This window comes from Providencia sp. wls1922 (assembly GCF_009706505.1).
Taxonomy (GTDB): domain Bacteria; phylum Pseudomonadota; class Gammaproteobacteria; order Enterobacterales; family Enterobacteriaceae; genus Providencia; species Providencia lanzhouensis.
Window position 1 is genome coordinate 1 of the sequence record NZ_WLUG01000052.1, and the last position, 48,597, is coordinate 48,597.

At 43.0% G+C, this 48,597-nt stretch carries 43 protein-coding genes and 1 pseudogene; 16 read left to right on the forward strand and 28 right to left on the reverse strand.

All coding sequences use genetic code 11. From position 1 onward, the window contains the following. Positions 1-83 precede the first annotated feature (83 nt). The 17 genes from GKR71_RS04345 to GKR71_RS04425 all read right to left on the reverse strand — a co-directional run bounded on the left by GKR71_RS04345 (position 84) and on the right by GKR71_RS04425 (position 14,253). Positions 84-419 (reverse strand): tRNA-binding protein, encoded by a 336-nt coding sequence (locus GKR71_RS04345; protein WP_036949256.1) that lies wholly within the window; start codon positions 417-419, stop codon positions 84-86. Positions 420-581: 162 nt separating this feature from the next. Beyond that, entirely contained in the window at positions 582-908 is a 327-nt protein-coding gene (locus GKR71_RS04350) for a DMT family transporter (protein ID WP_036949254.1), read from the reverse strand. Positions 909-926: 18 nt separating this feature from the next. Then, positions 927-1,340, reverse strand: coding sequence for a DMT family transporter (locus GKR71_RS04355; RefSeq protein ID WP_154633976.1), 414 nt, complete (start codon positions 1,338-1,340; stop codon positions 927-929). A gap of 52 nt (positions 1,341-1,392) precedes the next feature. Next, a complete protein-coding gene (locus GKR71_RS04360) occupies positions 1,393-2,076 on the reverse strand; it encodes a hypothetical protein (protein WP_154633977.1) in 684 nt (227 codons plus the stop codon). Between the two features lie 22 nt (positions 2,077-2,098). Beyond that, complete coding sequence (locus tag GKR71_RS04365; protein ID WP_036949251.1) at positions 2,099-2,743, reverse strand: phosphate propanoyltransferase; 645 nt, start codon at positions 2,741-2,743, stop codon at positions 2,099-2,101. Further along, positions 2,740-3,132 (reverse strand): BMC domain-containing protein, encoded by a 393-nt coding sequence (locus GKR71_RS04370; protein ID WP_108479511.1) that lies wholly within the window; start codon positions 3,130-3,132, stop codon positions 2,740-2,742. The genes GKR71_RS04365 and GKR71_RS04370 overlap by 4 nt, the downstream gene beginning before the upstream one ends. Before the next feature lie 13 nt (positions 3,133-3,145). Continuing rightward, entirely contained in the window at positions 3,146-4,096 is a 951-nt protein-coding gene (gene cutD, locus GKR71_RS04375) for a choline TMA-lyase-activating enzyme (protein ID WP_154633986.1), read from the reverse strand. 83 nt (positions 4,097-4,179) lie between these two features. Beyond that, complete coding sequence (gene cutC / locus GKR71_RS04380; protein ID WP_154633978.1) at positions 4,180-7,611, reverse strand: choline trimethylamine-lyase; 3,432 nt, start codon at positions 7,609-7,611, stop codon at positions 4,180-4,182. Between the two features lie 59 nt (positions 7,612-7,670). Then, positions 7,671-8,801: a 1-propanol dehydrogenase PduQ gene (locus tag GKR71_RS04385; protein ID WP_154633979.1), complete on the reverse strand. Its 1,131-nt coding sequence runs from the start codon at positions 8,799-8,801 to the stop codon at positions 7,671-7,673. Between the two features lie 7 nt (positions 8,802-8,808). Beyond that, a complete protein-coding gene (locus GKR71_RS04390; protein ID WP_036949246.1) occupies positions 8,809-9,072 on the reverse strand; it encodes a EutN/CcmL family microcompartment protein in 264 nt (87 codons plus the stop codon). A gap of 25 nt (positions 9,073-9,097) precedes the next feature. Beyond that, a complete protein-coding gene (locus tag GKR71_RS04395) occupies positions 9,098-10,735 on the reverse strand; it encodes an acetaldehyde dehydrogenase (acetylating) (RefSeq protein ID WP_108479513.1) in 1,638 nt (545 codons plus the stop codon). A gap of 69 nt (positions 10,736-10,804) precedes the next feature. Continuing rightward, positions 10,805-11,083 (reverse strand): BMC domain-containing protein, encoded by a 279-nt coding sequence (locus GKR71_RS04400; RefSeq protein ID WP_006658501.1) that lies wholly within the window; start codon positions 11,081-11,083, stop codon positions 10,805-10,807. Positions 11,084-11,098: 15 nt separating this feature from the next. Continuing rightward, positions 11,099-11,383, reverse strand: a complete 285-nt coding sequence (locus GKR71_RS04405; protein ID WP_006658500.1) for a BMC domain-containing protein — start codon at positions 11,381-11,383, stop codon at positions 11,099-11,101. Between the two features lie 16 nt (positions 11,384-11,399). Then, positions 11,400-11,678: a BMC domain-containing protein gene (locus GKR71_RS04410; protein ID WP_004249182.1), complete on the reverse strand. Its 279-nt coding sequence runs from the start codon at positions 11,676-11,678 to the stop codon at positions 11,400-11,402. 620 nt (positions 11,679-12,298) lie between these two features. After that, complete coding sequence (locus tag GKR71_RS04415; protein ID WP_108479514.1) at positions 12,299-12,799, reverse strand: FidL-like protein; 501 nt, start codon at positions 12,797-12,799, stop codon at positions 12,299-12,301. Continuing rightward, a complete protein-coding gene (locus tag GKR71_RS04420; protein WP_154633980.1) occupies positions 12,799-13,638 on the reverse strand; it encodes a transcriptional regulator in 840 nt (279 codons plus the stop codon). The genes GKR71_RS04415 and GKR71_RS04420 overlap by 1 nt, the downstream gene beginning before the upstream one ends. 42 nt (positions 13,639-13,680) lie before the next feature. Next, positions 13,681-14,253: a TetR/AcrR family transcriptional regulator gene (locus tag GKR71_RS04425; RefSeq protein WP_132496453.1), complete on the reverse strand. Its 573-nt coding sequence runs from the start codon at positions 14,251-14,253 to the stop codon at positions 13,681-13,683. Positions 14,254-14,569: 316 nt separating this feature from the next. Here GKR71_RS04425 and GKR71_RS04430 point away from each other — a divergent pair, with 316 nt between their 5' ends. Then, the gene (locus GKR71_RS04430; RefSeq protein WP_036949238.1) at positions 14,570-15,127 is read left to right on the forward strand and encodes an NADPH-dependent FMN reductase; all 558 of its coding nucleotides are present in this window, start codon (positions 14,570-14,572) and stop codon (positions 15,125-15,127) included. Positions 15,128-15,197: 70 nt separating this feature from the next. Here GKR71_RS04430 and potD read toward each other — a convergent pair whose 3' ends face one another. The 4 genes from potD to potA form a co-directional block, all read right to left on the reverse strand. Continuing rightward, complete coding sequence (gene potD, locus GKR71_RS04435; protein WP_036949237.1) at positions 15,198-16,247, reverse strand: spermidine/putrescine ABC transporter substrate-binding protein PotD; 1,050 nt, start codon at positions 16,245-16,247, stop codon at positions 15,198-15,200. 119 nt (positions 16,248-16,366) lie between these two features. After that, the gene (gene potC, locus GKR71_RS04440) at positions 16,367-17,170 is read right to left on the reverse strand and encodes a spermidine/putrescine ABC transporter permease PotC (RefSeq protein ID WP_036949236.1); all 804 of its coding nucleotides are present in this window, start codon (positions 17,168-17,170) and stop codon (positions 16,367-16,369) included. After that, positions 17,167-18,030: a spermidine/putrescine ABC transporter permease PotB gene (gene potB / locus GKR71_RS04445; protein WP_036949234.1), complete on the reverse strand. Its 864-nt coding sequence runs from the start codon at positions 18,028-18,030 to the stop codon at positions 17,167-17,169. The genes potC and potB overlap by 4 nt, the downstream gene beginning before the upstream one ends. Then, positions 18,017-19,126, reverse strand: a complete 1,110-nt coding sequence (potA, locus tag GKR71_RS04450; protein ID WP_108479516.1) for a spermidine/putrescine ABC transporter ATP-binding protein PotA — start codon at positions 19,124-19,126, stop codon at positions 18,017-18,019. The genes potB and potA overlap by 14 nt, the downstream gene beginning before the upstream one ends. A gap of 816 nt (positions 19,127-19,942) precedes the next feature. Here potA and GKR71_RS04455 point away from each other — a divergent pair. Then, positions 19,943-21,589 carry a fumarate hydratase gene (locus tag GKR71_RS04455; RefSeq protein ID WP_132496450.1) on the forward strand — a complete coding sequence of 549 codons (1,647 nt, stop codon included), beginning with the start codon at positions 19,943-19,945 and terminating at the stop codon, positions 21,587-21,589. A 78-nt stretch (positions 21,590-21,667) separates the two neighbouring features. Here GKR71_RS04455 and GKR71_RS04460 read toward each other — a convergent pair whose 3' ends face one another. After that, positions 21,668-22,804: an agmatine deiminase family protein gene (locus GKR71_RS04460; RefSeq protein WP_154633981.1), complete on the reverse strand. Its 1,137-nt coding sequence runs from the start codon at positions 22,802-22,804 to the stop codon at positions 21,668-21,670. Between the two features lie 133 nt (positions 22,805-22,937). On the opposite strand from GKR71_RS04460, the gene GKR71_RS04465 reads away from it, so the two are divergent. Next, positions 22,938-23,807 (forward strand): LysR substrate-binding domain-containing protein, encoded by an 870-nt coding sequence (locus GKR71_RS04465; protein WP_154633982.1) that lies wholly within the window; start codon positions 22,938-22,940, stop codon positions 23,805-23,807. A gap of 42 nt (positions 23,808-23,849) precedes the next feature. On the opposite strand, the gene GKR71_RS04470 is transcribed toward GKR71_RS04465, so the two are convergent. Together GKR71_RS04470 and araD are read right to left on the reverse strand one after the other, a co-directional pair. After that, on the reverse strand, positions 23,850-25,202 hold the full coding sequence (locus GKR71_RS04470; RefSeq protein WP_036949227.1) for a polysaccharide deacetylase family protein: 1,353 nt from the start codon (positions 25,200-25,202) through the stop codon (positions 23,850-23,852). A gap of 286 nt (positions 25,203-25,488) precedes the next feature. After that, a complete protein-coding gene (gene araD, locus GKR71_RS04475; protein WP_154633983.1) occupies positions 25,489-26,187 on the reverse strand; it encodes an L-ribulose-5-phosphate 4-epimerase in 699 nt (232 codons plus the stop codon). Between the two features lie 538 nt (positions 26,188-26,725). Here araD and GKR71_RS04480 point away from each other — a divergent pair. The 10 genes from GKR71_RS04480 to GKR71_RS04525 all read left to right on the forward strand — a co-directional run bounded on the left by GKR71_RS04480 (position 26,726) and on the right by GKR71_RS04525 (position 39,478). Then, complete coding sequence (locus GKR71_RS04480) at positions 26,726-27,538, forward strand: DeoR/GlpR family DNA-binding transcription regulator (protein ID WP_165906944.1); 813 nt, start codon at positions 26,726-26,728, stop codon at positions 27,536-27,538. A gap of 239 nt (positions 27,539-27,777) precedes the next feature. After that, positions 27,778-28,770, forward strand: coding sequence for a substrate-binding domain-containing protein (locus GKR71_RS04485; RefSeq protein ID WP_036949290.1), 993 nt, complete (start codon positions 27,778-27,780; stop codon positions 28,768-28,770). A gap of 142 nt (positions 28,771-28,912) precedes the next feature. Then, complete coding sequence (locus GKR71_RS04490; protein WP_036949224.1) at positions 28,913-30,418, forward strand: sugar ABC transporter ATP-binding protein; 1,506 nt, start codon at positions 28,913-28,915, stop codon at positions 30,416-30,418. After that, entirely contained in the window at positions 30,411-31,400 is a 990-nt protein-coding gene (locus GKR71_RS04495) for an ABC transporter permease (protein ID WP_036949223.1), read from the forward strand. The genes GKR71_RS04490 and GKR71_RS04495 overlap by 8 nt, the downstream gene beginning before the upstream one ends. A 13-nt stretch (positions 31,401-31,413) precedes the next feature. Beyond that, the gene (locus GKR71_RS04500) at positions 31,414-32,448 is read left to right on the forward strand and encodes an ABC transporter permease (protein WP_036949222.1); all 1,035 of its coding nucleotides are present in this window, start codon (positions 31,414-31,416) and stop codon (positions 32,446-32,448) included. Positions 32,449-32,464: 16 nt separating this feature from the next. Beyond that, positions 32,465-33,334, forward strand: a complete 870-nt coding sequence (locus GKR71_RS04505; protein ID WP_154609597.1) for an L-ribulose-5-phosphate 3-epimerase — start codon at positions 32,465-32,467, stop codon at positions 33,332-33,334. A gap of 10 nt (positions 33,335-33,344) precedes the next feature. Beyond that, positions 33,345-34,817, forward strand: coding sequence for an FGGY-family carbohydrate kinase (locus GKR71_RS04510; protein WP_036949220.1), 1,473 nt, complete (start codon positions 33,345-33,347; stop codon positions 34,815-34,817). Between the two features lie 981 nt (positions 34,818-35,798). Further along, positions 35,799-37,217 (forward strand): NAD(P)/FAD-dependent oxidoreductase, encoded by a 1,419-nt coding sequence (locus tag GKR71_RS04515; RefSeq protein WP_036949218.1) that lies wholly within the window; start codon positions 35,799-35,801, stop codon positions 37,215-37,217. Between the two features lie 84 nt (positions 37,218-37,301). Beyond that, a complete protein-coding gene (locus GKR71_RS04520) occupies positions 37,302-37,805 on the forward strand; it encodes a RidA family protein (protein WP_036949217.1) in 504 nt (167 codons plus the stop codon). Between the two features lie 206 nt (positions 37,806-38,011). Then, positions 38,012-39,478: a hypothetical protein gene (locus GKR71_RS04525; protein WP_154633984.1), complete on the forward strand. Its 1,467-nt coding sequence runs from the start codon at positions 38,012-38,014 to the stop codon at positions 39,476-39,478. Between the two features lie 37 nt (positions 39,479-39,515). Here GKR71_RS04525 and GKR71_RS04530 read toward each other — a convergent pair whose 3' ends face one another. Genes GKR71_RS04530 through GKR71_RS04545 form a run of 4 tightly spaced genes read right to left on the reverse strand, consistent with a single transcriptional unit; the run spans position 39,516 to position 43,204 of the window. Then, on the reverse strand, positions 39,516-40,271 hold the full coding sequence (locus GKR71_RS04530; protein WP_036949215.1) for an iron ABC transporter ATP-binding protein: 756 nt from the start codon (positions 40,269-40,271) through the stop codon (positions 39,516-39,518). Between the two features lies 1 nt (position 40,272). Further along, positions 40,273-41,256, reverse strand: coding sequence for an iron chelate uptake ABC transporter family permease subunit (locus tag GKR71_RS04535; protein WP_036949214.1), 984 nt, complete (start codon positions 41,254-41,256; stop codon positions 40,273-40,275). Beyond that, entirely contained in the window at positions 41,243-42,205 is a 963-nt protein-coding gene (locus tag GKR71_RS04540) for an ABC transporter permease (protein WP_036949213.1), read from the reverse strand. The genes GKR71_RS04535 and GKR71_RS04540 overlap by 14 nt, the downstream gene beginning before the upstream one ends. Positions 42,206-42,208: 3 nt before the next feature. Further along, positions 42,209-43,204, reverse strand: coding sequence for a siderophore ABC transporter substrate-binding protein (locus tag GKR71_RS04545; RefSeq protein ID WP_036949212.1), 996 nt, complete (start codon positions 43,202-43,204; stop codon positions 42,209-42,211). A gap of 204 nt (positions 43,205-43,408) precedes the next feature. Here GKR71_RS04545 and GKR71_RS04550 point away from each other — a divergent pair, with 204 nt between their 5' ends. From GKR71_RS04550 to GKR71_RS04560, 3 genes and pseudogenes are all read left to right on the forward strand, one after another. Then, complete coding sequence (locus GKR71_RS04550) at positions 43,409-45,097, forward strand: glycoside hydrolase family 13 protein (RefSeq protein WP_154633985.1); 1,689 nt, start codon at positions 43,409-43,411, stop codon at positions 45,095-45,097. Positions 45,098-45,477: 380 nt separating this feature from the next. Further along, a pseudogene (gene glgB, locus GKR71_RS04555) lies at positions 45,478-47,382 on the forward strand (1,4-alpha-glucan branching protein GlgB); the annotation flags it as partial. After that, positions 47,369-48,597 (forward strand): alpha-amylase family glycosyl hydrolase (locus tag GKR71_RS04560; RefSeq protein ID WP_255454058.1); only part of this gene is annotated, 1,229 nt, incomplete at its 3' end. The pseudogene glgB and the gene GKR71_RS04560, both read left to right, overlap by 14 nt.

The following is a 48,597-nucleotide window of genomic DNA, read 5'->3' on the forward strand; positions in this document are numbered from 1 at the left end:
AATTGATTTTCCTCGTTAATTTTACAACCCAAACGAGCCATTTCCAAACCTGATGGGTTTGTCTATGGTATGCGCCTTACGGCTTAAGCTAGGCGAGAACCATTCGGCACAGGTAGATTAAATTCAGCTAATACAATTGCACCTGTTTCATCAGGAGCACCTGTAATTAACACTTCAGATTTTATGCCAGCAATACGTTTAACTTCAAAATTACACACACATAAAACCTGTTTACCAATTAAACTTTCAGGGGTGTAATGCACGGTAATTTGAGCGCTTGAACACTTAACTCCCAATTCCCCTAAATCCACTTCCATCACATAAGCGGGCTTTTTTGCTTTACTGTTTACTTCTGCACGAATAATCGTACCAACACGCATTTCCACTTTCGTAAAGTCGTCCCACTCAATAATTTGCATATCTTTATTCCTAAATTAAACGATGGTAATGGCTTAAATTAACATAGGATAGATAGCGGCTCTTAGCGTCAAACATTCATTTTATGTTGTGAAACAGTCATTGATTATCACCTGATAATGGCAGGCAATAATCAATGGGTACAAGAGAGATAAAACGTGAAGTTACATATTTGAAAAAGTATTCATAATGATGCCGCCGGAGATAATTAATCCCATCGCGAAGACGGCTGGTACGTCTGGTTTTTGTTTATATAAAATCATCGAAACTAACGTCACACCGACAATACCAAACCCACACCATAAAGAATACGCAACCCCAACAGGGATATACCCCATTGCACGTGTTAACGCGAAATAGCACAGGCAATAAGCCACAATCACTAAAATTGATGGGCCTAATTTGCTAAAGCTATTGGTTTTTTTGATCATCGATGTACCCGTGATTTCTGAACCAATTGATAATGCCAACCATAAAAATCCAGTAAACATAATATTTCTCTCTTCTTATTAATGAGCAACTTTGTTGGTTGAAGACAGTGACGCATCCGAATTTTCAGCCGGTTCCGCCTCATCCGAGCCCATTTTAGAAAACAGGTTCATAATCACGATCCCAGAGGCAATAATCCCCATTCCAATCATTGCTGCCATATCTGGGTGCTGCCCATAAAACAACATACCTAAAGTTGACACCATCAAAATACCGGTACCTGACCAAGTCGCATATGCTAACCCAACTGGAATATATTTTACTGCGCGGGAAAGAGAGTAATAACAGATAACATAAAGAATCACTATCAGACCTAATAATAATGATTTAGTTGTTCCTTCACTATTATCGAACATTTTCAATGTGGATGTTGCTGAGGTTTCAGAAATAATAACCGCTAGCATCCAAAGCCATGATTTTGCTTTAGAAGACATAGATAATACTCCTACATAGATAGATGTTTAAAATATTAAATTGAAATAAAATTTATTTTTTTAGAGACTTTAAATAATCCATTGCCGAATCTGTTAATTTATTTTTATTTAGGGAATATTCCTTTGGGTCATTCATTACTTCTCTCAAAGTAATATAGCGATTCTGGTTTATTTTATTTTCACTCGATATCTCATCATTTTTAATGAGCATTTTGTTTTCAATATTATTAAATGTATCGAATTGAATACCTAATGAGATAGCCTTATTTATATTCTCTTTAATAAGGCGGTTATAATGTTCATTTTTATTCAAACCTAATATTTGGTTCAAATCACTGTCAGGGCAGCAATGATATTTCAATGCCATAATAGGAATATTTCGAGAAAGTGTTTGGATAATAATTTCGCTCTCTTCGCTAATTGCCAAGCCATTCACAACTTCATTCAGTACTTTAGTTCCTATAAAAGGGAGAAAAACCCCATGAAACTCTGCGAATTTTTCCATATTAAAGGTATAAATATCAAAACATTGCCCAATTTCTTTCCATTGATTTATCGTCGATTGCGTTAGCATCTCCTTGGTGGCATAGAAAGAAAAAGACATTGAAGGTAACTGCAATAAACGCTGATAAACCGCCTGTTGATAATCTTGGCTTGGTGACAATAACACCAATACTCGCCGTTTCAGCCGTTGCAGTACCTGTAATACTATCTGCTCAATCATTTTTTCGTTCATATTGCCACCGCTCGTTTAGTCCTTAGCTGACAACAAACACGCTGTCACTGTTGCGTAACCCTGCCGCATTTGCTTCATCTGTATCAATATGAAATTCCAGGGAAAACCTTGCATCCACTCGAACAACCACCTCATCAAATACGAGGCTACGTTCCCCTTCAGTGCGAACACATACTCGCTGTCCATTGGAGACATTTAGCGACCTTGCATCCATTAAATTCATGTGGATATGGCGCTGAGCACAAATGACTTGTTCACAAAGATTAACGTGCCCAGCAGGACCGATTAACAGCGCACTCCCCGATTGGTTTAAATCTCCAGATTCACGCACTGGCGCTTTAATACCTAATGCAAAACAGTCTGCTTTCGAGACTTCCAGTTGAGTGGTTGGTCGTGTTGGTCCTAACACTCGTACTTTACTGATCGACCCTTTAGGTCCAACCACCATCACACACTCTTTTGCCGCAAATTGACCAGGTTGCTTCAAATCTTTAAATGGCGTCAGTTGATAGCCTTCACCAAAAAGCGCGGTAACATCTTCTTGCGAAAGATGGACATGACGGTTCGAAACACCCACAGGGATAGCTATGGGGCTATCAATCATTGAGGCTGGGTTTGACATAGCTAAGCGAGACAGAATTTTTCCCATCAGCTGCTGGTTTATCATGATTTTTTCCCTTTACGCACGTCAGCTTTTGGCTCCACAACGGCAGTCTCGACAGTCATCGTCACAGGCGCCTCAACGGCCGGTTTTTCAACATTGTTCTCTTCTTCGCTCGCTTTATTCTTAGTGGATAACAGCTGGGTGATCACTCGCTCTTCTGGGCGAGCAATGACTAATGTGCCTTTTAATAGGTCTTGATGGCTGATAACCGATGCACCATGATCAACGGCGGTTCTTACTGCACTAATTTCCCCTTGAAAACAAACAGAAACTAAGCCAGAACCGATTTTACGGTAGCCAACAATCTCGACACTCGCCGCTTTGCATGCAGCATCCGCAGCTTGTATTGCTGATGTCAGCCCGTAAGTCTCAATGACGCCTAAACTTTTCATTTTTTTCTCCTACTTAGTGACGAACCAGTCGAATATCGAAATCGAATTTTTTAAAGAAAGCCTCTAATTGATCTAACTCTTCCGCGCTGTAGGTTGGGTCTTTCTTGATGGGATAAATCATGTCGAGTTTGTCGTATTTTCCGCGACCAAGCTGGTGATAAGGCAGAATATCAATTCGACTTAAATTGCCGCGTTTCGACAATTCCATGGCGTATTCAATTGCGCCTGTTATTGCATCAAAAGAATCGTTATATCCGCGAACTAAAGGCATACGCATTACCACATTTGCCCCTAGTTCCATTAATCTTTCGAGGTTACGACGCACATTTTCATTACCAATACCAAACAGGCTTTTGTGCTCAACGGTATCGATATGTTTAACATCAAACAGGAATAGGTCGACAACTTCGGCTAACTTTTCATAATTCGCTAATGACGTTGTACCTTGTGTTTCAATCGCCGTATTGATCATCATTTTTTTGCATTCACGCAAAAGCTCAACGGCAAAATCTGTCTGTAAACTCATTTCACCGCCACCAATCGTGACACCACCACCAGAGGAAATATAAAAATCGTAGTCCTGCATGATGATCTCCATCATTTCAGAGACCGTGACATCTTTTCCCATAATGTCTAGCGCATCAGAAATGCACACTTCCTCACATTTGCGGCAACCGATGCAGTCAATACTACGATTCACGCGGTGGACTGCTTCCCCTTGTTCATTGGTGGTCATGTAATGGATCCCCGCAGGGCAAACATCCACACATTTCCCACACCCAACGCATTTATCGTGGTAAAACATCACTTGGAACTGGCTACTTAGCCCTTCAGGGTTAGCGCACCAAGGGCAACGAATATTGCATCCTTTAAGAAAGATCAGGGTTCGAATGCCATCACCGTCATAAATTGAGTATTTCTGGATATTAAATATCCGCCCTCTGATTTCTGCCGCTGTGTTCATCATTGCATCTCCAAAACAGTTTCAAACTTATTGTTTTTATTATGTACGGTGGGAATAGCAGCCTATCCCCACCCAGATTTGGTTTAGAATTTCTCAATCACGGTACGGCTGATGATTTCGTCCTGAACCTCTTTACATAACTCAACGAAGTAAGCACTGTAGCCAGCAACACGAACGATTAAGTCACGATATTTCTCAGGTTCTTGCTGTGCTTTTTTCAGCATTTCGTTATCAACGTAGCTGAACTGCATTTGACCGTTACCCAAAATAGATGCCGTTCTTAACAACGTGATTAACCCATTGCGACCTTCTGGTGTATCCAATAAGCCTTTTAAGAACTTAAAGTTATGCACCATACCGATGTTCATCGTTTCCACGTTCATCTTACTGATGGATTTAATAATTGCCGTTGGACCTTGTTTATCTGCCCCTTGAGTTGGGCTGATCCCATCTGACAACGGCATCCACGCTAAACGACCATTCGCAGTCGCTGCGGTTAGCTCGCCAATCGGTGTGTTGTTAGAAATGGATAATGTGCCGTGACTCAATGTGGAATACAGCATGTCGTACTTACGGCACTCGCGTTCCGTCCATTCAGTAATATCCAATGCATATTGGTCGACATAGTTGTCATCATTACCGAACTTAGGTGCATTCAGGCAATCACGACGTAACTCTTCATAACCTTCAAAGTTAGCAAGCAGACCATCACGCACTTGCTCTAAGGTATAGCGCCCCTCTTCATAAACCACTTTGCGAATAGCCGCCATTGAGTCAACGTAAGTTGCTAGACCAGAGAAAATCAGCCCCGGACCGTGGTTAATCATTGCACCACCCGCCGCAACATCTTTTCCTTTCTCCATACAACCTTCCACCAGCAAAGACATCAATGGTTTTGGCGCGACATCACGGTGAACACGCTGACTGATGACCGTACCAATCGCCGACAGGCGAACAATATGGGCAATTTGCGCTTTCACAGCATTATCGAAATCTTCGAAGGTTTTCAGGTTACGCAGATCCCCGGTATCTAAACCTTGGTGGCTATCAAACAGCACCATCCGACCACGGTTCAGAACAAACTCAATGGCGATTGGCCACTGGGTGTAACCCGTTGATGTCCACTGATAAATTCGACCTGATTTTTGTGGTTCCACGCAGCCCATTAAGCAATAGTCGCGAGCATCTTCAAAATCAAAGCCTTTACGCAGCATCATTTTGATATGGGAATCGTCAAAGTGACAGGCAGGGAAGCCCATACCGGCTTTCACTACATCCACGATTTTTTCCATATATTTTTGTGGAGATTGGTTATGAATACGGCATGCTAATGATGGCTGGTAAACTTTAACGAAACGGACTGCATCCATAATTAAGTACGTTAAATCGTTACACGCATCACCACCCGAGCGTTTTTGACCACCCACAGTTAAGTTGATAAATGGCTGATATCCAGCGAAATATTTAGCGCCCAGCTCACTGGACATCCACATTAATTCCGCACATTTGATGATAAACGCCTGCATCATTTCCAGTGCTTCGTCTTGAGTTAAACGACCAGATTGAATATCGCTTTCATACATTGGGAAACAGTATTGGTCTAAACGACCTAATGATAATCCTGTTTGGTTTTCTTCAATTTCAAACAAGGACTCCACAGTCCAAATACTTTGCAGCGCTTCTTGCAATGTTTTTGGAGGGTTCGCCGGTACATTTTCGTTCACTTGAGCAATTGTCAGTAACTCTTCACGTCGTTTCTGATCTGTCTCTTTAGAAGCCAGTTCACGAGCATGTTCAGCAATACGATGAGCATAAGCCACCACACCTTCACAGGTTTCAATTGAGGCTTTATAGAAATAGATGCGGTCGATGTCATCTGGATTTTGCATGCTTAACTCAGCCAGTTTTGCCTGAGCATCCGCTTTAATGCCATTCATGCCTTTAGTGAAAAGCAATACGTCATAACCAGGGCAAGTATCGCCTCCGCCATTGATTTGGTGATAAGACAAGTCACTCACAAAGGTTTCGCCGCTGAATTCCCAAACCCCGGCTTCACGATATTGCGCTTCACAAATTTCATCCAGAGAACGACCTTCCCAGAATGGCGCGATTTCTTCACGAATCACTTTTTTATCTTCTTCGGAGATCACAAATGGATCTTGTGGGCGGGTGCTCATTGTATCGAGCTCGTCCACCACCCAGCACCATGCAATATCAGGTGAAAATGCACCTGCTCGCGCTTTACCACATGGATGACCGACAATCAGCTCTTCAGGCTGAATCAAGATAGGCGCAGTTTCACACGCACGACGGAACGCTTTTGCACGTAATAAAATCGGCGGTAAACCAGGGTTATTCTTCACCACTTCCGTAAAGGCTAATGCGCGATAGATAGACACGCTTGGACGCGCTTCTAAATAACGGTTACGCAAACGCTGTAAGCGAGGCGTTAACCCTTCCATCACTTTGACTTCATTATCTTGTTGAGCTGCTGGTGCTACATTGCTGGCTGAAGCCGCAGAATATTGAGGCTGCGTGCGTGCTTGACCACAATATAAACGAACTTTTAACCCAGCATTAATTGCACTGATATTTTCATGAGCAGAAAGCATCATCGCGGAAAGTTCGTTGATGCAGACTTGCGGATCATTAAGGTAGACTCCACCTTTAAGTGCATCAAACATTGGATAACCATCAATGGCGCGCGTTGCACGCACTTCTGACAACTCAGCCAGTTTTAGCCATAAGCTTTCAACAATCTCGTAAGCCTTTTGTTGAGTTAATCGACCTTGCTCAATATCGCGCTGATAGAATGGATAAACGGCTTTGTCGAAGCCCATTGGGTTCACGGCATAGCTGCCATTTTCTAAATGCAAAATCAGTTGTAATAGGTAGAACGCTTGGCAAGCTTCTTTAAAGGTTTGTGCAGGTTTTGCAGGAACTTGGCGTAATACTTCCGCGCTTTCTTGTAATTCAGCACGACGATATGGGTTAGCTTCTGTGGCCGCAAGATTTTCTGCTCTTACTGCTAAGGCGTTTGCAAAATGGATAGCAGCATCACAGGCATAAATTGCCGCACGGCAGTTGTTTGCCTCATCGATACTATTACGGCTAACGGCACTACCAATATTTCTGACGCGATTTTCTAGCTGATTTTTAATTTCTGCAAACCCGACATTCAGAACGACTAAATAATCCGGTGCGGCGATTGTGCTATCCCCCGCTAAAAACTCATAAATACTCTGGCTGTGTACTTCATCTTCCGTATGGAAGATTGCACCGCGAGGTGTTGAAGATTGGCTACCAATAATCAATTCATCTTGTGCAATAAAAGCGGGGAAATTACGAATAAACTCATAAAAACGCTGAGCGGGTTTAATCGCTTGAGGCGCCCCTGTTAATTGATTTCTGACAGTTTCAAGAATGTTGGCACGTTCGGTAATGATTGAGCAATTGCGAGCACTTAAACGTTCAGCCAGTGTTTTTACACGTGGGGTCAAAGCATATTTGGCCATGTTAGCCTCTCCTGATGTTCTTTCTAGTTCGTTATTCATCACATAAAAAGCGTTAACTATTAAAAAGACTGTCTGTACAGTGCTTCTAGCTGCTTTTCATTTACGTCCCGTGGATTAGTCGGAGTGCAACTATCGCGTAACGCCTGTCCAACCATTTCCCCTAAACGGGCATTAAAATCAGTTTCATTGACGCCTGTAGCGTGAATGCCTTTCGGCATATTCATTTCATCTTTCAATACGTTGATTGCCATAATTAAGCTCTCAACGCCTTCACGTATATTTGAAGCCGGTAAATTAAGTTTTCTGGCTAAATCGGCATAACGCTTCGCCGCGTTGGTTTCACAGCACCCTTCCAGGCCCGCGTTAAACGCCACCACTTGAGCCATCAATAGCGCATTCGCGCGACCATGTGGAATGTGGAACATGCCGCCAAGTGCGTGCGCTAAGCTATGGGTGATCCCAAGGGATGCGTTGGTAAATGCCATTCCTGCAATACACGATGCGTTATGCATTTTTTCACGAGCCACTAAGTTACTGCCGTCGCGATAGCAATCTATTAAGTGAGCAAACACCAACTGAACAGCTTTCTCGGCAAGCGCATCTGAAAAGTCAGAGGCACTGCGTGAAACATAAGCTTCTAGGGCATGGCATAGCACATCCATTCCCGTATCTGCCGTGATAGCGGCAGGGACTGACTTCACTAAAACAGGGTCTAAAATCGCCACATCGGGCAACATAAATTCATCAACCAACACCAACTTCTCAGAGTGAGACTTGATCACTGAAAAAGACGTGACTTCAGAGCCTGTTCCGCTGGTTGTCGGAATAGCCACAAAATGAGGTTTGGCTCTATGGCTGTCTTGGCGGGTATGCCATAGGGAGTAAATAACCGCTTTTGCCGCATCAATCACCGAACCACCGCCCAGTGCAATCACTAAATCTGGATATTGGCTATCCATGATTTTCATGCCTTTTACGATGGACGAGATTTCCGGGTCAGGCACGACATCGTCATACAGAGAAAATGAAATTCCCTGTTGAGATAATCGATGAATCACCTCGTCGGCTAACCCAAATTTCACCATCGCTTTATCGGTTACGATAAACGCGTGCTGGGCGTTAACCTGAGATAAATAATCCAAAGCATTCGCACCGAATTGCACCCTTGGTTTAATCAAAAACTGGTTCATGCGTTATTTACTCCCTACCGTCTCGATACACTTTTTCAACAATGGCAACCACGGACATAGCTTTGTATTTGTCTTTATTCAATGCGAAGTACTCTTCCGCCAGAACAAGGTCATTAATACCTGCGCCTACACTGTCCACCGCAACATACGTTTTGTCCTTCAACGGTTTGAGATCATCGCCAAGCGCCGTGATCATCAGTAAATTACTGCCACTAAGCTCTTGGCATTTCTGCGTTGCGACAACATGCCCTATTACCTTTGCCAAAATCATGATTTACCCGCCTTATCTCAATGAATTACTTATTTAGGCGTCCGAGAACGGCCTTAATAATCTGCTCGACATTCTCTTCCGTGATATCCCCATGAGTGGCAACCGCTTCAACAACATCAGCATGACTCACTGCATTAGCAAATCGGTTATCCGCAGCGCTATTACTCTGAGCTTTTACTGGTTGAGCCTGACGAAAACGGTCATCATCGAGAATGCTGACAGACGCTTGATTTCCATGCCCAGTAGATGCAATTGGCGATGTTGAGTAAGCCGGAGCACTCACTGGTGCGGGTTGTCTCAAATCATCAATGGAACGCACGCCATAACCGACTTTACGGATATTGAGCAAGTTCATCGGACCGACGTTGTCAGAACTAGAACCACCTCCAATCGCTCCACATCCTAATGTCAGCGCTGGCGTAATATTGGTGGTTGCACCAATTCCACCCAGTGCAGCTGGCGTATTAATCAAAATACGGTTAACCGGTTTTTCGAGAGAAAACTGGCGAATAACATCTTCATTTTGAGTGTGGATCACCAGCGTGTGTCCTAAGCCTTCGTTAGTCAGCAAATCAACAACGCGGTGGCACGCAGAACGCCAATCCTCTTCAACATACATGCCTAAGATTGGGCACAGTTTTTCCCGTGAATACGGGTTTTTCGGTGAGACAGTGTCTTGTAATGCAATTAATACTCGAGTGTTAGCAGGAACACTAAAGCCTGCACGTTGGCTCAACGTAATCGCGTCTTTTCCTACGACTTCAGGGTTAATCGTGCCATTCGCTCTCAGTAGCATGGAAGCCATACGTTTCGCTTCATCTTCATTCATGAAGTAAGCGCCTTGGGCTAATAATTCGCGGTGAACGTCGTTGTAAATACAGCGTTCAACAATGATGGATTGTTCTGATGCGCAAATCACACCGTTATCAAACGTTTTGCTGGTAATAATATCACTGACTGCTTTTTTGATATCCGCGCTACGTTCAATGAAAGCAGGACCGTTACCAGGACCACCACTGATGGTTGGTGTGCCAGATGCATAAGCGGCGCGTACCATGCCTTCCCCACCCGTTGCCAGAATGAGAGAAACATCTTTGCTGTGCATTAATTCTTTTGTCGCTTCCAGTGTCAGCATCGTCACGCCATCGACGATACCTGCTGGCGCACCCGCTTCAAGAGCCGCTTTTTTTACGATATCAAGCGTTCTAAAACTACATGCTTTCGCGTTTGGGTGGGGGGAGAAGACGATTGCGTTACCGGCTTTCAAGGCAATCAATGTTTTATAGATAATGGTTGAGGTTGGGTTAGTCGAAGGCACCAGTGCCGTGATCACCCCTAACGGAACACCCACATCCATAACTTTATTGATTTTGTCATCATTAATGATGCCAACTGTTTTCAGATCTTTAATATGTTCATACACACGAACTGAAGCGAACGTATTTTTCAGGACCTTGTCTTGCCACTTCCCAAAACCCGTCTCTTCATTCGCCATTTTTGCTAACTCTTCTGCATGACGAGCAGATTCTGTCGCAATGTGTTTAACAATACTGTCGATTTTCTCCTGCGAAAAAGTCGCAAAGATTTTTTGTGCTTGTTTCGCATTTCTAACCAGCTCTCTAGCCAGTTGTCTGGATTGCAGATCTTTATCTAATGCAACCATGTCTTCCCCCGTACCGGAGTCAAAAGATTAAACTTACTAATTTGTTGTTTTATCTAATACTTCTAATGATTAAGCTTTGTGCTGCTGCGCAATTTTGCCGATATCATTGTGTGGTCTTGCTATCACACGAGAAGTCACCACGGTGCCAACACGCTTCGCAGCTTCGACACCGGATTCAACCGCAGCATTAACGGCACCCACATCGCCTTTTACCATGGCGGTGACGAGCCCAGAGCCGACATTTTCATAGCCGATTAGCTCGACGTTAGCGGCTTTACACATTGCATCAGCAGCTTCGATACACGCCACTAAACCTTTGGTTTCAATTAAGCCAAGAGCTTCTTTCATAAGTAAATTTCCTATTTATTCTGCGACTTTATACTGAGAGACAATTTTCTGGATGTCGCTATGTGGACGAGCGATAACCAGAGAGGTCACGACGGTGCCAATGCGAGATGCAGATTCAACGCCAGAATCAACTGCCGCTTTTACTGCGCCAACATCCCCTTTCACCATGGCGGTGACTAACCCAGAACCCACATTTTCATAGCCAATCAGCACCACGTTAGCGGCTTTACACATCGCATCAGCTGCTTCGATACAAGCAACGAGTCCTTGTGTTTCAATAAGACCTAATGCATCACCCATATTTCCCCCGCAAACGCTATGCTTTATGTTTAATCACGATTTTGTTGATATCGTTATGTGGACGGGCGATGACTAACGATGTCACCACTTCACCAACACGCTGTGCAGATTCAACACCGGAATCTACTGCCGCTTTTACTGCGCCAACATCACCTTTCACCATGGCAGTCACGAGACCAGAACCCACGTTTTCATAGCCGATTAGCTCGACGTTAGCGGCTTTGCACATTGCATCAGCTGCTTCAATACAAGCCACCAAACCTTTTGTTTCAATAAGTCCTAATGCATCACCCATTGTTGTTTCCTCCAAGGAAGCCGTTACGTTTTTCTCTACCCGCAGCACCTAAGAGCCATGTTCCAGAACGTTGATGCCTCTTAACTGTGAGTAAACATTTATGCCAATTGAGTCTGCGTGGTGATTAATTGAACGCAGCTTTTGGCTTCAAAATCACTATAATCCCCAAAAAATAAAACAAAATATAAATCCATGAAGTGAAGATAATTAGAATAAAAATCCAGAATTTATAATTAACAGACAGCAAATTCACACCTCTATGCTAATAAACTGGAAAATTCACGTATCTATCTGGTGGAAGAAAAAACCATAAATGCGGATAACAGGTTTATTGGAGGAATGGTTAACAAGATGTGATTGAGCTGATGCGAGAAGGTAATTTGGTCAATAATAAGTGTGGTTTGCCTCACGCCCGAGCCATAAGCTAATGAGAAATGGGAGGATCAGAATATAAGAAGAAAGGGGAATACTGTGTTTTACGAGGCACACCGCGTGATAGCACTGATTGCCAGACAGTAAAATCATATCAACGTGTTAGTTAACGTTGCCCAGTAAACCAATAGGAATGAATGTGTGGGTAAGCCCCCACGCTGTATGGACTATCAATCAAGCCCACGCGCTTATTTAGGCGTACAGATAAACAAAGGGGAATTAATTGAACTCAAGAGTAGCGCTTTATCATTGAGTTTTTGGGCATTGATAAATAAGCCATCATGGCTATCTGACATTTCCCGCATAAAATAATCAAAAATCACATTAGGGGATTCATCAATCGAGGAAGCACTGGCTTCCCAGTGGCTAATATTATAGTGCTGTTCCGTTGGCGAAATACGTTTGCTGGTGTATTTGAATTTGACATATCGTTGTAAATAAAGCCATCCAGCGCTGGAGGTCGTATATCCCTCGACAACAATAGAGCCCTCGCCGTTCGCCCCAAAATTAAAGTGAATATTACCGTTAACGTTTTCATCTTTCATATTCTCAAAACGCATAATCCCCTTGGTTGAACACGCCATTTGACCGGAATTTTTATTGGCCAATACAACTGACTGTGTATAAATCACAACACACGCGAAGATCAGCGCACTCACGAGACATAATAGCTTTCCCGATATTTTCATTATGGCTTCCAAGAATAATAAAAGTAATTATCGCAATAACTAAATGGGTTGGATTCATTGGCAGCGCAATGAGCGAGAAAGACGCGCCCTAAACCATTTTTTTGTAATTTATCCCCATAAAAGAAGACAAAACGCTCTTTATCATTACACGCCAAATTTAAATTTTTTCTAACTTTATCAAAATTTTGCACATAGTTATCAGCAACGAAAGCGTTAATCATTTTTTCATTAGATAACACATCGCAGCTGGTATGTTCTAACGTTGGCAAAATCATTGGTGCGGAGGGCTGAGATGAGAAATAGCTCATCGTTGCCAATAAAATGGAGCAACATAAAAAAGCCGCACTGGCTAGATACCAGCAAACTTCACGTTTCTGTTTTGGTAATGAATGCGGTAATTTTTCAGAAGGAGATTCGGTAGGTTTAGTCTCTAAAGAAGGTGCCAGAACCACTTCGGCTTTTTGTATTTCACTTAAACTGTTTAATAAGCGAGTGGTATTGAGCGTCTCTTCATCGAGTAATTCCAATAAAATCTCAGAATTAAACTCTAAACGCCCACGTGCAACGGTGACAATAATATTTTCAATACCGTATTGTCGAAATGTTTTCCTTAGCAGGCTGAGATATTGATTTAAATTACTATTTGATGAAACCAGACCATTATCATCCCAAACCGCCTTAAGTACTTCATCACGGGAAACTACGCCTTTTTTTTGAATCAAATAGAATAAGAGTGCATTAGCCGTAATAGACAACTGAGTATCCACCTCATCTTTTTTTAAAGATAAAGTGCCATCAACAGCATCATAAATAATGAAGGCATTGATTTTATATTTCATTATCGCCTCATTGTATGTTTAGACGTATTTTCCCTTGGAAAACTAACCCATTTCTTCAAACGAAATTTGTGTTAATCGCTGAATGATGGCATTACGCTCTTGGCTCGATAATGTAGGACCTTCCGTTAACGCAGATAACCACAGTCCATCGGCGGCATAGCGCACTAAAGCCCCCAAATAGCCATTATCAAATGCATCACCTTGGGCTAGATGCCCTAACATCCAATCACGCCAGCATTTACGCAACACTGGCTCTGTGGGCATAGCCAATGATAAAAGTGCGAGCTGAAAACTTTCATCGGAGTCTTTAAGCTCGCCAACGTAGTGCAAATAGGCGCGAGAAAATCGCCCATAAGGATCGGAATCATTCGCCATAATGGCGGCAATACGCACATCCATAATGTCTAATAGCTGGATAAACAATGCATGAATAAGTTCTTGTTTACTGGGGAAATGGTGCATTAATCCCCCTTTGCTCACACCCGCTTCTCTAGCAACAGCATTCAGCGACAGCGCCGCAATACCTTCTCGACCAGCGATTATCCTAGCTGCCTTTAGCAACTCTTCTTGTCGTTTGATTGGATCTTTTTTTCTTGGATGCGCGAGTGTGTTCATGGGGATGAATAATACCGACCAGTCGGTATGTTCTATTTTGACTCGTATCAATGAAGATAATATTGAGAGGAATTAAATACGAATAGTGTAATTGAGGTCACAGTATTCTTTTTTAGCCACCCTAAATCACAAAGTTAATTTGAAAATATAAACAAATAACGCAATGAATTTCCTGCAATTTACAATTGGATAAAATTAAATTTAACTTAATTTATTTTTAATGAATTTTATTATGCTAAATTATTAAAGAAATTCCTATTCCAAAGAAAATATACGAACTCGTTGTATTTTCACAACATAAGAAGAGGTTTTGATTATGTCCAATCAGTATAATATCGGTGTGGTTGTTGGTAGTTTACGTGCTGACTCTTATAATCTAAAAGTCGCTAAAGCCATCACTAAATTATTCCCATCTAATTTCACCTTTAAATTTATCAACATTGCCGATTTACCTCTCTATAACCAAGAAGCCGATCAAAATGTACCCGCGGTAGTCGCTAATTTTAAGAGCCAAATCAAAGCCTCAGACGGTATTATCTTCGCAACACCGGAATATAACCGCTCAATGCCAGGTGTATTAAAGAATGCGATTGACCAAGGTTCACGTCCTTGGGGTGATAACTCATGGGATGGTATTCCTGCGGGAGTATTAGGGGTTTCGATTGGTAATATTAGCACCGCAATTGCCCAACAACATTTACGCAATAGCCTTGCATTTCTTAATATGCCGACGATGAATCAACCTGAGTGTTATTTAAAATGGTATGACGGCATGGTGGATGAGCAAGATACTATTTCCCCAAAAAGTAAGGATTTCTTGCAGCCTTGGGCAGATAACTTTGCCAAATTTGTTATCCATAATAGTGTGCGTTAATCACTGATTTTATATATAAAAAAGGCATCACCAAGGTGATGCCTCTGACCATTTCCAAACAGAATCGATATTAACGCCCTGCTTTCAGCTTTTGGAAATACTCTTCATACAGAATATTAGTATTCCCCACATCGCTTTGCCATTCTCCTTTTTTCAATACCTCTTCCGATGGGTAGAGAGATGGGTCATTGGCGATTTCCGTAGGCAGTAATTTTTTCGCTTCTAAGTTTGGTGTCGGATAACCGATAGACTCCGCCACTTGCGCCGCAATTTCAGGGCGTAATAAGAAATCAATAAGCTTGTGCGCCCCTTCCACGTTCTTCGCATTGGCAGGGATAGCTAAGCTGTCCATCCAGAAAATACCGCCCTCTTTTGGCCATACAACTTCAATCGGTAAGCCCGCTTGTCTTGCCACAAATGCCGAGCCGTTCCACAACATACCGACATCCACCTCACCTTCAATATACGGAGTGGCAGGGTTGTCTGAGTTAAATGCCAGAATATTTGGACGCAATTTTTGCAGTTCGTTATAAGCTTCTTCAATCTGCTTTGGATCCGTAGTATTGCCAGAATAACCCAGCTTTGTCAGCGCCACTTGGAACACTTCGCGGGCATCATCCATCATCAGTAAGCTGTTTTTGTATTCCGGCTTCCAAAAATCTGCCCATGAAGTGACGGACTTAGGATCAACCGCGTCACCATTAATTCCAATCCCTGTTGCGCCCCAAATATAAGGCACTGAATAATCGTTATTTGGGTCAAATTCTTTATGAATAAGGTTTGGATCGAGGTTTTTAAAGTTAGGCAGTTTTGTCTTATCAATCTTTTGCAGCATGCCTTCTTTGCTCATTTTGTCGATAAAATAAGTCGATGGCACCACTAAATCGTAAGCCCCTTCTTTATAGGTTTTCAATTTAGTGTACATGCTTTCATTGGATTCATAGGTGGAGTAAATCACCTTGATCCCAGTCTCTTTAGTAAATTGCTCTAATAAACCGGGGGGAACATATTCTGTCCAGTTATAGAAATACAGTACGTTTTTGTTATCGTCAGCGGCAGTTGCCGTGCCAATGCTTGCAGCCATTAAACCTGCGGCTAGCAGATAGGACCATTTTTTCATCACTGATTTTCCCTCAACAAAGTGCTTTTTATCTATCTTCATAGGCTCAGTTAAAGCCTACCCTCTCGCCTGATGGCATGGAAAGATGGGGTGCCCAAATGACACCCACCAAGTACAACTTAACGTTTTGATGACTTCGCGACAGCATTTTTACCGTGTTTATCGCGCATAACCCACTGGCTTAAACAAACCAAAACCAGCGACATCAGCAACAAGACCGTTGCCAGTGCATTCACTTCTGGGGAGACCCCTACTTTTACCATTGAGTAGATTTTCAATGGTAAGATTTCATAGCTTGGTCCCGTCACAAAGGAAGAAACCACCACATCATCCATTGATAAGGTAAAGCTCAGCAGCCACCCTGCGACAATCGCAGGCAGCGCTAATGGCAGAATGATTTTCCGTAAAATGGTAAATTCCCCCGCCCCGAGATCCCGCGCCGCTTCCAACATTTTCACATCAAAATCTTTCAATCTCGCGTATACCGTCACCACCACAAAAGGCAGGCAGAAGGTGATATGTGAAAATAACAGCGACCAGAAACCTAATGAGACGCCAAGGATCATAAACAGGACGAGCAATGAAATTGCCATCACAATATCGGGAGACATCATCACCACAAACAGCATTCCGCCGACAAATGGCTTGCCTCTAAAACGATAACGAAAGAGAGCAACAGCGGTTAATGTGCCGATAATGGTCGCAAACGTCGCTGAAAGTACCGCCATGGTCAATGAATGCCCTGCGGCTTCAAGCAGGCTGTCATTATTGCTCAGTAACTCATACCATTTGGTCGAAAAACCTTGCCACTGAATACCAAAACGCGATTCATTGAATGAGTTCACAATCAAGATAATGATTGGAATATAAAGATACGCGTAGATGGTGGTCATAAAGCCACCACGCAAAATACGTCCTATCATTCTTCATACGCCTTTTTATTCAAAAGCTTAGCAGCTCGGTAGTACACATACAGCAGCAGCCCCATCATCACCGTGAGGAAAATACTGGTTGCAGCCCCAAACGGCCAATCGCGAATATTCAAGAACTGACTCTTAATGACGTTACCAATCAGCAGGTTTTTCGCCCCGCCCATTAAATCCGCCACGTAGAACAGCCCCATAGCTGGCAGCAACACTAATAAGCAGCCCGCAATAATTCCCGGCATGGTCAATGGAATAATAATCTTCACAAAAGTTTGGCATTTATTGGCGCCCAAGTCCCGCGCCGCTTCTAAGTAGGATTTATCCAGCTTTTCAATACTGGAATAGAGCGGCATCACCATAAATGGCAATAAGATATAGATTAAGCCCAATACCACCGCTTCTGGGGTATACATCAATTTCAGCGGCTTATCGATAATGCCAATCCACAGCAAAAAGTCATTCAAATACCCTTTGGTACTTAAAAACACTTTTAAGCCATAAATACGGATCAATGAGTTGGTCCAAAATGGCACAATCAGCAGAAATAGCATCAGCGGTTGGATGCGCTTAGGCAGCTTCGCCAAAATAAACGCAAAGGGGTAGCCGATCACAAGGCAGAAGAAAGTGGCGATCAACGCCATATTCAACGAATGCAGCATCACTTGGGCATACATCGGGTCTGACAGACGGATGTAGTTGTCCCAAGTAAACACCAGATCCACCAGATTCGTATCACTGCGCGTGAAGAAACTGGTGCCAATGATCATTAAGTTTGGCAGAAAGACGAAGAGTAACAGCCAAGCGACGACGCCCGTGATAATCACATTCTGCAAGATTTTATGCTTACGAATGATCATCCAGAACTACCTCCCAGCTTTCAACCCAAGTCACAGCAACTTTTTGGTTAAGGGAGTGGTCGACATCAGGGTCATCTTCGTTAAAGAACTCGCTGACCATAATAATTTTGCCATCTTCCATCTCAACCACTGAGTCTAACGTCATACCTTTATAGTTACGTTCTCGCACGTAACCGATCAGCCCTGGGTGATTATCGGCGTCATTGACTTCTTCAACGCGTAAATCTTCAGGGCGCAATAAGACGTTTAAATGCTGACCTTCTGTGACCGGTAAATCGGTGAAAATATCACATTCATGCCCTTCAACGTTAGCACGAATACGTTGTTCATCAATACGATGCAACACTTTTGCATCAAAAATATTGATTTCACCGATAAATTGAGCAACAAACAGGTTTTTCGGCTCTTCGTAAATTTCACGCGGCGTACCATCTTGCTCAATTTTCCCTTCACGCATCACAATGATACGGTCAGACATGGCCAGTGCTTCTTCTTGGTCATGAGTCACAAAAATAAACGTAATCCCCAGCTTGCGCTGTAAGGCTTTCAGCTCATTTTGCATCTGCTTACGCAGCTTATAATCCAGCGCAGATAAAGACTCATCCAACAACAGAACCTTGGGACGATTGACAACCGCACGCGCAATTGCCACACGTTGTTGTTGACCACCTGAAAGCTGGTTCGGCATACGCTCTGCAAAATCCGCCAATTGCACCATATGCAAGGCTTGCTCCACTCGTTTTTGAATGTCCGCTTTGGGTGTTTTTTGCATGCGCAAACCAAATGCCACATTTTCAAATACGGTCATGTGTGGAAATAATGCATAGCTTTGGAAAACAGTATTCACGAAACGTTGTTCCGCAGGAATATCTGTAATGTCCTGACCATCAAGAATAATTTGACCGTCATCCACATCTTCTAATCCAGCAATCAGACGTAAAACCGTCGTTTTACCGCAACCAGAAGGCCCTAAAATGGTGAGAAACTCCCCATTTCGGATCGTGAGGTCAAGCTCAGAAATAATTTGTTTGCCATCAAAACCTTTATTTAAAGATTTTAATTCGACGAGTGGTGTGAGAGAAGTTGTCTCAGTCATTTATAATACACTCTATCCCTAGGAATAATGCAGATAGAACCGCCACCGTTAAAGACTGTTAAGCCCCCAGGAGAACCCCAGCAAAGCCCAAAACCAGTAGCGCCATTTTTAATAAAACAATAAGGGCTGCATAATAAACACTGTTAATGAAAATTGAAAGCCATTTTCAACACTTTGTTTGCCTTTCACTATGAATTTAAAACAAATAAAAGTGATTTATGATAAAAATAAGTGACATAGCCATATTTTTCATAGCTTTGTGCTTATCTATCATTTTTCATTATAGAACCAGAAATAAAAGAAACATTAAAAGAATATTAAATTCAATACGTTAAATAAAAAACCAAACCAAACTATCGATTAAGATAACTTACCCAAGTAATAATAAAAGTCCACTTTCCTTTTATTTTCACTCTGTATTTTATTTATTATTTCTAGAATGCTAACCAACCATAAATGATCAATTAATCCGCTAACCTATTAGAGTATTTATGGAAAAATTGAATGCATAAAATCTAAATTAACTGCCCCTCGATAACATGAATAACAAATAGTTAAACCCAATACCCATAATTAATTTATGTGATTAGCTTCATACTTTGAATTTGAATATTAGTTTCTTGGCAAAGTTTAACCAAAGTCATATTTTCTTTTACATCCCTTTGAATATAATGGGTAATTATTCTAATTGCATTCAGACTATTATCCCTATAAACGATTATCCCGCCTGACAAAACAAGCGGCATTTAGAACAAAAAGCCTATAAATAATTTATTTCTTATATTTTCCGCTAAAATTAATATGTGAGTGAGCAAAATGGCTAATAAAGAGTTTTTTTACCAAGAACCTTATCCGCTATCTGAGGATAAAACCGAATATTACCAAGTCTCTGATAAATATGTTTCTGTAGAACAATTTGCTGGGAAGCAAATGTTAAAAATTGAGCCAGAGGCTTTAACCCTTCTTGCTGAACATGCAATTTACGAATCCCAGTTCTTTTTAAGACCTGCCCACCAAAAACAAGTCGCCGCGATTTTGCACGATCCAGAAGCCAGTGAAAACGACAAGTATGTCGCCCTGCAATTACTGCGTAACGCCGAGATTTCTGCGAAAGGTGTTCTGCCAAACTGTCAGGATACGGGAACCGTTGCCGTCGTCGGGAAAAAAGGCCAACAAGTTTGGACTGGCTGTGATGACGAAGAATACCTCTCTCGAGGCATTTATAACGTTTTCCAACACGAAAACCTGCGTTTTTCGCAAAATGCCCCGCTGGATATGTTCAACGAAGTCAATACAGGCACCAACTTGCCCGCACAATTTGATATTTTTGCCACCACGGGTGATGAATACCATTTCTTGTTTGTTAACAAAGGTGGCGGCTCTGCAAATAAATCTGCCCTTTATCAAGAAACTAAAGCAACACTGACCCCGGCTAAGTTGAAAAACTTCTTAGTTGAGAAAATGAGAAACTTAGGGACAACTGCTTGCCCACCGTATCATATCGCATTCGTTATCGGCGGCACTTCCGCAGAAACCACGCTGAAAACAGCCAAACTGGCTTCGGCAAAATACTATGATAACCTACCAACGACAGGTAATGAGTATGGTCGTGCATTCCGTGATGTTGAGCTAGAAAATGAGTTATTAGAAGCGTCACGCCATCTCGGCTTTGGTGCGCAATTTGGTGGTAAATACTTTGCCCACGATGTGCGTGTTATTCGCTTGCCTCGCCATGGTGCTTCTTGCCCGATCGGTTTAGCCATTTCTTGCTCTGCTGACCGCAATATCAAAGCAAAAATCACCAAAGACGGCTTGTGGCTGGAGAAAATGGAGCATAACCCAGCACAATATATCCCTGAATCGATGCGCCATCAGGCAGAAGGAACCGTAGTTCATATCGACCTCAACCGCCCAATGAAAGATATTTTGGCCGAGTTGAGTAAACACCCTGTATCGACCCGTGTATCCCTCAGTGGTCCACTGATCATCGCTCGTGATATCGCCCATACCAAACTCAAAGAGCGCTTAGATAATGGTGAAGACTTACCACAATACTTTAAAGATCATATGGTCTATTACGCAGGTCCTGCGAAAAAACCTGAAGATATGGTGTCGGGTTCTTTAGGCCCAACAACGGGTAACCGTATGGACCCATACGTTGACCTATTCCAATCCCATGGCGGTAGTATGTTAATGTTGGCAAAAGGTAACCGTACCCAAGCCGTGACTGACGCCTGTAAAAAACACGGCGGTTTCTACCTTGGTAGCATTGGCGGCTCCGCGGCTATTTTGGCTCAAGAATTCGTGAAGAGCTTAAATTGCCTCGAATACCCAGAGTTAGGTATGGAAGCGGTCTGGAAAATGGAAGTGGAAGGGTTGCCTGCCTTTATTCTGGTGGATGATAAAGGTAATAACTTCTTTGATATTGTGCAGAATGACACCTGCAAGAAATGCGTTAAATAATGACCTAGTACGATAAATCTTCCACATCATTGCCTACTTTACTCACATTAAAGTAGGCAATTTTTTGTTTCGCGCTTTTTATCTTCGGTCATTATGCACGGGTAATTGATGAGTGACACAGTGTATCCCACCCCCTCCCGCTGCAATGACATCAATATTAAGCATGATAATGTCTCGGCCTGGGTATAGCATTTCAAGGAGCTGCTTCGCATCATGATCTGCCTGCTTGTCCCCAAATTCAGGCGCAATAACGGCACCATTGATGACAAAGTAATTAATGTAACCCGCAGCGAAATCAGGGTTATGTCGGCTAAAGCGAGTTTGTCGCAGAGTGCTAGGTGGCGACACCGTATAAATTTTCAGTTTTCGTCCGTCAGCATCCGTCGCATTTTCTAAAATCTCCATGTGCTTGCGCGTGACTTCATAGTCAAAAGAGTCCGAATCATTATCGAGATTTATCAAAATAACCCCAGGCTTCACAAAACGAGCGTAGAAATCGACATGCGCATCCGTAATGTCTTTTCCTTTAATACCTGGCAACCAGATGATTTTACGTAATCCTAATGCTTTTTTTAGCTCTTCCTCTATCTGATCTCGGGTTAAATTAGGGTTTCGATTATCATTTATCCAACTACTTTCCGTCATTATCCCTGTACCATGACCATCAACCTCAATCCCTCCACCCTCTCCAGTTAAGCGACTGATAAGTGGGGTAATCACACCAAAATGCTGCGCTTGGAACTTTGCCAATTGGGCATCGTTATCATGTTGCTGCTTATTGCCCCAACCATTGAAATTAAAATCAACGGCATTGAGTCCCCCTTTTGGATTAACCACAAAATTGGCTCCGATATCACGCATCCATATATCATCGAGCTCTGTCGTGATAAAACGCGTATTTTGGCTACCACACATTTCCTCAGCTAACTGACGCTCATTTTCTCGACAAAAAACCACCACAGGCTGGTACTCAGCAATCGCTTTAGCGATACTCCCTAATGTTATTTGCACATCTGTAGTGAATTCACCCCAAATTGCTTTTTGGGCACCGAAGGCAATGAAAGCACACTGCTGTAATTCCCCTTCATCTGGCATCATTCCCCATTTTTCACTCTGCGAACTCCCTATTGCAACTGGTGATATGCCAAAAGAGGCTGCAACGCCTATGGCACTAATGACTGAGGTTTGTCGGATAAACTGACGACGAATAGGCATACTGGGTTCCTTAATACTCATTATGATAAGTAATACTATTCAGTGATTTTCAATACACCTATCTTAATGCCCTTGATAGCCATAAAACTAACGATATAATTAGCGCGCAACTGATTAGATGAGCTTATCAAGAATGCTAAAATATTGGCCACCATTAAATGCATTGCGCGGTTTTGAAGCGGCCGCCCGATTGGGAAGTTTCCATCAAGCCGCAGCGCAATTGCATGTCACACAATCTGCAATTAGTCAGCAAATTCGTAGTTTAGAAAGCCAACTCGAGCAGCCACTATTTATTCGACAAGGACGCAGTGTCACGCTCACAGATGCCGGGCAGGATTTTTACACTAGTGTTCAGGATACATTGAAACAATTAGCGATTGGGGTACGCAGGCTCGATCAGTATCGAAAATCTAACCAACTTATTGTGAACACAACGCCTGCATTTGCTCGTCACTGGCTATTACCTCGACTTGGACAGTTTCAACAACGACACCCTGACATTGATATCTGGTTATTCACCACCTATGACGTACCCAATATGGAAATGGAAACGATTGATATCGCGATCCGTGATGACCTAGCCATACAAAATGAATGTACTTTTGAAGTGTTATATCAGGATAGTCTCTACCCAGCTTGCCACCCTAGCCTGCTCGGTGCTAAATCGCCTTTAACGCTACACGGCGAGCGAGAAATGGATTGGAGTAACTGGGTTATTGGCGGTGGTGAATCAGTTGGACAATCACAAAAAGGAGTGAACTTTTCAGATCCGAGTCTGTTATTAGATGCCGTCAGCCAAGGATTGGGGATCGGATTAGTCAGTCAATTACTCGCTGCACACGCTCTAAATTCAGGGCAATTAATTCCACTCACCGAGCAGCGCGTAACAGGCGCTAAATGGGCATGGTTAATTCATAAAGACGCTGAACTCAACCCATTAACACAATATTTCCGCCAATGGTTAATAGCCGAAATGGCAACATGTTCAGCGCAAAACGAATAAAACCTTGGGCCTTTTACGTGCTGCACCCAAGGTCTTTTCAACTTATTTATCAACGACAACGTTCTTATTCACCACATCCTGCTCGCTATTGCCTACCATCAAAGCAAATTTGCTAATCGGGTCAGTGCTGTAGGCATACAGGCGTTTTAGTGCATAAGGGTTATCACCGAGCTTGACCTTACCTTGGATGGTAGACACCGCAATATGTAAGCCCGCTTCTTTTGCCGCATCAATCGCCGTTTGGTTATAGGCACCGAACGGGTAAGCTAAATAGCGCTGATCTCTTTCGAATTTCGCCAATGCTTTCATTGAACGTTTAAAATCCAGCATGATCGTGTGCTCTTTACGGCTAAAAATAATCGGGTTATTACGGTTATCTAAGCGATGTAAAAAGTGCGTATGGGATTGAATGTTGAAAACATCTTGGCTCTCTTTAATTTCTTGCTTACTCATAAATTGCAGAGAATCCGGATCCCATTTTTGCGGCTGAGTTTTGATACGCGAAGAGATGACAAACAGCGTCGCCTGTTGCTGGTTATCTCTTAAAATAGGCAATGCATAGCGATAAACGGATTTAAGCCCGTCATCAAACGTGAGTACCACAGCACGCCCGGGTAAATTCGCACTCTTATTTAAATAACCTTCCACATCTTCGAGCGATAATGTTTGATACCCCATCTCTTTGAGGTAATTCATTTGCTCACGAAAAGCATCAACCGAGGTTGTCGTCGAAGTATGGCGAAAGTTTTTATTTTCACCGTCCTCGAGAATATGGTGATAAGTAAAAATAGGAATGCCTTTATCAATCGCCACATCATTTAAGCGAACATAACCCAGACGATCCCCGAGGCGAATGGTTAACCATGAGGTTTTGTCCCCATCTTCATCCGTTTTGATCATTCGAGCTAATACGGGATAGCGAAGATTTTCCCATAAAGAGGCGATTTGCCGCGAATCTTCATCAGTTGCACTGAATACCGGCGTTTTTTGGCTTGTAATCAAATAATCATAAACTGGGTTTTTAAGATCGTTTAAACGGTCATCTTCAGGGATATTCCGAGGCTTCTTTTTGGATATCTGAGTGCTTTTAACATAGGCGAAATCATTACCAAACTGTAGGGCATTATAGTCACCATTTGGACTATAGGCGTAAAAGCCATTGTCTGGATTGATCTCTCCAACAATACGCATTTGACCGCCTACAATAGCAAAGATGTTTTCTGGCGCTTTTGTCTGAATCAATTTGGGAGGTACATCCACAAGCTCCCAATTATCAAGATTGATCGCTTTTGAACCACTGATAATTAAATTATTATTTTTTATATCCGCAGCATGTGAAACAGAAAAAAGATTAACGAAAAAGATCAAAAATAGAAAAAGTACTCGATTAGACATGTCCTTTCCACTCAGTATCACCAATACACCGCGCCAGTTTAAACCGACTTACAATTTAACCCTATACCCTGATAAAAATATTTTTGCATGGCAAAGCCACGATAATACGTCCGTGGCTGTTGTTATAGATAATTTGCTATAGGTAATTTGTTATGGATAATTGTATATGGCATTCAATAGACACTGAGCGAGTTAAAACCTTTCAATTAAATGAAAAATAAATTTATCAACTTATTAACAATAAAATGAATAGTCTTAAAATAACGTATTTAAAAAGAAATAAACTCTACTTTTGCCCGTAATACGCATTTTTTCCATGTTTACGTAAATAATGTTTATCCAGTAACTCTTGCTGCATATCGTCAATTTTAGGTGTCAATTGACGCGTAAATAAATTCATATACGCAATCTCTTCCAATACCACTGCATTGTGTACCGCATTATGAGCATCTTTGCCCCAAGCGAATGGACCGTGGCTATGGACTAATACCGCGGGAATATCCTTTGTAGAAATTCCGAGCTGTTTAAATGTTTCAATAATCACATACCCAGTTTCTCTCTCATATTCACCCGCTATCTCACTTTCTGTCATTTTACGGGTGCAAGGTATTTCACCATAAAAATAATCGGCATGTGTAGTACCTAATGCACTTAGTGGTAGGCCAGCTTGTGCCCAAATAGTTGCATGGCGCGAATGGGTATGAACGATACCACCAATCTCGGGAAAAGCTTGATATAGCGCTAAATGGGTATCAGTGTCAGAAGAAGGCTTATATTTTCCTTCGATGACTTCACCAGTGGTTAATGAAACAACCACCATGTCATCCGCTTTCATGGTTTCATAATCCACCCCGGAAGGCTTAATCACCATCAAACCGGCTTCGCGGTCTACTCCACTTACGTTACCCCACGTAAACGTCACTAGCTTATGTTTGGGTAATTCAAGATTCGCCTCAAATACTTGCTGTTTTAATGTTTCCAGCATGATTACCTCCCTAGGTGTAAAAAGATGGCGTGAATACGATATGAAAATAGCGAGTCATATCAACGACAAGGTTCTCTTTTATTCTCTATTTACTGTCGATGAATAGACGTTGTTCTTATTATTAAGGTAAACAGATTTAGCTGAATAAAAAAGTCCGACGCTTTACAAATCATTAACAAAACAACATAAATCAGTCACACTCGGTCATAATCGGTCTAATTAAAACAAAAATACGCCTAATAAAAATGCCCAAATATGTGAAAGTTGATTAATGCTTCGTCTAGTTTCTGTCTATATACCGCCATATTTAGTGATCTAATTAACGATAAAAATGAAAATATAAATGTTTGTTTCATATAAACGTGATCAATAACTCTATAAATAGCTTTGTTTGTTTCTATCCGTTATTACATGAGTCGAATCACGACAAAAAAAATTCAGCGCTGGCACACTATTTATCGTGGAAAGAATGTTTATCGCGGAAAGAATGTTTGTCATAGATAATAATAAACGCCATGGGCTGAATAGGAGTTTTGAGATGCTACAAGCTGAACGCCACCGATTAATTTGCTCCCATGTTTCTCAACATGGCTCAGCGTTAGTGCGCGATTTAGCTCAACTTTGTCACGTATCTCAAGAAACTATTCGCCGGGATTTAACGGTACTAGAACGTGAAAAACGTTTAATTCGTAGTTTTGGTGGTGCGGTTGCCACTGAACAAGATGAAAGCCCGGTACTGAATGTAATGCCCTCTTCGGTCAAACTCAGTCAAATGGTCGATGGTGCAGAATCCTTTCGTAAGAGAACGGAAGAAAACCCAGATGCGAAAATGAAAATCGCCAAAGCAGCATTGAAGTTTATTCAGCCGGGTGACTGCATCATGATGGATAACAGCAGCACATGCTGGTTTCTGGCGAGGCAAATACCCGATATCGATATTACGGTGGTCACCAACTCCGTCAAAATCATTCAAGCATTAGCATGCCGAGATCGCGTTCGCGTCATTGGCATTGGTGGAGAATATTCAGAACGCCATGATGATTTTCATGGTCCTATTTCTGAAAGTATCATCCGTAGCTTTCAAATTAAAACGTTATTTTTATCATGCCAAGGATTCAATATTGAAACTGGCGTTCGAGATGGCAGTGAAGTTAATGCCAAATTAAAAAATATTATGATTCAGGTTTCTGAGAATTGTGTGTTATTAGCGGATAATAATAAATTAGACCAATATGCTTTTAGCCAAGTTTGTACCTTAAATGATATTAACGTGTTAATTACCAATAAACTTAATGATAAAAACTTCAAACAAGTATTTCCGAAGTTAAACATTATTGAATGTGATAAATAGTATTCAGTGTAATAAAGAGTATTTATATCGATGATAGTCGCAGCGTAACTAAATGAGTAAATTAAGCAATTTGTTTTTATTTTAAATAACCGAATTACACCAGGCAGCAAAGAAACCTATTAATTAAATTAACGATTAATAGAAATTAATTATATCTATCCGATTAAACAAAACATTAACCCTATGTTGATGAGCATGGCTGTATATGCACATCATCTCTGAGGAATATAACGATGAATATGAAAAAATTAGTTTTACCTTGCTTAATGGGCGCCGCACTGTTTTCCAACATGGCGATGGCTGAATCACAGAAAGCACAAAAGCCATTTACCATGGGTGTTGTGGTGAAAGTGGGGGGGATTCCTTGGTTTAACGTCATGGAGCAAGGGATCACTGAAGAAGGTAAAAAACTCGGCGTTAATGCATTCCAAGTGGGTCCAACCACCGCTGACCCTGCAGAACAAGTTCGTGCAATTGAAGATTTAATCGCGAAGAAAGTCGATGTTATCGGCGTCGTTCCTAACGATGCAAAAGTCCTTGAGCCGGTATTAAAGCGCGCCCAAGAAGCAGGCATCAAAGTGATTACTCACGAATCCCCAGATCAAAAAAATGCGGATTGGGATTTCGAATTACTGGATACCCAAAGCATGGGCGCTAACCATATGAAAGATATGGCAGCATGTATGGGTGAAGAAGGTAAATACGCCATGTTCGTGGGCAGCCTGACGGTACCTTTAGTCAACGAATGGGCTGATGCGGCAATCGCTTACCAAAAAGCACACTATCCAAAAATGCAAATGGTCGATGACCGCTTTGGTGTAGCAGAATCCGTTGATGATTCTATGCGTACTGCAAACGACCTGCTGTCTAAGCATAAAGATCTGAAAGGTATCATGTCATTTGGTTCTCAAGGACCTATCGGTGCGGGTCGCGCTATCGACAAACGCCGTAAAAACGCTGAAACCTGTGTATTCGGTACATTCACGCCGGGTCAAGGTATCAAACTGTTAGAAAAAGGCGCAATTGACGGCGGCTATATCTCTAACCCGAAAGTGGCTGGTCAAGTTTTCGTTCAAGTCGCTACGGCAATGATGAATGGCGAAGAGATCAAAACTGGTGTCAGCATCGGTGATATGGGTGAGATAAAAGTGAGTGGCAACACCATCCTCAGCGACAACCCAGTTAACCTGAATATTGAAAACACCAAAAAGCTGGTTGAAGTCGGTCTGTAAATTCGCGCTACATAATAAAAATACGACAACAGTATTATTTTGTTCCACATAGTTTAAGTGACAACAGCACCCTATTTAGGTCTGATAGCGGTGTCTGTTGTCACTCTGAATCTGACGACACAGTCAACACCAGGACTCCACTATGACAGCCGAAAAAAACTCCCCACTGATTACGTTACGGGATCTTTCCAAAAGCTTTGGTGGTCATCGTGCATTACGCAATATCGACTTGACGCTAAACAAAGGTGAAGTTCATTGTTTAGCGGGCACCAATGGCTGCGGAAAAAGTACGTTAATTAAAACCATTAGCGGCGTTTATGCTCCCGATGAAGGTAGCGAAATTGAAATAGATGGCAAACGATACTCTCGCCTGACCCCAGACAAAGCGCGAGAGCTTGGCGTTCAAGTTATCTACCAAGACTTATCCTTATTTCCTAACTTAACCGTGGCAGAAAACATCGCCTTTGAACTGAATTTAAACGGTTATTTTGGTTGGTTTCAAAAAGGGAAAGTGAGGGAAAAAGCGTTACAAATTCTCAAAGAACTTGAGTTCACCATTGACCCTGACACCCCAGTGCAGTTTCTCCCCATTGCCCAGCGTCAGCAAGTAGCCATTTGCCGCGCACTGGTTGCGGATGCACGCTTAGTGATCATGGATGAGCCAACGGCCTCGTTAACTCGCACCGAAGTTAATCAGCTACTTTCTACCGTGAACTACTTAAAAAACAAAGGTATCACCGTTGTTTTTGTCAGCCATCGGTTAGAGGAAGTAAAAGAAATTTCTGACCGCATTACCGTTATTCGTGATGGGCAAAAAATGGGAACATGGCCAGCAGAAGACCTGACAACGCGCAAAATCACTGAGCTGATGACAGGGCTTGATATTGTTCATGAACGCAAATCACCCAATAACGCAGAAGAAACTCACACGGTCTTAGAACTGAAAAACCTCAGCCGTGCTGGGCAATACCAGAATATTTCCCTGTCATTAAAGCGCGGTGAAGTACTGGGACTTTGCGGATTATTAGGCTCTGGTCGTACCGAGCTTGCCCTTTCTCTGTTTGGGATAACCCGCCCTGACAGCGGCGAAATGATCGTCGAAGACAAGCCAATTATCTTCAAAAATAATGCCCAAGCTATCAAACATGGTATTGGTTACGTGTCTGAAGACCGCCTGACACTGGGGGCAATTTTGCAGCAGTCTATCGCCGACAATATGGTGATTTCGATTTTAGATCGCCTGAAAACCCCTCTTCATCTGATTGATGAGCAAAAATGCCAGCAAATCGTCCAAGAGTGGATCGCGGATTTGGATATTAAAGTGACCGACCCAAACAATGCTCTCTCCACCTTATCAGGGGGAAATCAGCAAAAAGTGGTGCTCGCCAAATGGATCCTGACGCGCCCTAAAGTGCTGATCCTTGATGCCCCTACCGTGGGGGTCGATATCGGTGCTAAAGACAGCATTTACAAGCTGATACATCGACTTTCTGGTGTTGGGATCGCCATTTTATTGATCACCGATGAAGCCTCTGAAGCTTTCTACAACTGCGATCGCATTTTACATATGAAGCAAGGATCTATCGTCAAAGAAATTGTGACGGATTCCATGACTGAGCAACAATTGGAGGAAATCATCAATGGCTAATTGGCAAAAACTTCGTCCGCAGTCTGTTGAAGGCTGGCTAATCTGGGTGATCCTCATCATGGTGGTGTTTTTCACCTTAATGAGCCCACAATTTCTCACTATTCAAAACTTGCTCGACTTAAGCGAAAGCTATGCGGTCACCGGTATTTTTGCACTGGGATTATTTGTGGTACTCGTCACTGGTGGTATTGATATCTCTTTCGCCGCCGTTGCCTCGGTTGTCCAATATGTGATTGCCACTTTCTTACTGCAAGGATTACTCGAAAGCCCAACCCTCAGTATCGCCCTTGCGATTGTCATCGGGATCACCTTTGGGTTGATCAACGCAATTTTGATTTACTCCCTCAATGTGGTGTCGATCATTATCACTATTAGTATGCAATCTTTGCTGTTCGGCATGCTGATGTGGCTAACCAACGGACACAGTATCTACGACTTACCGGATTGGTGGGTTGATCCTGTCACCATCCTGCCTTTTGAAGTGGATGGTGAATATTATCAAATTGGTTTGCCATTGATCGTGATGTTAGGGATCGCGTTTTTAACGTGGATCTTAATGAACAAAACCCACATTGGTCGCCAACTGTATGCGGTAGGCGGCAGCCAAGAATCAGCTTCACGTATTGGTATTCGCGTCTGGGTGATTTATCTGTTTGCTTACGGTTATCTCGGTGCGATGGCCGCTATCGGCGGCATGCTGCAAACCTATCGCATGAGTGAAGTGGTGCCTAGCGCCTTAGTGGGTGGCGAGCTTGATGTTCTCGCAGCCGCGGTATTAGGTGGCGCGAGTTTATCCGGCGGTCGCGGTAGCGTTATCGGTACGCTTATGGGGGTTTTCCTCATCGGTATCTTGAAAAACGGTCTGAACTTGATCGGGGTGTCTAACTACTTCGTCAATATCGTCATCGGTATGGTCATTCTTATCGCTATTTGTATTACTCACTACAAAAAGCGTAAAGAAACGGACGTAGGCTTTGTTTAACAGGAATATCACCATGAAAAAACAAGATTTTTTTAAAATTGATGGCTCTGTTATCGGACTGCTTTCAATCTTTTTGGTCGCTATTGCGGCTTTCAGTATCGCCATGCCAGGGCACTTTTTTACCCAGAATACCTTTTTAAGTATTACCTTTCAGTTGCCAGAGCTGGGTCTTCTGACCTTCGCCATGTTTGTTCCGATGTTGAGTGGCGGGTTAAACCTCGCCATTATCAGCACCGCTAACTTGACTGGCTTGTTTATGGCTTGGGTATTTATCAATTACCTGCCTGTTGATGCAGGAACGGGCACGCAGCTAATGTGGTTGGTCTTTGCATTAATCGGTGCCACCGTTATCGCCGTTATTATTGGCTGCTTAACAGGGCTAATGATTTCCCATATTGGCGCTCATCCTATTTTGGTCACACTTGGTTCCATGACTATTATCAGCGGTATTGGTGTTTACCTTACCAAAGGTGCCGCACTCAGTGGGATGCCGCCAGTGGTTCGCGCCATTGGCTCTGACACCGTTTTCGGTATGCCGATCGCCATGATTATTTTCATTGTGACCGCGATTATTTTGGCTCTGTTTTTAGGTCGCACCCGCCTTGGTAAAAATATCTATATGAGCGGCAGCAACATCAATGCTACGTGGTTTAGCGGCGTGCGTACCGACCGAGTTATGATCGCGATTTACACCATTTCAAGCCTGCTGTGTGTGTTGGCAGGGCTGATCATGATGGCACGCTTTAACTCAGCCCGCATGGGATACGGGGATTCTTACTTACTGCTGACCATTTTAGCCATCGTATTGGGAGGCACAAACCCATTTGGCGGCGTCGGTAAAGTCAGCCGCGTCTTCTGCGCATTGCTCGTTCTGCAAGTCATTGCAACTGGTCTTAGCCTGTTGGGCGTCAGCCTGCACTTCAATCTCGCGGTTTGGGGCATTACGTTGATCCTCGCTCTCGCCTTCAAATTCTTTAAAGAAAAATGGAGCGCTAAGCGTGCAATGACACGCAATCAACGCCTCAATAAAGCATCCGTACAAAATTAACTTACAGGGAATAAAGATGACTATTTCACGAAAAAATCCGATTGGTATCTATGAAAAAGCCCTTCCAAAGCACAGTAGCTGGAGCGAAAAATTAGCTATCGCAAAAGCGGCAGGATTTGATTTTGTCGAGATGTCGGTTGATGAAACGGACGAGCGTTTAGCCCGTCTAGATTGGAGTTTGGAACAACGCTTAGAGTTAGTAGCTGCCATCCAAAAAACCCAGGTACGCATCCCAACGATGTGTCTATCGGGTCACCGTCGTTTTCCATTTGGTAGCCATGATGCAGATACCCGTCAAAAAGCCCGTGAATTAATGACAAAAGCCATTAAATTGGCTCAAGATCTGGGTATCCGTACCATTCAGTTGGCTGGCTACGATGTGTATTACGAAGAGCAAGATGAAGGCACCATTGCGCGCTTTGAAGAAGGCATGAAATGGGTCGCTGAAATTGCCGCAGCTTCTCAGGTGATGTGCGCCGTCGAAATCATGGATACGCCATTTATGAATTCGATCACGAAATGGCAAGCGCTTGCCGATAAAATTCGCTCACCGTGGTTCCAAGTTTATCCTGATGTCGGTAACTTAACCGCTTGGGGTAGTGATGTGGCTGCCGAGTTAACCAAAGGCATTGAAAATATTGTTGCTCTGCATCTGAAAGATACCTACGCCGTAACAGAAAGTTGCAAAGGTCAATTCCGTGATGTGCCATTCGGCGAAGGGTGCGTGGATTTTGTGGTACTGTTCAAACAGCTTAAGCAGCTCAATTATCGTGGCACCTTCTTAATTGAAATGTGGACGGAAAAAGCCGATGAACCGCTGATTGAGATCATCAAAGCGCGCCATTGGATTGAAGAAAAAATGCAGCAAGCGGGCTGGGAAAACTAAGGAGCTAACAATGAGCACATTTTTCATGGGTGTCGACCTTGGAGGCACCGTGATCAAAGCTGGGATCTACAGCCCTGAAGGGCAAGAACTGGTGGTTGCTGAGCACCCTTTTCCCACCGAAAGTCCACAAGCTGGGTTTAGTGAGCGTAATATGGAAACCCTGTGGCAAGTCACCTGCGGCGTTATCCGTGAAGCTATCGCCAAAAGCCAGTTGTCTGCATCACAAATCGCAGGCGTCAGCTTTTCCTCCCACGGCAAAGGGCTATATTTACTGGATAAACACGGAAAACCCGTCAGAAACGGCATTGTTTCTTCGGATTCCCGCGCACAAGCGATTGTCGATCAATGGCACCAAAATGGCACCGCAGAGCAAGCATATCCCCTAAGCTTGCAGCAACTTTGGGCATCACACCCCGTTGCCTTGCTAAATTGGTTAAAACAATATGAGCCAGACAGCTATCGCGATGGTCGTTATGTTTTAATGGTTCACGACTATATTCGTTATCGATTAACTGACCAGCTCACTTGCGAAGAGACCAATATTTCAGGCAGCCAACTCTATAACCCAACAACCTCCAGTTACGATCCTAAACTCTGTGAATTGTTTGGTATTGAAGAGGCTAACGACAAACTCGCCCCCGTGATTAACTCCGCACAGTCAGCGGGCTGCGTCACGACTCATGCCGCAAAAGAGTGTGGTCTTAAAGAAGGAACGCCAGTATTTGGTGGGTTCTTCGATGTGGTGGGAGCCGCGCTGTCATCGGGTGTCAGCCAGAAAGATAAGCTCAGTGCCGTCGCTGGAACCTGGACTATCTCCACGCGTGTTTTTGATAAAATCATGCCTGCCGATTACCCTTATGTGTGGGGAAAATACTGTATTCCAGGCACCTATTTTGTTCATGAAGGCAGTCCAACCTCAGCCAGTAACCTCGCTTGGTTCACACGACACTTTTTCGATCAACGCTTGCAAGATTACAAAGTACTCAATGCTTGCGTTGCAGAAGGAGCCACACGGCAAAACGATATTCTATTTTTCCCTTGGTTATATGGTTCTAACTACCACAGTAACTTGCATGGCGGGCTACTTGGGTTAAGCTCCCATCATACTGAAGGGGATATTGCCTACGCCATTTATCAGGGAATTGTGTTTTCTCATTTGCTGCATCAAGACCGTATTGTTGGCATTGATGACTGCACTCAGGCTATTCGCTTTACTGGCGGTCCAACCAATTCGGCGTTATGGATGCAAATGTTCTGTGATGCCAGTAATTTGCCTCTTGAAGTGGTGGATGTTCAGCAGTCAGGCTGCCAAGCCGCCGCACTGTGTGCCGCAGTCGGCTCTGGATATTATTCAGGGTTTGATACCGCGATTGCATCAAGCACACCGAAAATCACCGCGTATCAACCTAACCTTATAGCTCATCAGCAGCTACGGGATAAGTTCGTCCGCTTTAAAGCGGTAGCAGATGCGTTGAGTTGCTAACCATAATTGCCTCCCTTAACGTTCATCAAAAGGGAGGCATAACCTATACCCCTCACCAATTATCCCTCTCATTTTAGATATATTTATCTAATAACCAGACTTTAAATATTTATTTTTTAACATTTTATTAACCAGATTTTTTGGCTTAAAAACCAATCAAATGTTAAATTCTAAAATAAATAAAATTTTTCCCAACTAATTAATATGAGCAAATTATCATCAAAATAAAAAAATACATTCGCTCTTTATATGAAAAATGAAAATGCAAAAAATCAGCATAAATAAAATCATTACACTTAGTAGTGTTAATAATTACATTTATACATGGATAATTAACAACCGAATACTCTCAAGAATGATGTGGGATTTATTTAGATTAAGGATTGGAAGCAAAAAAAATTATCAAATAAATAATTAACCTATTATGCCAAGAAAATCACAGTAAAAATAAAAAATCATATTTTTCATATTGATATAAATAAAAATGCGTATAGAGCAAAAAAGAATCATCTATAACACTATCAGTAAATATACGGTGCAACTAAACGTAAATTAATTGTATGCAAATCCATCAGGTGATTATAAAATAGCTAAAAAATTTAACTTAACTTTTATTTTTTACGATAAAAACGAAATCAAACTTAATCTAAATTCAGCATAATCAACTGATATTAATTATTTGGCACTTCCTTAATTTGGGCTCTGAAATATTTAACTTATCTGAAATTTAGATATTTACACCTGTACACTTTTACTGACATTCACAATTAAAATTGTCTATTTCTGCTATTGATAAAATAATCCAAATTGCGACAAACCCCCAACAACACTGACCAGATCAAATAACCCACTCAAACTTTTCACTCAATTTTATTAACAAATACTTTCGATACTTAACAATTTCAAAATATATGATAAGATCATCATCTCAATTTGAAATTATTTACTATATAAAAAACAAGATTGTTATTGAGGTTATAGATGAAAATCTCGAGAAGAAAACTATTATTAGGGGTTGGTGCTGCTGGTGTTATTGCTGGGGGCGCAGCTGTTGTCCCTATGATCCGCAGAGAAGGTCGTTTTGAATCTACGCCATCACGCGTACCTGCAGTCGCGGGTACCGAAGGTAAATTACCAGCATCTGCTGATGCGGTTGTTATCGGTGCTGGTCTGCAAGGCATCATGACTGCGATTAACCTGAAAGAGCGCGGCTTAAACGTTGTTATCTGTGAAAAAGGCGTTGTTGGCGGCGAGCAATCTGGTCGCGCATACAGCCAGATCATCAGCTATAAAACCTCCCCAGCTATTTTCCCATTACACCACTACGGAAAAATTCAATGGCTCGGCATGAACGAAAAAATCGGTGCTGATACCAGCTACCGTGTTCAAGGTCGTGTTGAAGTTCCTTCAAGCGAAGAAGATCTGGAAGTTGCAAGAGCGTGGATCAAATCTGCGTCTGAAAACCCAGGTTTCGATACCCCGCTGAGAACCCGTATGATCGAAGGTCAAGAACTGGCTAATCGTCTGGTTGGTGCTCAATCTCCATGGAAAATTGGTGGTTTTGAAGAAGATTCTGGTAGCCTTGACCCGGAAACTGTTACCCCAGCAATGGCTAACTACGCAAAATCAATTGGTATTCCAATCTACCTGAATTGCGCAGTTCGTGGCTTAGAAACCGCAGGCGGTAAAATTTCTGATGTTGTCACTGAAAAAGGTGCAATCAAAACCTCTCAAGTCGTTCTGACTGGTGGTATCTGGTCACGTCTGTTCATGGGTAACTTAGGTGTTGATGTCCCTACTCTGAACGTTTACCTGTCTCAACAGCGTATTACTGGCGTTCCAGGCGCACCAAAAGGTAACGTCCACCTGCCAAACGGTATCCACTTCCGTGAACAAGCAGACGGTACTTACGCGGTTGCACCACGTATCTTCACCAGCTCTATCGTGAAAGACAGCTTCCTGTTAGGACCTCGCTTCCTGCACGTATTAGGCGGCGGTGAATTACCATTAGAATTCTCTATCGGTAAAGACCTGTTCAACTCATTCACTATGGCAACTTCTTGGAACTTAGACGAGAAGACTCCATTCGAAGAGTTCCGTACAGCAACTAACACGCCAAACAACGACCACTTAGATGGCGTTCTTGAGCGTCTAAGAAAAGAATTCCCAGTATTTAAAGAATCTAAAGTTGTTGAACGTTGGGGCGGCACCGTTTCTCCAACTGATGACGAGATTCCAATCATTTCTAAAGTTGAACAATACCCAGGCCTGGTTATCAATACCGCGACTGGTTGGGGTATGACTGAAAGCCCGGCGGCGGGTCGATTAACTGCTGAATTGTTAATGGACGAGAAGACATTTATCGATCCAACGCCTTATAAACTGTCTCGTTTTAACTAATTAAAACGAAACACAATTAGATGGAACCTATCGAGCCCCTCACGGTCTTAATAGGTTCCTACTTTCATATATAAAGGAGTTATTATGCGCTACAAAACTTTACTGCTTTCCTTACCTTTAGTTTTAGGTGTAGCAACTGCAAACGCAGCAGACGATGTGAAACGTGTTCCAGTTAAAGGTTTCCCAATCGCTGAATCAGTAGAAATCAGCGCGAACAACAGCCTCATCTTCCTGAGCGGGAAAGTTCCTTCTAAAATCTCTAAAGATGCTCCAGAAGGCGTTTTAGAGTCTTACGGTAACACTGAAGTACAAACAATCAACGTTCTGAAACAAATTCAAGCGACTCTGGGTGAAATGGGTCTGACTATGAATGACGTTGTTAAAATGCAAGTTTTCTTAGTTGGTGGTGATGAAACTAAAGGAACTATGGACTTCGCTGGCTTCATGGCTGGCTACAACAAGTTCTATGAAACTGAAAAAGTGACCAATCTGCCAGCTCGTTCTACCTTCCAAGTCGCTAAACTGGCTAACCCAGCTTGGAGAGTGGAAATTGAAGTAACCGCAGTTCGCCCAGCAGCTAAAAAATAATTTTTAACTGACAACGAATGCTTAAAACGGCCGACTATTTATTTCCGCTTTGGCTTGGAAGTAAACATTAGCGGCCGTTTTTGTTTTCCTTCTCTTTGTCTCCCTTCTCTTTTATTGCCATCCACATTACTATTGTTCTTCCTTGATAAATACTTGCATCGTATTCACTCCATATTTGAATACACTGAAACACCGGTAGGAAGACCATGATTAAAGAATCTCTGAAAATCCACGGTAAAAAGCAGTTTGAAATCAAACAGCAAGTCTTTTTCCCTCGAAAATCAAAAGAGATCCGCTACCAAGTTGAAACCTTCTTTTTTCTTCCGGCATCAATGCAAGTTAACCCCGATCTCTACACCCCTTCAAATCTTCAGCGCAGCTTAAAAAACTATATCCGGCTGCGAGCCCCTACGGTGCAGCTCTCTTCTATTCCCGCTGTAGGTGGGTTAGTCGATGAATTGAAAAGCTGGTTGAAACGGTTAGATCCTGAATTACCGCCAACATTAGATGAATATGAAAACCATCTAAAACGCTTTGCACTCACCTTTAAGCGCAGCGTGCGGTTAACCCTAAAGATGGTCGCTCAAAACTCACAACGGCAAACTGAAGAGTATATAACGGGGGTGTTGGCAGACATTGAGCATGGGCTCAAACGCTATCGAGAACTCAGCGCCTATGCAGCACCAATTGAAAAGGTCATTAAATCCAACGCTTTCGCCTATTGCGATGAGTTTATGTCCCATTACACCTTGTTTTACTTACAAGATTTATTAAAAGACAAACAACTTCCTCTACGCGATGAAATTCGCCATCTGTGGTATCAAGAAATGCGTTACTTGAAAAAGCTAGCACCAGATAGCTTTCCACACGATGAAAACGACGCGGAAATGGTCACCTACCGCCGCAATTTACTGAAAAAATATATTAACCGCTACCTCTACTTAGAGATCCGCCACAAACGAGGTCTCCCGCTACTTTTACACTCTATTTATGGTATTGCAGCCGCAATTTCGATGGTTTTCGCTACATTTATTGCCTTTATGTGGCAAGGTAAATACGGTGCGCTCAGCGCTAATTTATTCTTAGCGATGGTGATTGGTTATATCTTTAAAGATCGCTTAAAAGAAATTGGACGAGAACAGCTATATCGGTTATTTCAACGCTGGATCCCTGATCGTCAATTGCGTATTTATCGGGAAGGGGTAAAAGAGCCCGTTGGGGTTTGTAAGGAGTCATTCCGCTTTCTAAAAGAAAGTACCCTATCCCCTGATATTCATGAAATGCGCCAAAAATCCCACTGGGTGAATTTGGTCAATGTGCAGCGCGTGGAAGATATTCTGTATTACCGCAAGGATGTCACCTTGCACAGCAATTCTGCGGCCTTTATGCAGACTCAATCGTCTATTGTGGATATTACGCGGGTTAATATTTCAGACTTTTTGAAATATCTCGATATTAGCTATGAAGAGTTGATGGTTAATGATGATGAACCCGTAATTATCGGTGAAAAGGTTTACCATATTTATCTATGCCGCCGCGTCATCATGAATAAGAAAGCCTACAATGAATTAGCGCGTTTAGTGGTGAATGCTGATGGCATCAAACGCCTTGAGATCCTTCAGCCACTGGATGAGCTCGACAGCGACGAAGATATTACGATCCCACCGCAATAACACACCGCTCCAATATCATCTATTGGAGCGGATAAAATCAGTAATACAGCGCGATCCGTTGTCCATCCAGTTCTTTGACTTCCAGCGGCGTATCGAAAATTTCCTCTAAAATCTCGGATTTCATGATCTCTTGAGGCTCGCCATGATAAGACAAACGCCCATTTCGCAGCGCCACAATATAGTCTGAATACACAGAAGCAAAATTAATATCGTGGATAACCAGAATGATGGTTTTGCCTAGCTCATCCGCCGCACGGCGCAGTAATTTCATCATGATCACCGCGTGCTTCATATCCAAGTTATTCAGTGGCTCATCCAACAGCACATATTCGGTATCTTGGCATAACACCATCGCCACATACGCACGCTGACGCTGACCGCCCGAAAGCTCATCAAGATAACGATGGCGAAACTCAGTTAAGTTCAAAAATGCCAAGGACTCGTCGATTTTCTGTTTATCATCCAGTGTTAAGCGCCCTTTGGTATAAGGATAGCGCCCGAAACCAACCAGCTCTTCCACCGTTAAACGGCTAGCAAATTGGTTTTCTTGGCGAAGTACCGATAAGCAGGTTGCGAGCTGGTCGCTTGGTGTAGTCGAGACATCCAAGTTATTCACTTTGACATAACCGTGATCCGCCGATAATAGCCGGCCAATAATCGACAACAGCGTTGATTTCCCTGCACCATTTGGACCGATGATTGAAGTGACACCGCTATTTTTAATATTGGCTGTAACGTTATCTAAGACCTTAGTATCTTGATAACTTTTCGATACCTGATGAATTTCAATCATACTAAAACCTTCTTAACACCATATAAATAAAGAATATTCCACCGACAAACTCGAGTACCACAGATAAGGTACCCGCTTTATTCAATCCATATTCAAGAACCAACTGTCCGCCCACTAATGCAATCACACCGAGTAGGAAAGAAACTGGCAATAAATAGCGATGCTGGCTGCTTCCTGCGATGTAGTAAGCCAAGTTAGCTACCATCAAGCCGAGGAACGTGAGCGGCCCCACCAGCGCTGTGGAAATTGCCACTAGGACAGAAATCAGTAATAAGATTACGGTGACTTGCTGACGGTAGTTAATCCCTAAGTTCACCGCATTGGCTTGTCCCAGTGCTAGCACGTCGAAACAGTAGCGCATACGCCAAAGCAAAACGCCTACAATCACGGTGATCACCAACGTGAATAGAATCAGCTCCGGCGTTCCTTTAGTGAAAGTCGCGAACATCCGGCTTTGCAAAATGGAAAACTCATTCGGATCCATCAAGCGTTGCAGCAAAGTCGCCACACTGCGAAACAGTGTTCCGAGGATAATTCCCACCATCAACACTAAGTTGATATTCATTTTGACGGAGATAAACAGCCAGCGGTACAACAATACAGAGAAAATCACCAGCAGGGAGGATTCCAGCAAAAACTTACCAATATTCAACAACCATGATGCGGGAAAACTATCGGTATAAAACACAAAGATAGTTTGCAGCAGGATGAACAATGCCTCTAACCCCATAATGGATGGCGTCAGAATTTTGTTATTGGCGATAGTTTGAAACAGAACCGTCGATACCCCAGACCCAAATGCCACAATGATCATCGTCAGCACGATATAACCACGATGAGGCAGAATGTACGCGAGATTACTGCCCAAATTAATGGTCATATACAAAATTATAGACAGCACTGACAGCGCAGCCAACAAACCGATGCGCTGGATTGGCGTAAACGTTCTTTTCACTGGCAAACTTAATGAATTAACTTTTTCCATAACGCTGATGCTTTAACAAGAGATAAAGGAAAATAACCGCGCCTACGACACCTAAAATGACACTCGCAGGAATTTCAAACGGATAACGAATTAAGCGACCAATAATGTCACACAGCAGCACTAAGCCGCCGCCCGCTAAACAGATCCACGGGATAGTTTTACGAATATTGTCCCCCATCATCAAGCTAATCAGATTCGGGACAATCAATCCTAAGAACGGCAGTGCGCCGACAACGACCACCACCACACCGCTGATTAAGGCGATGATAGATAACCCTATGGTCATCACTTTCTGGTAATTCAAGCCGACGTTAACGGAAAACTCACGCCCCATCCCTGCCACTGTAAAGCTATCAGCAATTAAACAGGCTGCCAGTGTTAAGCCGCCCACCAGCCAAAGTAGCTCATAGCGACCTTGTAAAATGCTAGAGAAATCGCCGCTCATCCAAGCACCGAGTGATTGAAGCAGGTCGAAATAGTAGGCGGTAAAAATGGTAAGCGCACTGATTACGGCCCCTAGCATGATACCGACTAACGGCACTATCAGAGCGGACTTCAAAATGATCCGGCGTAAAATCAGCATAAATAGCGCTGTACCTAGCAGTGCAAATCCGCTCGCCACCACCATTTTGGTCATGATAGAAGCCGTTGGATACAGGATCATCACGAACAGTAAGCCAAGGCTGGCAGATTGTGTGGTACCCGCAAGGGAAGGTTCGATAAAACGGTTTTGGGTGAGTAGCTGCATAATCAGCCCCGCGACGCTCATGGCGCTTCCTGCAAGGATCAGGGCGGCGGTGCGAGGGATACGGCTCACGAAAAAGATATCTTGCATCTCGGGGTCGGTGAAAAGCGAAACGGGTGACACGTCACCCGCTCCAATAAACAAGCTTAATACCGCTAATACCAATAACGCGAGAATACCAAAAGAGAGATAAAGCGTTTTCATTGATTAATTCGTTTTTTTCTTCTCTAAAGCTTTGTTTACATCATCCATTAATTGGGAATAAGTTTGGATACCACCAGCGATATAAACCGCTGAAGAATCTAAATAAGCCACTTGGCCTTTTTCCCATGCAGAGGTTTTTCTGACTAAAGCATTGTCTAACACGTCTGCCGCAGGTTGTGCATCTTTCGCACCAATCGCGCCATCACGGTCGATAACAAATAACCAGTCTGGATTCAGTTTTAATAACAGCTCTGAGTTTACGATATTACCGTGACGACCAGTATCTTCCGTGAAGACATAAGCAGGTTCGAAACCTAATACATCAAAGATAAAGCCAAAACGAGAACCTGGACCGTAAGCAGAAATTTTACCGCCGCTCACTAAGATCACCATCGCTTTGCCCGCATCAGGGGTTTTGCCTTTAATATCATTAATTTTGTTTTTGAAGTCAGAAACGAGTTTATTCGCTTGTTCTTCTTTACCAAATAAAGAACCTAACAGCGCCGTACGCTCCATCAGGCTATCAATGAAACGTTTGTTATCAATGTCTAGAGAAATCGTTGGTGCGATACCGCTTAATTTGTCATAAGCATCGCGAGCACGGCTACCACCTAAAATCACATCCGGTTTTGCACTGCTAATAGTTTCATAAGCCGGCTCAAATAAGCTCCCGCCATTAACATATTCTGAGGTGCTATATTTCTCTAAAAACTGCGGAAAATGGGCGTTAGTTTGTGGAACACCAATCACCGGAATACCCAGCGCATCGATGATGTCTAAGGTTTCCATGTTCATCACAAACGCACGTTGTGGATGGCTAGGAATTTCAGTTTTGCCTTGAGCATGTTCAACGACAATCGTTTGTTTTTCAGCTGCTTTTTCTGTTGCTGGCTGCTCGGTCGTTGGCGCTGCTGTTTGTGTTTGCTTAGCGTCATCACAACCCGCTAACGCAACAACGGATAATAAGGCAAACCCTGAAACTAATGATTTTGCGAACATCTAAATTCCTCCACCTTTCAATGTGATTATCGTTAGTCACGTCATTCATGACCCGAAGATGGCGGTTATCTTACATGAAACATAGCGCTAATGATATTAGTTTGCATTTGCATTTCGCAAAATAATGATACATCGCACAAAAACACACATTGCCTATATTTAAAGCAACTTACTGATATCTGATTTTGATTAAGGAGAAAATAGATGGCTCAAGCCTGGTGGAAATCTGCGGTGGTATACCAAATCTACCCCAAAAGCTTCTATGACCATAATGGCGACGGTATTGGCGATCTCTCTGGTATTACCGCCAAGCTAGACTACATTCAATCTTTGGGTGTAAACGTGATTTGGCTATGTCCAATTTTTGAATCGCCGATGAAAGATAATGGCTATGACATCGCCAACTATGACAGGGTCGATCCAGTTTTTGGTAGCAACGACGATCTTGATATATTGATCAGCCAAGCTTCACAGCGTGGTATTAAAATCCTACTGGACTTAGTGCTTAACCACAGCTCAAACCAGCACCCTTGGTTCGAAGCTGCCCTTGCTGATCCCAATAGCCCTTATGCTGACTATTACCAATTTATTGAATGGGATAAACCCACTCCACCGAACAATTTACGTACCTACTTTGATTGCCCGGTGTGGACTCAGGTTCCAGATAGCACTCGCTGGTACTTCAACTCTTTCGGACCCGAGCAACCGGATCTTAATTGGGAAAACCCACAATTACGCCAAGAAATTATCCAAATGATCAATCGTTGGATAGCCAAAGGCGTTGCAGGATTCCGCATTGATGCTATCGGCAATATTAAAAAATCCCCTGAAGCCCTCTCGCCTTACCAATTCCCTCCCGATCGGGAAGATGGCACCGCGTCTTTAGTTCCTTGGGTGGTTAACCAACCAGGCATCCATGAATTTTTAAAGGAGCTCGCCAGCCAAACCTTCCATCCTGCGAACTCAATGACGGTGGCTGAAATCGATGTTCCACCGCAAGATCTTGCTGACTATATCGGGGAAGATGGGACATTTTCCATGGTGTTTGATTTCAGTATTGCGGATCTCGACATTACCAAACAGCCCCCGTTCGCCATAGATCCAATCACAGGCGAACGTTTGAAGCCTGTTTTTCTAAAAAGCCAACTCACGACCCAGCAAGTGGGTTGGAGCGCACCTTATTTAGAAAATCATGACCAACCGCGCTCACTGAACAAATTCTTACCGAAAGGCGACATCTCCCCTGTCGCCGAAAAAATGTTGGCAATGTTTTTATTGACTCAGCGCGGTACGCCGTTTATTTATCAAGGGCAAGAAATTGGCATGACGAACTGCCCAATGACGCTCGACGAACATCACGATTTGCATCTTTTTAAACTCTACCAATGGGGTCAAAATCACGGGTACTCTCACACCACCATGATGAACTATTTTACCCAGCGTAGCCGTGACAATGCGCGAACGCCATTTCAATGGAATAGCCAACGCCATGGCGGATTTACAACAGGAACGCCATGGTTGAAAGTTAATCCTAACCACCGAGAAGTTAATACCGCCACCCAACAGCAGCAACCCGATTCACTTTTCGCGTTTTACCAACAATTGATTACCCTGCGCCGCCATTCTCCAATTAGCGATATCTTGGTTGAAGGCGAATTCTCAGAAATTAGCGCCCCTGAACCTGTTATTGCTTATCGGCGAACATTAGGTTCACGCGCCATCGATATTTACTGTAATTTCAGTGATAAACCGCAAACTATTAACCAACATTATCGCCAAATACATTTAAGCAATATCGCAAATACCCATGACGACAATATCCATAACGACAAGCAGCAAATTGCCCTACATCCTTATCAATCAATAATTTTTGAAGTAGAGAAAAGTGAATAACTCAATTAATCACTCTAAATAAGCGTAATTAAAGATAAATAATCACCCGATATTTCGATATCAATAATAATCGGGTGATATTGATTACATTACGCATTTAATTACGTTAAGTATTATTAATTGATAACTTAATAATACTATTCAAAAACAAACTAACACATTGTTAAATAACGAATTTAATAGATTTTAAAGCTAAATATGTGAAGCCTATCAAATACAAATTAAATAATTTAAGTAAAGTTTAAATTGCTCATTTCACTTTTCTTGAGGTTATTTATTTGCCAAATAAAAATCGCGAAGTTATTTCTCAAATAACTTCAGGGCGTCGTTCTGCTGAAATATCCTCCGCAGAAACCCAAGCAATTAAAAAGCGCACTGATGGCTTTGGCACTCTCATTCGAGACATAGATGGTTGGCTACTGGCAGAAGGCACCCATCTACGTCCCTACGAATGTCTTGGTGCCCACCCCGTCAACTTCGACGGTGTTGATGGGGTGACTTTTTCTTTATGGGCACCCAATGCCCAACAGGTTTCTGTCGTCGGTGAATTTAATCAATGGGATGGGCGCATTCACCCAATGACATTACGCCATGAAGTGGGCATTTGGGAGCGGTTTATTCCTGAGGCAAAAATCGGGCAAGCGTATAAATATGAATTACAAGATAGCCGAGGTTATATGCGGGTCAAAGCTGACCCTTACGCACTCAAAAGCGTGCTATTTCCTCATGTGGAATCAGTGATAACGGCCTTGCCAGACAACCAAACTCCGCCCCCCTCTGCCAACGCAAATTCGCCACTTTCTGCGCCAATCTCAATCTACGAAGTGCATTTAGGCTCTTGGCGCCGTCATCCACACAATAATGGCTGGCTCAGCTACCGACAACTGGCTGAACAGCTTATTCCTTATGTGGCAGAAATGGGGTTTACCCATCTGGAATTGCTCCCTATCAGCGAACACCCGTTTGATGGTTCTTGGGGCTACCAACCTATTGGGCTCTATTCCCCAACCTACCGTTTTGGTGGCGTTGAGGATTTTCTCTACTTGATTCAAACCGCCCACCAGTATCACCTCAAAGTGATCCTCGATTGGGTACCCGCCCATTTTCCTAATGATGAATATGGGTTAATCCAATTTGATGGTACCGCACTGTATGAATATGCGGATCCGCGCGAAGGCATCCATCAAAACTGGCATACCTTGATTTATAACTACAGCCGCTATGAAGTGGCAAACTTTTTGGCAGGTAATGCCCTATATTGGCTAGAACGCTTTGGTATCGATGGGTTACGTGTCGATGCGGTCAGCTCAATGATCTACCGCGATTACAGCCGCGAAGAAGGGGAATGGGTACCCAACAAATGGGGAGGCAAAGAGAACCTAGAAGCCCTCGATTTTCTGCGTTATACCAACCAAATTGTTCAACAGAATTGTCCCCATGCGTTAATGATAGCCGAAGAATCAACCGCCTTTCCCAATGTCACGGGCTCTGTTGAAAATCACGGTTTAGGTTTTGATTTCAAATGGGATTTAGGCTGGATGCACGACACTCTGCGCTATATGTCCCTTGACCCGATTTACCGTCAATATCATCACCAACAAATGACCTTCGGCATGTTTTACGCCCATAGCGAGCACTTCGTTTTACCCCTTTCTCATGATGAGGTGGTGCATGGCAAAGGGTCACTTCTGAGTAAAATGTCCGGCGATACATGGCAAAAATTCGCCAATTTACGGGCTTACTATGGATTCATGTGGGGACATCCCGGTAAAAAATTATTGTTTATGGGGGGAGAATTCGCCCAAGGGCGAGAATGGGATCACGACACAGGGCTAGATTGGTATTTACTGAATCCTGAATATGATGGCTGGCACACGGGTGTACAGCGCCTTGTACGCGATTTAAATCATTGTTATCAGCAGCAGCCCCCGCTGTACCAACTCGATTATTCCCCACAAGGCTTTGAATGGTTGGTGGTTGATGATCACCAAAACTCAGTATTCGCCTTTGTGCGTCGAGATACCCATAACCATGAAATTCTAGTGGTATCCAACTTCACCCCTGTTCCCCGCGAAAACTACCGCATTGGCGTTCACCAATCAGGTTGCTATCAAGAAATCATCAATACCGATTCTCACTATTATCGCGGCAGTAATGTGGGTAATCAGAGCGCAATATCCACCCAGCAAATAGCGGCTCACGGTAAAAATCACTCCCTAAATATTACGCTTCCCCCTTTGGCTACCCTGTATTTGAAACGGGAACGACCGAATGACACATTTTAATTTTCGGCAAGGTCATGCTCACCCACTTGGTAGCCACATGGACGAACAGGGCGTCAATTTTGCTATTTACAGCGAGCGTGCCGAACACATTGACCTGTGCGTGCTGGACTCACTCGGTGCTGAAATTCGTTACCCGCTTTATCGGGGAGATAACCATATTTGGCATGGTTATTTAATGGGCGCAAAAGCGGGTCTACATTATGGTTATCGAGCTAGAGGGAAATGGGAACCACAAGCAGGATTATATTTTGATGAAACTCACTTACTGATTGACCCTTACAGCCGCGAACTCACTGGTAAACAGCATCCTTATTCGGTCGTCAGCCATGAACCTTATGACTGGCAAGGAGATACCCCTCTTCATACTCCATGGTCAAAAACCGTGATTTATGAAGCTCATGTTCGCGGACTTACCAAGCAACATCCTGAAATTCCACCCGCTTTACGGGGAAGCTATGCTGCTATCGCACACCCTTGCATAACCCAGCATTTAACGCGACTTGGCGTGACGGCACTGGAGTTGCTCCCTGTGCAATTTCATCTGGATGAGCCGCGATTGCAGGCTAAAAATCTCACTAATTATTGGGGATATAACACGCTGGCACCGTTTGCGATTGAGCCTCAATATTGGTCTGGGCAAGCAGGTTCTACGCCGTTGAGTGAATTTCGCAATATGGTCAAAGCCTTACATCGTGCCGGCATTGAGGTTATCCTTGATATTGTGTTTAACCACACTGCCGAATTAGACTACTCAGGACCTTGCTTATCGTTTCGGGGATTAGATAACCCCACCTATTATTGGTTAAACGACAATGGCGAATATGCGGATTGGACAGGCTGCGGCAATACGCTGAAATTGTCTCACTCAGCAGTAAGCCAATGGGTGCTCGACTGCCTGCATTTTTGGGCGATTGAATGCCATGTTGATGGCTTTCGCTTTGATTTAGCCACAATATTAGGAAGAACGCCGAAATTTAATTCTCAGACTCCACTGCTTAAGGCTATCACCCAAGACTCGATTCTTGGGCAACGGAAGCTGATCGCTGAACCTTGGGATCTCGCCAACAACGGTTACCAATTAGGGCAATTTCCACCGCCTTTTGCCGAATGGAATGACCAATTTCGCAATGATTGCCGCCGTGCTGTTTTATATCGTGATATTCCTATCGGTACCTTGGCAAGCCGCTTAGCCGGTTCGCGGGATGACTTTTCACA

Bases quoted from the DNA above. Each gene is read 5' to 3' on its own strand.
- GKR71_RS04345 (WP_036949256.1), bottom strand. From the start codon at position 419: ATGCAAATTATTGAGTGGGACGACTTTACGAAAGTGGAAATGCGTGTT.
- GKR71_RS04350 (WP_036949254.1), bottom strand. From the start codon at position 908: ATGTTTACTGGATTTTTATGGTTGGCATTATCAATTGGTTCAGAAATC.
- GKR71_RS04355 (WP_154633976.1), bottom strand. From the start codon at position 1,340: ATGTCTTCTAAAGCAAAATCATGGCTTTGGATGCTAGCGGTTATTATT.
- GKR71_RS04360 (WP_154633977.1), bottom strand. From the start codon at position 2,076: ATGAACGAAAAAATGATTGAGCAGATAGTATTACAGGTACTGCAACGG.
- GKR71_RS04365 (WP_036949251.1), bottom strand. From the start codon at position 2,743: ATGATAAACCAGCAGCTGATGGGAAAAATTCTGTCTCGCTTAGCTATG.
- GKR71_RS04370 (WP_108479511.1), bottom strand. From the start codon at position 3,132: ATGAAAAGTTTAGGCGTCATTGAGACTTACGGGCTGACATCAGCAATA.
- cutD (WP_154633986.1), bottom strand. From the start codon at position 4,096: ATGAACACAGCGGCAGAAATCAGAGGGCGGATATTTAATATCCAGAAA.
- cutC (WP_154633978.1), bottom strand. From the start codon at position 7,611: ATGGCCAAATATGCTTTGACCCCACGTGTAAAAACACTGGCTGAACGT.
- GKR71_RS04385 (WP_154633979.1), bottom strand. From the start codon at position 8,801: ATGAACCAGTTTTTGATTAAACCAAGGGTGCAATTCGGTGCGAATGCT.
- GKR71_RS04390 (WP_036949246.1), bottom strand. From the start codon at position 9,072: ATGATTTTGGCAAAGGTAATAGGGCATGTTGTCGCAACGCAGAAATGC.
- GKR71_RS04395 (WP_108479513.1), bottom strand. From the start codon at position 10,735: ATGGTTGCATTAGATAAAGATCTGCAATCCAGACAACTGGCTAGAGAG.
- GKR71_RS04400 (WP_006658501.1), bottom strand. From the start codon at position 11,083: ATGAAAGAAGCTCTTGGCTTAATTGAAACCAAAGGTTTAGTGGCGTGT.
- GKR71_RS04405 (WP_006658500.1), bottom strand. From the start codon at position 11,383: ATGGGTGATGCATTAGGTCTTATTGAAACACAAGGACTCGTTGCTTGT.
- GKR71_RS04410 (WP_004249182.1), bottom strand. From the start codon at position 11,678: ATGGGTGATGCATTAGGACTTATTGAAACAAAAGGTTTGGTGGCTTGT.
- GKR71_RS04415 (WP_108479514.1), bottom strand. From the start codon at position 12,799: ATGAAAATATCGGGAAAGCTATTATGTCTCGTGAGTGCGCTGATCTTC.
- GKR71_RS04420 (WP_154633980.1), bottom strand. From the start codon at position 13,638: ATGAAATATAAAATCAATGCCTTCATTATTTATGATGCTGTTGATGGC.
- GKR71_RS04425 (WP_132496453.1), bottom strand. From the start codon at position 14,253: ATGAACACACTCGCGCATCCAAGAAAAAAAGATCCAATCAAACGACAA.
- GKR71_RS04430 (WP_036949238.1), top strand. From the start codon at position 14,570: ATGTCCAATCAGTATAATATCGGTGTGGTTGTTGGTAGTTTACGTGCT.
- potD (WP_036949237.1), bottom strand. From the start codon at position 16,247: ATGAAAAAATGGTCCTATCTGCTAGCCGCAGGTTTAATGGCTGCAAGC.
- potC (WP_036949236.1), bottom strand. From the start codon at position 17,170: ATGATAGGACGTATTTTGCGTGGTGGCTTTATGACCACCATCTACGCG.
- potB (WP_036949234.1), bottom strand. From the start codon at position 18,030: ATGATCATTCGTAAGCATAAAATCTTGCAGAATGTGATTATCACGGGC.
- potA (WP_108479516.1), bottom strand. From the start codon at position 19,126: ATGACTGAGACAACTTCTCTCACACCACTCGTCGAATTAAAATCTTTA.
- GKR71_RS04455 (WP_132496450.1), top strand. From the start codon at position 19,943: ATGGCTAATAAAGAGTTTTTTTACCAAGAACCTTATCCGCTATCTGAG.
- GKR71_RS04460 (WP_154633981.1), bottom strand. From the start codon at position 22,804: ATGCCTATTCGTCGTCAGTTTATCCGACAAACCTCAGTCATTAGTGCC.
- GKR71_RS04465 (WP_154633982.1), top strand. From the start codon at position 22,938: ATGCTAAAATATTGGCCACCATTAAATGCATTGCGCGGTTTTGAAGCG.
- GKR71_RS04470 (WP_036949227.1), bottom strand. From the start codon at position 25,202: ATGTCTAATCGAGTACTTTTTCTATTTTTGATCTTTTTCGTTAATCTT.
- araD (WP_154633983.1), bottom strand. From the start codon at position 26,187: ATGCTGGAAACATTAAAACAGCAAGTATTTGAGGCGAATCTTGAATTA.
- GKR71_RS04480 (WP_165906944.1), top strand. From the start codon at position 26,726: ATGCTACAAGCTGAACGCCACCGATTAATTTGCTCCCATGTTTCTCAA.
- GKR71_RS04485 (WP_036949290.1), top strand. From the start codon at position 27,778: ATGAAAAAATTAGTTTTACCTTGCTTAATGGGCGCCGCACTGTTTTCC.
- GKR71_RS04490 (WP_036949224.1), top strand. From the start codon at position 28,913: ATGACAGCCGAAAAAAACTCCCCACTGATTACGTTACGGGATCTTTCC.
- GKR71_RS04495 (WP_036949223.1), top strand. From the start codon at position 30,411: ATGGCTAATTGGCAAAAACTTCGTCCGCAGTCTGTTGAAGGCTGGCTA.
- GKR71_RS04500 (WP_036949222.1), top strand. From the start codon at position 31,414: ATGAAAAAACAAGATTTTTTTAAAATTGATGGCTCTGTTATCGGACTG.
- GKR71_RS04505 (WP_154609597.1), top strand. From the start codon at position 32,465: ATGACTATTTCACGAAAAAATCCGATTGGTATCTATGAAAAAGCCCTT.
- GKR71_RS04510 (WP_036949220.1), top strand. From the start codon at position 33,345: ATGAGCACATTTTTCATGGGTGTCGACCTTGGAGGCACCGTGATCAAA.
- GKR71_RS04515 (WP_036949218.1), top strand. From the start codon at position 35,799: ATGAAAATCTCGAGAAGAAAACTATTATTAGGGGTTGGTGCTGCTGGT.
- GKR71_RS04520 (WP_036949217.1), top strand. From the start codon at position 37,302: ATGCGCTACAAAACTTTACTGCTTTCCTTACCTTTAGTTTTAGGTGTA.
- GKR71_RS04525 (WP_154633984.1), top strand. From the start codon at position 38,012: ATGATTAAAGAATCTCTGAAAATCCACGGTAAAAAGCAGTTTGAAATC.
- GKR71_RS04530 (WP_036949215.1), bottom strand. From the start codon at position 40,271: ATGATTGAAATTCATCAGGTATCGAAAAGTTATCAAGATACTAAGGTC.
- GKR71_RS04535 (WP_036949214.1), bottom strand. From the start codon at position 41,256: ATGGAAAAAGTTAATTCATTAAGTTTGCCAGTGAAAAGAACGTTTACG.
- GKR71_RS04540 (WP_036949213.1), bottom strand. From the start codon at position 42,205: ATGAAAACGCTTTATCTCTCTTTTGGTATTCTCGCGTTATTGGTATTA.
- GKR71_RS04545 (WP_036949212.1), bottom strand. From the start codon at position 43,204: ATGTTCGCAAAATCATTAGTTTCAGGGTTTGCCTTATTATCCGTTGTT.
- GKR71_RS04550 (WP_154633985.1), top strand. From the start codon at position 43,409: ATGGCTCAAGCCTGGTGGAAATCTGCGGTGGTATACCAAATCTACCCC.